Origin of the sequence: Mycobacterium lepromatosis, assembly GCF_000975265.2 — a bacterium.
Classification (GTDB): Bacteria; Actinomycetota; Actinomycetes; order Mycobacteriales; family Mycobacteriaceae; genus Mycobacterium; species Mycobacterium lepromatosis.
On the sequence record NZ_CP083405.1, the window covers coordinates 461045 to 518715 of the forward strand.

Consider the following 57671-nt stretch of genomic DNA (forward strand, 5'->3'; position numbering starts at 1 on the left):
AAGCTGGCCGCAGTTCTCGCCGACGGGCTCCTCGTTTTAGCGTGGGTTATCGTCCCGACGTCCGAGTCGCCACAGAAACTCTGGATCGTCGTCGGGTCCGATAACGCGAGTCTTCGGCCGGTTGATCTGTGACCGCGCAGCGCGCCAGCCGATGTAGAGCAGCGTCCCTAAAACCAGGACGAGGAGCAGATAAAGCACTTGACACCTCCTTGGAGCGAATATACTCGCGCTGTAAGCTCAAACCCGTGTCAAAGGGGCCAAGCAGCATCAACGCTACAGATCACAACCGGGATCGCCTAGTTGTCGATGTCTTGCTTTACGCGGCGGCACGATTACTACTGGTGATACTACTTGGCAGCGCGATTTACGGGGTGGCGCGATTGTTGGGGGTAACCCAGCTGCCCATTGTCGTAGCCGCGTTATTCGCTCTGATCATCGCAATGCCTTTGGGTATCTGGCTGTTCAGTCCGCTGCGTCGGCGCGCTACCGCTGCGCTTGCTGCCGTTGGCGAGCGCCGGCGTTCCGAACGCGAACAGTTAAGGGCTCGACTGCGCGGTGAGCCGCTGCCCGACGAGGAGTAAGACCGCTGCGGCGCTCAAAGCGTTGGTCAACAAGGACAATTTTTACACAGTCGAAGCCGTAAGCGCACCGTCAGTGCTACCCTGACCCCGTCAGTGCTAACGCCCCTGCCACCGCGATCGCCCACACCACCATCGCAAGTCCGGTGTCCCGCAGCACCGGGGTCAAGTCGGGCCCCACGCGACCGGAGCGCACCGGCCCCAGGGCGCGCAGAGCCAGCGGCGTGGCTACCAATCCGACGACACACCATGATGTCGCCACCATCAGCACCAGGGTCAGCACTCCGGCGGCGGCAAGCAGTGCTTGATATAATTGCCGCGTGTGGGCATCACCTAGGCGCACCGCCAGGGTGAGTTTTTGTGACTGCGTGTCGGTGGGAATATCCCGCAAGTTGTTGGCTACCAGCACTGACGACGACAGTGCGCCAGTCGACACCGCCAGCACCAAGCCCACCCAGTCCACCCGCAATGCCTGGGTGTATTCGGTGCCGAGCACAGCGACCAGGCCGAAGAACACGAACACCGCGGCTTCGCCAAAACCCTTATAGCCATAGGGCTTCGAGCTACCGGTGTACAGCCAGGCTCCGGCGATGCAGATAGCGCCGACCATGATTAGCCACGGTGCACTGAATAGCGCGAGTGCCAACCCGGCCACCGTGCTGATCGTCAGGCCTACAAACGCGGCGGCCAGCACCGATCGCGGGCAAGCTAGTCGCGCGCCCACCAATCGCATCGGTCCGGCCCGCTGGTCGTCGATGCCACGGATGCCGTCGGAGTAGTCATTGGCGTAGTTGACGCCGATGACAAACGCGGCAGCGACGACCAGCGCCAGCAGCGCTTTCCACCACACGGCCGAATGCAGCCATGCCGCAGTGCCGGTGCCTGCAACAACGGGCGCCACCGCGTTCGGCAGCGTCCGTGGTCGAGCACCCGAGATCCACTGAGCGAAACTAGCCATCAAGGTATCCTGCCGGCGGTTGATGCATGCGATCAAACGCGGGGCATGCAAAACAATCTCTTCGGCAGCAGCTCCATACACTTTGTGTGTTCTGTTTGCAAGCACTGTCCGCGATGGCAACACAGGCACTCCGTATAGCAAGCCCAGTGTCCCGATCATGGTCGGCGCGATCGGGGGAACACGACGTGACTCTCTTGCCGCGGCACCGGGGCACACTAACAAAAATGTTCAGCGCACACCGGTCGTATCGGGCCAACAGTGGGCTCTGTACTCGCTTGGCGTACGGTGAGTTTTTCCCGCTGTACGCGAGCGGCAGTCTGAACCCCGAACTTGAACAGGGTACCTGTGGTGGTACCCGACCAGCTCGTTGAACGTACCGACCGGCCGTATCGACATTTATTTTCGACTCTGGTGCTGACTGTGTCGACTCCGCTGATACCTATTGCTCGACTCTACGTCTCACGGCCACCAGTCTAGCCAGCGTGGTCGACGGCGGTATCAATTGTGGTAATTCAGGGCTCGCGATTTTCCATCCACACGGAAAACCAGTAGTTCGCCTCTCTCTGGCTTCAACCTGATCAACTTAACCGATTATTCGTAGGTGTTGTTTCCTAGGTGTTGTTCGCCTACAAAATCGAAATATACTATGCGGCGGTAGTACCTCCTTTAGTAACTGCTCTGGACGCAGATGTTGTGGTTGGCGATGGCGTGAAGGTTGGCGGCTCGGTGGTGGCGTTGCGGTACCACAACTTCTCCGGCCCCGGCATGTCGCGTGACACCCTATACTCCGGGGTGATGACGATCTTCCGTTCTGTATTCGAAAAAAGCTATACACTGAAGATTTTCAATGACAGCGGTTAGATGTGTGACTTCTTCCGCGTCGACGACGTAATCAATAGTTGATCGCGAAAGCTTTTCCGCGGTTAACGTCTGCTCTAGGCAGCTAATCTCGACCCTCGAGGTGGCCACAGCTATGTGCGATGCGGGCAGTTGCCTCGAAATAGCGCCGTGTCACCGGCTATCACCGGGCAGTACAGCAAGTAAAGACATGCGCCACATGGTCGCGGATCCCGCTCGGGACGCCGAGGTGTTGGGTTTCCGTGTGGTCGTCGGTCCGTGCGAGTTTGCGGTCGCACCACTCCGATGACTGTAGGGGTTATTTTAGTTACTTTGGCTAAGTAATTCTGAAGTGTAATATTTTTCGGGCGGTGCATTTTGGGAAGTAGGTGGTGTAAAAGATCGCTGGTGTTCTCGTTGCTGCCGCGTTGTGGTGGTGAGTGAGGTCGCAAAAAGTAGATCGGTTGTGCTTGACAGGTGATGCGGCTATGAGCAGCCGTCTTGAGGCCCTGATCCCAAGCCGGGGGTTTTACCGAGGTTCTGCGGTAAAGCGTTGAGTGTGGTGATCATGGCCGCAGCGACCACATCAGTGCTGCGGCCCTTAGACAGGTGGCGCAGCTGCACGAACCCGATACTGTGTTCGGCCAGGGCGTTGATGTGGGGGGGCCTGGTTTTTGCCGATGATTAAATCGCCCGCCCAATGTTTTAGAGCACCGCACGGTCGTGCAGCTTCGGCGGCACGCTCACCGATGGTGACCATACCCAGAATATGGCGATGCCCGGTTTTGGTGCGCTGTGCCCGTAGTGTGCCTAACGCCCACCCAGTGTGCACACATGCCGGCCAACACCTGATGTCGTTTCCCGCGTCCTTGCACGAAGAACGCCTTGTACAGCGTTTCGTGAGGTACCTGCATCTTCGGGCCGGTCAGGAGAGGTCGTTGGCCAACACCCCAGCAATGTGTTCGGGACTGTACTTTTTGACTTTTTGGCCAGCAACGCTTCCACCACCGTACGCAACTGCCCACCGCGGCCAGCTGGCCGGCCTTTTCAGTCGCTGGGCCCGCTGCTCACTGCATAGCTAGGCACGGCGCGCTAAATAACCCGATTCAGCTTGTGCACCAGCACAGTTGGCGTCGAATCGGTGCAACACCCAGCAAAGCGATCCGTAACCGCACGAGCCGCCCCTCGTTGGTGACCTCACGCATCATAGTCAACGGCACCCAACCCAAACAGTTAGCAATCGATCACATCAACTCACAACGCTGCGACACACCCGACACCACCTACTTCCCAAAATGCACCGCCCGATCAACTCACCAAGACCGGCACTACACCGATCACAATCACAACTCACCCACCAAAACCACCGCGACACCCACCACCTCGCAACCCACCCACAACAGGACGCACACATAAACTACACTTCGGCGCCACCAATCCGAATCCGAATACCCTACTTAGGCCTAAGTGAGAGTCCGGGTGAGGAACTCAACCATCCGCTTACGGTTCTTGTAGACTGGCTCACCGTCGACTTCGCGGATCTCATCGGTCAAGCACCGAATGCGCCGTCCTGATGAAGCCATGTAGCCCTGGGCGCGAGTGTCCGATCTCCGATCACCTTGAACGCGTCTCCGAACCGCAGTCCCATGACGCACAAACCCTCATTGGCACAGCGGTCGGCGACATAATAACGTCTGTCGGGAACATCGACAGCGACCGTTATGTCGGCAGAGACTGGCAGGAAAGTTATCCCCAAGATCTATTGCATCTGGGGCAGCACGTCGTAGCCCCGCTTTTCTTGCAATTCAGTCCGGTCTGGAGAAAAGGAAGTCCGAGGAGTCTACCAAGCGATCAGGTAGGAGGCGTGCTGCAGGTACACCATCTTCGGTCTCACCCACGGAGTATTCGGGCGCCCCAGATTGCTTGGGTGGGCAACGAACCGGACATTATGACAGTCGGCGTAGATGGGCAACCCTTACGGTAAACTACGCTAGCGAGTCCTGGCCAGTTGGGTCTAGAAGGTCTTGTTGAACGTAGGTCAGTTGCACAATGCACCCTCGATGTGGGCAATGACGTTGTTTGAGGCTCATGAACGGCGTTTCGTCACTGAACAATCCCAACTTTCTGCGAACACAACCAGCTTGGGCCGTTGCGCTTCCAGCATTTGCCGGATCAACTTGTCAACCGCTTCAAAGAGTCTCTGGCCGGTGCGTCAGGTATCCTTCTTGTCCACCCAGGTAGCCACCGGCAACTGGGCAAAAATGAACACTGCATGTTCACGATCGCGGTGTTGCTGTTGTACATGTACTCCAGGAGCTCAGCTTCGGCCTCGTTGATTACACAGTTCCGAGTGCCGCGGCGACAGCGCGCTGCAATTTTCTGGTCCGATGCAGCTCGCGCGTCGCCAACTTTGCGGTCGCCGAGGTGTCGTCCCCCGGAGTCCGGTCCTGCGTAGGCTTGGATGGGCTCGATGGTTGGAGGTTGCGTTGAACACCACGAGTTGATCGACGGTTGGGTCTGGCCTCTACGAAAATTCGGCCTTGACTGCCCTGCGGCCAGCGTGTAGTCGTACCGTTCCAGGCGTTTCATACCCATCAGGTCACGGACCTAGTCTTGCCAGAAGCGGAACCAAATTACCATGACGACCAAACCTGCCGGACCGGTTCCGATGAACGCCAGCTAGGACCAGCACGGCGCGGAGGACTGGAGTCCTGAGCGTGCATTGAGCGGACCAGTCAGACGGCAAAGACACCAAAGCCGTAGCCTATCGTTCAGGAGCCACCGCTGACCTACCTTATGGAACAGTAGACCGCGCGGCAACAAGCGACGACACCATGTTTCAATTGGATGAAAATCAAGTCAACCACGTTGTCAGTGACTAGCGTAGTGGCGGGCCCACCAGCAACTTGGCCACACCGCCAGCGTTTTGGTTTGAGTGCGTTCAGTCGGTGCGTTATCGTTGGCCGACTCCGCAGTGTCCATGGCTGATTCGCTGTCGGCCCGCTTCGTCGTCAGCGGCGGTCGCCGCAGAAGTCGCTTCGCTCATCGGTGGGTGAACTCGGGAGCGCGTTTCTCGATGAATGCCGCCATGCCTTCGGACTGGTCGTCAGTAACGAAGGTCGAATGGAAAAGCCGGCGTTCGTAGAGCAATCCTTCAGACAGAGTGGATTCGAAGGCCCGATTGACTGCTTCTTTCGCCATCCGAGTAGCCGACCGCGACATCTGCGAAATGGTGGTGGCAACTGCCTTGGCCTCGGGCAGCAAATCGTCGGCCAGCACTACCCGCGAAACCAGACCGCTGCGTTCAGCTTCGGCCGCGTCGATGGTGCGGCCGGTCAGGATCAGGTCCATTGCTTTGGCCTTGCCGATTGCTCGGGTTAGGCGCTGCGAGCCTCCCATGCCAGGCAGCACGCCGAGTTTAATCTCTGGCTGACCGAATTTCGCTGTGTCGGCGGCAATCAGCAGATCGCACATCATCGCCAACTCGCAGCCACCACCGAGCGCATATCCGGCCACCGCAGCGATCATCGGGGTACGCACGGTGGCCAGCTTGCCCCAGGAGGCGAAAAAATCAGCGTCGAATGCGTCGATGAACGTCAGACTGGCCATCTCTTTGATGTCGGCGCCGGCGGCGAACGCCTTGGGCGAGCCAGTAACTAGGATCGCGCCAACATTTGGATCGTTGTCTAATTCTTTTGCCGCATTGGTGACTTCGTTCATCATCTGGCTATTGAGTGCGTTCAGAGCTTGCGGCCGGTTCAGTGTAATGATGCCAATTCGTTGGTCGCGGTCGACGAGGATTGTGTCGTACTTCATGTTACTTCGTCACCAAATTGCCTTTCTAGACACTTGAAACTCAAGTCATCGTCAACCGGTTCGAAATATCTGTAGATATCGGCTGCGGTGACTTCGGCCAGCGTCGCCGGCGCCCATTGTGGATTGCGATCCTTGTGAACCAGCTGCGCGCGGATGCCTTCCACCAGGTCGTGTGAGTGTAGTGACGCCGACGACACCCGATAGTCTTGCTTTAGAACATCTTTCAGTGTTTTCAGTTTGGTTGCTCGACGCACCGCCTCCAGTGTGACTGACAATGCGACGGGGGAGCGGCTGGCGATCAGGTTGATGGCGCCTTCAGCAGGTACCGCATCATGTCCACGCAACGCGGCAATGATGTCCTCGACGGTTTCGCCAACATAGCACTCGTCGATCCAGTCACGCTGTGCGGCAAGGTAGCTTGGTGGCGGTTCTATAGCGTAGCGAGCGAGTGCGCTGTTAACGTCATCGGTAACGACTGCTCGGACGAATGCGTCAAGGTCGCTGTGAGGCATATAGTGGTCAGCGAAGCCCAGCTCGATAGCGTCGGCACCCGAGAACGGTGCTCCGGTTAGCGCGACATGCAGACCCAGCGCACCGGGCGCTCGGGACAACAGATATGTCCCGCCGACGTCTGGGCTAAACCCGATGCCGACTTCGGGCATTGCCACTTTCGAGGTATCGGTTACCACTCGGGTGTTTGCGTGTGCACTGATGCCTACACCACCACCCATCACGATACCGTCCATCAACGACACGTACGGTTTGGCGAACCCAGCGATTTGGCTGTTGAGCAGATATTCACTACGCCAAAACCGTCGTGCCTCAACCCCATCCTTGCGAGCACTGTGATAGATCGCCACCACATCGCCACCGGCACATAGCCCGCGTTCCCCGGCTCCGGATAGCACCACTGCCCGCACCGCGTCGTCGTCTTCCCAGCGGGCGAGTATGGCGGTGAGCGCGTCCACCATCTGCTGATTCAGCGAGTTGATCGCCTTAGGGCGGTTAAGTGTTATAAGGCCGATGCCGGCCTCAACGCGAGTCAGGACCTCATCTGATTCGCTAGCCACACCCTAGCCTCCCACATCAATTGGAGAATTACGACCCGAACATGCCGCCCAACGGATTGGTCAGCACTCTAGACCGTGGCTAGCTCGATGGCGTTTGCGGGTAAGGTTGTGTTTATCCCGACAACAAACATGCGAGAACATACGAGCCCGGCAATATCGAAGATTTTTAAAGTGCAGCTCGATGGGGAACTCGGATTGGGTGCTTGATCGTTGATGCAACTGTTCGCATTGCTCGTAAAGCCACAGCCACAAGAGAGGAACTAACGGTGCGCGAGACAAGTAACCCGGTATTTCGTTCGCTGCCTAGGCAGAGGGGCGGATACGCGCAGTTCGGTACTGGTGCGGCCCCGATGCAGCAGGGGTACTATGAAGCCGATACATACGCTGCGGGTCCCTACCAGGAGACTCGTGCGTATCAGGTCTCGCGGCCACTGACCATCGACGATGTCGTTACCAAGACCGGCTTGACGCTGGCGGTGTTGGTGGCCTCGGCCGTTGTCTCCTTCTTCCTGGTGGCATCGAATTTCGCACTAGCCACTCCGCTCACCCTGGTCGGCGTTTTTGGCGGCTTGGCACTGGTACTGGTCGCTACCTTTGGGCACAAACAGAACAGCCCGGCAATCGTGTTAAGTTACGCCGTACTTGAGGGTTTGTTCCTCGGCGCGGTTTCGTTCCTCTTCGCCAACTTCCAGGTGTCGACCGTCAACGCTGGCGTGTTGATCGGGGAGGCCGTTCTAGGCACCTTCGGGGTGTTCTTTGGCATGCTAGTCGTCTACAAGACCGGTGCCATCCGGGTCACCCCTAAATTCACCCGAATGCTGGTAGCAGGAATGTTCGGTGTGCTCGCCTTGATGCTAGGCAATTTTGTGCTAGCTCTGTTTGGTGTGGGTGGAGGAACAGGTCTAGGCTTGCGCAGCGGTGGACCGGTAGCGATCCTCTTCTCACTGGCGTGTATCGGCATCGCGGCATTTGGCTTCCTGCTTGACTTCGATGCGGCCGACCAGATGATCCGCTCGGGAGCGCCGGAGAAGGCGGCATGGGGTATTGCTCTGGGATTGACAGTAACGCTGGTCTGGCTGTACATCGAGATCCTGCGTCTGCTCAGTTATCTACAGAACGACTAAAACTCAATATACGACAAGAAGCCGGCACGCTACCTGGTATGCCGGCTCTTGTAGTATAACGCCGCGGACGGCCCTAATTGAGCAGTTCGATTACCATGCCAGGCCCGGCGCTGACGCACATGGTTTCCAGACCAAGCATCTTGCTTCTTGTCATAGTTGGTGAGGCTGCTCAGCAGCGTGGCAACGACACGTGTACCGGTTACGCCAAACGGGTGGCCCTAGCACGATCGCTCCGCCCAAAACGTTCAGTTCGTCTTCCGTCGATGCCCAGCTAGCGTGCTAAGCTGAGCATATTCAGTACGAAGGCATTGTTGTTATCGACCAGATCGATGTCGAGTATCGACATGCCTGCTCGTTGTAGAAGCAGAATTATTTTGCTACGCGTGTGTCACTGTTCCCATCACCTGCGGCGCCCCAATCTCTAGGGTGGCGCGGTAGCTGATTGACGCGGTGAGCGACCCCAGTGCCAACAGCTGATACGTCTTTATCCACTTTTGGTGACAACTTTTGCCAGCCTTCATAGAAAGAGGTGGTGGTGGTGTCGACCCGATCCAGGGCTACACTAAGATTAACGGCAAGTTAACGCAGTCGGAATGCACAAGTCGATGAACGCGTTACCTTCACCGGCCTTGATCGCGTGAAAAGCTATCCTGGTGGTCCACAGTGACGACGAACAATACCGGTTGACGTAGTAGTCGGGTAGGAAGTCATAACCGAGTTCGATGGCCACCACGGTGGTGCTATATTTATCAAAGTCGAACTCACCGCTTGGCAAGCCACGTCCAAGATTGAGGTCGTCGGTTTCGTGTGGGTTCAGCGGGCGGCCATTTTTTGATGGCGGCGTGAAAAGCCAGGTAGTTGGCTTGAATACGAGCCAGCAACCCTTTCATAGCGCGGCTTATCGAGGAGCAGATGGTTGTAACGATGACAGCTTCCAGTATAGTGAATCCCCCTATTAGGGTGGGGATCACAGAGGGGTGGTCGACTACCGGCTGTCCGGACAGCCGCAGCCAGCCCGGGAGTGCTTGTTAGCCATCGGAGTAGCTGCGGAATTGCGGAGAGATGACCCCCCAGATCCGGACAGGCCCCAACGACCACCACCCGCACCCCCGGCATGCAATCTGTGCATTGCCAAGCCCAGCTTCCGCGCCTACTAGCTGATGCCGATTACCCTCGGCGCAGATCATCATCACCGCTGCGTTTGGTGGTAGCCCAGTTATCAACATACACATCGACTTGGTTACCCACATCTTTTGAGGTGGTGCCGACTATGGTTTTGGTGCTCAGCCGGATGTGCTTACCGGTCTTGCTCTGCCAGTCCGCGTGCGATTAGCACGCCCGGCGCTTCATCAGCGCTGCTACAGCCGTACACGGTTGCCGTGGGTGAAGTCACCACAAATCAATCAAATACAGGTTAACAGGCACGTAGCGCCACCATCGCAGCACGGGCTCGTCAACCGGAGTACGTGGCGGGACGTCCTAGGCTTTGGGGGATGACGGTGCGCGTGTGTGTCGTTTGGCCAACCAACAGATTACGTGCGCCCAGATGAGCCGTACCTGTCGCAGGCGAGTGTACCTACTGTGGCCCAAGCGATCTATCGACCGCCGCGGCGCTCTATACGGCCACCCCACTAGTTTTAAGAAGGCCATGATGATATTTGTGTGATCGACTGAGAATAACGCGATTACAATGTGGATCAATTGTAGTATCAAATCAAACTCTTAAAACGTTTTGCTCAGAAATGGCTGGCAAGCTAAGTAGAGAGGTTGGCTGAACGACTCGAGGAGTAGTTTGAACTAGACGCTTAGGCCGCCTCGTCACATAACTGCAAAGGCCTAGTGAAGTGCCGACATGACCGCACCTAGCAAGGTATCCAGCTCACCTGGCCATGCCATCCGCCAGTATGAGAGGTAGTCCAGGCAAGTAAAGTTCAGGCCTATAGATTCGCGGTCAGCGACGGTTCTTCTTCAGCCCCGGCGTCGCTGCTCAAGTTGCCACGCCGGTGTCGCTACTGAAGATCCGGCTAACTTTGGCGGTCGGCAGCTACATTACTAGCGTGCCGTGCCCGTGGGGCCTAATCGATGTAACTTCCAGCGCTTCTATTCCCTAGGTCCGTGAACCATTCGGGTACAGGTGAGTTTACCCAATACGTCAGCTCAGTTGGTGCGAGCGTCTGGAGGACTAACCGTGGACGGCACACGGCGGGTTATTATCTACTCGCACGGCGATGCGTTCTTGGCTGGTGGAGCAAACCTCACATGGCAAGCTCGTCGAGACGTTGCCAAACTCTGCTGACTTGGCGGTTTTTGTGGTCAACTATCGGCTACTACATAAGCACTCGATCGAGATGGTTCTCGAGGACTGTTACGGCCTGTTACGGCGACGCTTACCGGTGGTTGCGGTTGCGCAGATACAACGGCGGGAAGATTGTTCTGGCTGGGGATTCCACCGGTGGATATCTTGCCGCTTCGCTCTTGCGCAGCGGTTGTAGGAGGAAGGCGAGTAGCTAGCAGCGTTTGTGGCTATCTCGCCACTGTTGCAGATAGCAAAGGACTTGCAAACAGGGGGCTTACCAACATTAAGAGTTCCCGGCAAGGTCATTAACGCACCTGTAGTATTGGTTGCTAGGGTTGCTGCGCAGCGCAAAATCGACAGCAAGCCAGAAGAGATCTAGATTGATTGAGACCCTGGAACACATCAGACCCGGCCTGCCGTAGACATTAGATTCACGTTTCTGGATTTGAGGTGTTGTATATTGCACAATCGGCCGCCAACCGACTGGAAGCGGTTGGTTTGTCGGCCGAGGTACGGGTTTGGCCTGACCAGGTCCACGACTTTCAGCTGTCCGCGCTGTTGGCACCAGAGGTGGTTTGTTCGCTGCGCCAGATTGGCGGATACATCCGCGAGACAGGCGGATAACGGATCGGGGTGGCTCGCCATTGCCCGAGTGGTTGTCGGTGGCAAGAATTCGCCTGAGACGATGAACACATGCGGATTGCGCAGCACATCAGTGACCTCATCGGCGGCACGCCACTGGTCCGCCTGAATTCCGTCGTACCGGCTGGTGCCGGAGTCGTAGCGGCAAAGGTCGAATATTTCAACTCCGGGGGCAGCTCCAAGGACCGGATCGCGGCTAAAATGATCGATGCGGCAGAAGCTAGTGGTCAGCTGAGGTCGGGCGGCACCATTGTGGAACCTACGTCGGGCAACACCGGTGTTGGTCTGGCTTTGGTCGCCCAACATCGCGGGTATAAGTGTGTGTTTGTCTGTCCCGACAAAGTCAGCGAGGACAAACGGAATGTATTGCTGGCCTACGGCGCCGAGGTAGTCGTGTGTCCGACGGCCGTGCCGCCCGACGACCCGGACAGCTACTACAGCGTTTCCGACCGGTTGGTCGCCAAGATCGACGGTGCCTGGAAACCCGACCAGTACGCCAACCCAGCAGGACCGGCCAGCCATTACGAGACCACTGGCCCAGAGATTTGGGCCGACACTGACGGCAAGGTAACCCATTTTGTCGCCGGCATTGGTACCGGCGGGACAATCACCGGAGTGGGCCGCTACCTCAAGGAGGTGTCCGGCGGATTGGTACGTATCATCGGTGCTGACCCGGAAGGGTCAGTGTATTCGGGCGGTACCGGCCGGCCATATCTGGTCGAGGGGGTGGGCGAGGACTTCTGGCCGGCGGCGTACGACCCGATGGTGCCCGATCAGATCATCGCGGTGTCTGACTCCGACTCGTTCAATATGACCAGGCGGTTAGCCCGCGAAGAAGCGATGCTGGTCGGCGGGTCGTGCGGCATGGCGGTCGTGGCTGCTCTGCAAGTGGCCGAGGAAGCCGGGCCGGATGCGCTGGTCGTGGTCTTGCTGCCGGACGGCGGCCGTGGCTACATGTCCAAGATCTTCAACGACGCCTGGATGTCGTCGTATGGGTTCCTGCGTAGCCGCCTGGACGGGTCTACCGAGCAGCCCATGGTGGGTGATGTGTTGCGCCGGAAGTCGGGCGCGTTGCCCGACTTGGTACACACCCATCCGTCGGAGACGGTGCGCGACGCCATTGGCATTCTGCGTGAGTACGCGGTATCCCAGATCCCGGTTGTCGGCGCTGAGCCGCCGGTGATGGCGGGCGAAGTGGTCGGCAGCGTCTCCGAACGGGAACTACTTTCGGCCGTGTTTGAAGGTCGTGCCAGCTTGGCCGACGCCGTCTCGGAGCACATGGGCCCGCCGCTACGGCTAATCGGCGCCGGTGAATTGGTCAGTCTGGCCGGCGCGGCTTTACGCGACTCCGACGCGCTGATGGTGGTGGAAAAGGGTAAACTGATCGGGGTTATAACGCGATACGACCTGTTGGGTTTTCTCTCGGAGGGCGCGCCGCGACGTTAACGGGATAATTGAGCCGCAAATTTAGTTCGGCTACAAACCAACTAACGGCAACTATTCGATACGCCGAAGCCCATGCCCGTTCGCTGCGCGAACTCTTTCTCAGGTAAGATGATGCGGTCTAGTTCAACTCCTCCGCCGTGGAAGGTTGCCCATGACCGATCAACCGCCGCCGAGCGGGTTTAACCCGACACCTGCTCCGTCCCCGCTTGGGTCATCCGGTGGGGATGAGCCTTCGCCCGCCCCGTCTGGGCCGGGAGCTGCCTACCCGCCGCCTCCTCCGCCACCCGTAGGTGGTTCTTACCCGCCTCCTCCGCCGTCCACCGGCGGGTACGCGCCACCTCCACCTGGACCGGCTATCCGCGCACTGCCCAAGGGGGCCTACACATTCTGGGTCATCCGGATGCTGGCCTATGTCATCGACAATATCCCAGCCACGGTCGTGCTCGGGACCGGCATGTCGATTCAGACGATCACGAAGCAAGAGGCGTGTGTCACCGATATTGCGCAATACAACGTCAACCAGTACTGTGCCACTCAGCCTACCGGAATCGGCATGTTGGCTTTCTGGTTCGCCTGGCTGGTGACGATGGCCTACCTGGTCTGGAACTATGGCTACCGCCAGGGCGCCACCGGATCCAGTATCGGCAAGACGGTAATGAAGTTCAAGGTGGTTAGCGAGACTACTGGCCAGCCAATCGGTTTCGGTATGTCGGTGGTGCGCCAGCTCGCGCACTTCATCGACGCAGTCATCTGTTGCATCGGGTTCTTGTTCCCGCTGTGGGACTCCAAACGGCAAACCCTGGCGGACAAGATCATGACGACGGTGTGTCTGCCGATCTGACACAGCGCTGGCCACTTGGCAGGCTAGCCGGCGTGCCCCCCAACCGCTGAACGCAGCAGTCATCTCTTTAGGCTAATCGTCGATGAGCGAAGATCACCAGGAACACCACGGCATTACCGGACTAGCTACCAAAGTCGTCCATGCTGGCTATCGCCCGGATCCGGCAACAGGGGCAGTGAATGTCCCGATCTATGCCAGCAGCACGTTTGCCCAAGACAGCCCCGGTGAGTTGCGTGACGGATTCGGGTACGCACGTACCGGCAACCCCGTTCGCGCCGCGTTGGAGGCATCCCTGGCCACGATCGAAGAGGGCGCTTTCGCGCGGGCCTTCAGTTCCGGAATGGCTGCCAGCGACTGTGCTTTGCGGGTTATGCTGCGGCCGGGGGACCACGTAATTATACCGGATGATGCTTACGGCGGCACCTTCCGGTTGATAGACAAGGTCTTTACTCAATGGAACGTCGACTACACGCCGGTACCGCTGTCCGATTTAGAAGCGGTCCGCGCCGCGGTCACATCACGGACCCGGCTGATATGGGTGGAAACACCTACCAATCCGCTGCTGTCCATCGCAGATATCACCGACATCGGCGAATTAGGCAAAAAGAACTTAGTAAAGGTTTTGGTGGACAACACTTTTGCGTCACCCGCGCTGCAACAGCCGCTGACGCTGGGGGCAGACGTCGTGTTACACTCCACCACCAAGTACATTGGTGGCCACTCCGATGTGGTGGGCGGCGTGCTAGTCACCAACGACGAAGAGCTGGACCAGGCTTTCGGCTTCCTGCAGAACGGAGCCGGTGCGGTGCCGAGTCCATTCGACGCGTACCTAACAATGCGTGGCTTGAAGACTTTAGTGCTGCGGATGCAGCGACACAACGAAAATGCCATTAAAGTAGCGGAATTCCTGGCTGAGCACCCGTCGGTGAGTGCTGTGTTGTATCCGGGCTTGCCCAGCCATCCCGGACATGAGGTCGCTGCACGGCAGATGAGCGGTTTCGGTGGCATGGTTTCGTTGCGGATGCGAGCCGGCCGACCAGCTGCCCAGGATCTGTGCGCCCGCACCGAGGTGTTTACTTTGGCTGAATCCTTGGGTGGAGTGGAGTCGCTGATTGAGCACCCCAGTGCCATGACGCACGCGTCGGCGACCGGGTCGCAGTTGGAAGTACCCGACGACCTGGTGCGGCTTTCGGTCGGCATTGAAGACATCGGCGACCTGTTGTGCGACCTTGAGCAGGCGCTAAACCAACTGCGCCGACTGTGAATCTGATGACGCGAAACCGGCTGTCGCGGGATTCACACTTGCGGTAATTATTACGAGTGGTACGGCTCAGCGCTAACTAACGTGACCTGAACGGTGTTGCCGTTGGGCACGGTGTAGCTGCGCGTCTCACCCACTTTGGCGTCGATCAAGGCGCCTCCCAATGGTGAATTTGGCGAGTACACCTCGAGCTTGCCCTCGTTAACACCCTCCTGGCGGGTGGCTATAAGAAATGTCTCGGTGTCGGACTTGTCGTCATTGTAGTAAACTTTTACCACCGAACCAGGCAGCGCCACGCCGGACTGCTTGGGTGCTTCGCCGACCTTCGCGTTGTTGAGTAGGTCTTGCAGCTGGCGAATGCGGGCTTCCTGTTGGCCCTGTTCCTCGCGGGCAGCGTGATATCCGCCATTCTCGCGCAGGTCACCCTCTTCGCGGCGGTCGTTGATTTCCGCGGCGATAACCGGACGATTCGCGATCAACTGGTCGAGTTCGGCCTTGAGTCGGTCATGTGATTCCTGGGTCAACCAGGTCACCTGAGTATCCGTCATATCGTCGCGCTCCTTGTGTTCTCGGCTTCGCGTATCCGCTTAAGTATTTGATTCCCCCGTTGCCCAGGGGCGTATCCGGGTCACCCCGTGTAGCTGCTGCTACGTTTCACTCAATGGTTACCAATGCAGCAATTAGTACACGGTCCCAACAGGAACCGTGTACTAACTCATGCTACCACCGCGAAAACAGCTGGTGACGTCGCCCGTTAGCATTTGTCGTTCAGTCAGGCTGCGCGCAGGTAGCCCGGTACATCGGTTCCGCAGCCATAGACATCAGCCATAACTGGTGTTTGGGCGGATTTCACTGTCGTAACCACCTGAACCGTGGTCGCCTCTGATGGCGCGACTAGCACTTCACGTCTACCTGTCTCGCTGCCGTCTTTGGCCCGAACCCGCACAATGCAATCCACTGGATGTGACGGGTCAGAGCGCGTCACGCTTATCGTCACCGACGCCGTTTCGTCGTCGAGAATGCGGTAGCTGGCCAGCGAGCCCGCCACGTCGCTGGTGCCGAGCCGTTGGTAACCGATGACAGCGATGCCAGTGCTGGCAGCAACAGCTAACACGGCCAGCGCGATGACGCCACGGCGCCGTGACCTGCTGGGCAGTCGGGGACGTCCGTACCGGGTATTGGGAAGTGGGGTGAAAACTTGGTTCATGAGTGGCTTGGCGGCGGTCGCACCCTGGCCAACAGGATGCATGATCGAGCAGTGGAATTATAGGCTCAGGAGTCAACCGGCGAACGGACAAGGGGGCCTGTGAGCGAACTGCGGTTGATGGCGGTACACGCCCACCCCGACGATGAGTCCAGCAAGGGCGCTGCCACTCTCGCACGCTACGCCGACGAGGGCCATCGAGTGCTGGTGGTGACGTTAACTGGAGGTGAACGCGGCGAAATTCTTAACCCGGCGATGGACCTGCCTGATGTGCATGGACATATTGCCGAAATCCGCCGCGACGAGATGGCGAAGGCAGCTGAGATCCTCGGTGTAGAGCACACTTGGCTGGGCTTCATCGATTCCGGTCTACCCAAAGGTGACCCGCCACCCCCGCTGCCTGACGACTGCTTTGCGTTGGTGCCGCTGGAAGTGTGCACCGAGGCGTTGGTGCGGGTGGTTCGCGAGTTTCGTCCGCACGTGTTGACCACTTACGATGAGAATGGTGGCTACCCGCATCCCGACCACATTCGCTGTCACCAGGTCTCGGTTGATGCCTACGAGGCCGCCTGCGACTATCGGCGTTTTCCGGATGCTGGCAAGCCCTGGACGGTATCCAAGCTGTACTACAACCACGGCTTCTTGCGGGCTCGGATGCAGCTGCTGCACGACGAATTTGCCAAGCATGGTCAAGCCGGCCCATTCGACAAGTGGCTGGCGCAGTGGGACCCCGCGCACGACCCGTTTGAGTCCCGGGTGACGACGCGGGTCGAGTGTTCGACGTATTTCAACCAGCGCGACGAGGCTTTGCGGGCACACGCCACCCAGATCGACCCCAAAGCCGAATTTTTCGTCGCGCCAATCTCCTGGCAACAACGGCTATGGCCGACCGAGGAATTCGAGTTGGCTCGCTCGCGGGTTCCCATCCAGCTGCCAGAGCACGATTTGTTCGCTGGAATTGAGGCGGCCGGGTGAGCCATAATTTTCTCACAGTGGTTGCTGATGGCGAATTGCAGTACCAAGGGCCCGATTTTGGCAAGGCGAGCCCGATGGGCCTGCTGGTTATCGTGCTGCTGTTAGTCGCCACGTTGTTGCTGTTGTGGTCAATGAATCGACAACTTAAAAAGATCCCCACATCATTCGACCCTGAGCCCCCCGAGCTGGACCAGGCCACCGCCGACGTCACCGAACTGGGGGGCGATGTTGGTGAAGAGCCCTCCGATGCCGATCGCAACAGACCCGCGCCACCACCGGAACCCGACAATAACCCCAGCTGATTTGTCGCGGATAAATACCCTGGTTCTGGCGGCCAGCGCGTATTTGTGCCGGCATGCCGACAACCTGGCGCGTTGGCCACAGCAGATGCCACGGGCACTAACCGGATATGGCTGCGCTTTATGTGCCGATCCTGTTGTCCGTCGGCTACGCCAAAATCATCATTGGTTTCACACCATGGCTCACGAATCGTTCGAGGACGACGAAGTGATCCCGCGATGCACGCAAGATTCATCTGTGTCAAAGTCGACTACAAGGAACTGCCCAGCATCGACGCAATCTGCATGAACGTCAACATCACGCTCACTAGACAGGGTCGGCTAGCCGATGACGTGGATTCTGATGCCCTGTTGCCTACCGTTTGTCTGCGGCACTTACTATCCGAAAGTTGCTTCGTGCAAATTCTTTCGGTTATTTCTGACGCTTGGCAGGACTTATGCGCCAACCTCGAGGAGGAATCCGGCCACATCCACATCGACGGGGAGTTGCGTTCGATGGCCTGGAGGCATCTACGACGAACTCGACGACGGGTGTGTTCGGTAAAGCGTTGACGACGACTGGGTGATGCTACATCTCGAGAAGATACTGCTATATGACAACGCGTTACTATAATGTTTTAGTGTTTACTGTGTATGTCTGCGCCTTGTGTCCGTCGCGACGAAGACCGGTTAACTCGCCGGGTCACTGCGCAGTCCGCCCGTTTAATGGTCGATGCGTGAATGTGCACTTCATCGCTGGATGCTGACGCCGACGTCGTGGGGGTTCGACCTATGTCTGGACGCCAGCACAGCTAACCGAGGTGCTCGACGACGAGGACGGCCGTTGGTCCTGGGCCGTTTTCACCGTCATCGGGTCCTGCCCCCCGAACGCGAGGCGGCGGGTCTGGCTTGATGCCGTAGGCAGCGGAAAACTCTGCGTACCACACCCGACCGAGGTAGTTTCAGCCCAACGGACAGCTTCGCTACCACTAGGTCGGACACACCGAAACTGCCGAAATCGACATGTCCACCGCAGCAGTCATTGTCGATTTGGGTGCCGGGTGAGCAGGCATAGCCGTGCCCGACCACCAGCTGGTCCACCGGAGGCGGTTTGCCCAGACGTGTTTGTTGTGGCCGGTCGATAACCGCCTTGAGCGAGGTCAGTGTGGCATTGCAAAAACCCGGGTTAGCGTGTGAGGTAGGCGGGACTGCGCTACAGCATTGCCAAACTTGCACCTGGTCGACGGCCGACTGCGGTGAGCCAGCCTGGGCAGATTGGTCGGCAAACAGCACCACGATCCTTGAAGACCATGCGATGTTGGTCAACGGACTGCTGGCACTATGTAAGTTGACTTTCGATAAAGCCTGATAGCTACGGCAATTGACCCGCTTGACATCGCGTTGTAGTATTTTGCTGATCCAGCGTATCCCGGCCTTAGTGGTAGCGTAGTTCGTCTGACCGCGGTTGCCCACAATGCCGACTATCGACAACGTCGAAAAGCTTGATGTTGTGACTTAGCCGATCCGCAGGATGGTTGATGCCGTCGGGGCATGGTAGATTACCAAGGCGCTGTTGGCCGCTGCGCACCTGGCCTATGGCTCGCGCCGAGCGCTATTTGCTAGCCATGGAAAATACGCTGAGTGCGAATTCGGTGCTGCTGGCGCGTGCATCACGCTCGGCCGCGCACTGGCTGGCTGTGGTCGAATCCGCGGTGCGCTGACCGCTGCAGATTGCGGGTCGCCCTGTAACCCGTCGCAGTCGTTTCTGCTGTTCGATGTGCGCCGGGCGGAGCGATCGTTGTGGGCGGTGAGACGAACTCGTCAACGTTGCTCGTCAGTAGGAACCAGGTGGCCGCTGCCGATGCCTGGGGTTGGTTGCAACAGTTTGCCGATGTGGCGTTCGGGCTGAGGTTGCTGGGTAACTGTCATGCCCAGTGTGACACAGAGCAGCTCGGTTGTTAACGCCGGATTCGAGGTGGACACTTAGCGGCGGAAGTAGACGTTGCCGGTCTGGGCGCCACTGTCGGTGTTGAAGTTTAGTGCCGAGTCGGGCGCATAGGCCCTAGCGACGCTGTCGTGGGTGTACTGCCGGTTGTGTCGAGATCAACGTTAGTGTGTTTTGGTGGGTGAGTTGTGATTGTGATCGGTGTAGTGCCGGTCAACTCACCAAGACCGGCACTACACCGATCACAATCACAACTCACCCACCAAAACCACCGCGACACCCACCACCTCGCAACCCACCCACAACAGGACGCACACATAAACTACACTTCGGCGCCACCAATCCGAACTCGCATGCCACCGAGCAGCCACATGCCTTAGCGTCAGGCTAGTTCACGTCGTCCGACGGCCGGTAGATTTTCGGCGCCTCGACATGTGTTTGGTGCGTGGTGGAGTATTGGTTTGGTGAATCTCGTAAGATCTGAGGTGACTGAATTGGGTGCGGGTTGTTGCTGCAGCGGACGCCGGCACAGTAGTCTCCAGGATACGGCGTTACTGCCGTCGCAGACGTTGGTCAGTAATATGACCTGTGATGACGGTCGCGACAAGGACGCCGAGGGCTAGCCAACATAACACCACCATGCTGGTGATTTGGTGGCCGAAGTTGTTGCCGTAGACGGGATTATGACATTCGCTGCCACCTGGCGGTGTTTGGAACCGTGGTTCCAAACACGATGTTCACGGCAACCCGAGAAATGCTCATGTGACGAGAAGTCCGCACAGTGACGAGATCAGCCTTGCAGAGACCGAGGTGTTGGCTAGGTTGACGTGAAGCCAGATCGCGAGGATCACGGTGGTCAAATCGAACGCGGCCAGCGTCCTGGTGTCGTAGCGCGATAAGAGAAAATTCAAGCTCACTGCGACCGCGATGTCGGTGATCTTCATCAACACCGATCCCAAGCACCACACCCCGATTAGCAAATAAGCTTTTTCTGGTAGTCATCCGCCAGGGGCTTTCGTCTTCTGGTGCGGCGCCGAGGTAGCTGTGCAGTGCGAAAAGTGTTGAGGGTGCGCTCGGGTTCGAGCCGCCGCTGTCCCTGCCAAATAACCCTCGTATTCGATACCCGCCGTAGAGGTGTTCTGCCCAATGCCGTGGAACGCGTCGACGTAGCGCCCGATGGGCGGGCTCCACATTAAAGATCCCACCGCCAGCGTGGAAATCCCGAAGCCCGGTAGTCGCGAGTTGGGACGCCTTGATGCCGCGAAGCATCCAGCTGGCCTGCGACGAGGACAACGAACGGCTAGTGCCACCAGGCCTTACACCACTGCTGTCGCAATAATCGCGATGTTTTATTTGGCCAAGTCAGACGAACCGCTTGAGTGCAACGCGTACCTCACCCGCCAACATGTGTTGAAAATGATGCTAAGCGATGCACCGATCATCGCCGCGTAGCTGATGATCTGAGTGGACTCGATCCACCTTCGGTGTCCGTCATCGTCTAGGGCTGGGTCGGTGATTACCGGTTGTGTGCTTAACAGTGCGTCGGTGGCCCTCAACCAGGTCCCGGTCCCGACACCGCTAGGTACGTGTACGATGCCACCGGATCGGATCGCTTCGAACTCGTCGAAGACGACGAAGCCGAGCACTGACAGCAGGTGGGGGGACGTTGAGTAATAGACTAAGCCGGCGGCCAGGGCAAGCTTAAACCGAGCTCCCGACAACCTCCACGGGCTCACATAGGGTTACGGTGAGAGAACCGAGAGAAAGCAGGTTACCGCCCCCAGGAGCCCAAAACGGTATTTTGCTGGCGGGTATGCCAACACCGAAATAGAGGTTCCACGGGATGAACTGGGTAGTAAAGACCAAAATAGCGGCGACCAAGTCGTGGAGGTGGTTCCGCCGCTGAGTTGGCTGACCGGCCGTGTGCTGGGTCCGAGCAGGCACGTCCTGACGTGGTATCCGGTCCGAAGATGGCGGCGTCTGGCGTGCCTGCACGGTGTCGGCCTGCCGCTCGATCAGGCCGGTAGGCGTCTCGTCGCTGCTTTGGCTCACGATGCCCCTCGGGAATCACGGACGATTACTACTGATGCTAGTTTGGTTGTGTGGTGAGTGGCCACACCTATTCTGTCGACTGTACCGTTCACGTGCGAAAATATTCCTAGTTCGGACGTTGTGGCAGCGGCTGAGAACAGGAAATCCTGCCAAGGCACGCAGTCCCGCAGCGAACGTTCCCCATTGGGAAACCTGGTTATGCTGCACTGTGGGTGAATTTGGTCGCTTGAGTGACTGATCCTGCCTACTGCATCGCGGTGCAGTGATGCTTGGACATTGCTGCTTACGAGGTGGCCAGGACGAATGGAGGGCCGCGATGGACGTCGTTTTGGGGGTTGCGGTCGCAGGCCGGGTAGCCCGATTGGCGCTTGTCGGTTCGGGTGATGTGCTTGACCAATCCATCGTTGACCTGGCTGACAACCCTATCGAGAAATTGACCGAGACCGTAGTCGGCACGAATCAGCTGTTGGCCCCATGCGAGCCACCGGCTGGTGGCCACGCTGCTGTGCTGGACTGATCAGCCCAAAGCCGATCAGCTGCGGCAGGTATTAGAAGATGCCAGCATCTGGGACGTCGCTATCCTGTCCGAGTCGGAGGCAGCGACGGCGTTGATGCCGGCGCGTCCCGGTGCGGTGCTGTTGGTAGGCGATGAGACGGCGACACTGTGGGTGTGGGGTTTGGTGGCCGAAGATCAGGACGCGCCACCGACTCTGCTGGCCGCCCAGCTGCTGGTGGGCGCCGATGTCAGCGCCACGTTGGACACAATAGTGTTTCGGCTCAGCGACCAGCTCGACGCTCCGACCGAGGTCTCTCTGGTGGGTGTCTCTGCTGACCTTACTGCGGTTTTTCACCAGGTAGACGACGCGTCGACCATGCGGGGAGAGATTACCGACGATCCCACGCTTGCGTGTGGCATAGCGTTGGCCATCGCGCCCGCGACAATGGCCCAGCTGGCGCTGGCGGCCGGGGAGTAACCACGATTGTACCCGCGGCCGAATTCGCGTACGCGGTTGGTGAGGAGTCGCAGCTGGCGTACTCGATGGCTGGCGATAACAAGCTGCTGCCGGTCGATATGGATTAATGTGACGACGAATACGTCGATGCTGAAACCGAGGTCGGCGCGCTGCGGCTGAGCAAACGGTCGTTACTGATCAGCAATGCTGTCGTCGCATCGGCGGTCATCGGGTTTGCTTCGTTGGCTGTCGCGGTGGTCATAGCCATCCGGCCGGCCGCGAGTCAAGTCCCTGTGGTGGGCCGCCAGAACGCGGCCCCGGGAAAGGTTGTGCCGCTATTGCCGACGCAGCAGCAGGCGCCGGTGCCACCGCCTGATCAGCCCAACACCGGATTCCGAGGCGGCACCATTCCGGCTGTCGGGAGCTTGGTTCCTCAGCCAGCAACGTCACTCGGCGTGGGAGAGACGCCGGCTACCCCTAATACAAGCACCCGGAGCTCCGGCTCACTCGAACGTTCCGCGCCCTGTCCCGGTGCCGGTCATCGTTCCGTTCCCAGGCTGGTGGCCGCAGCTTCCAGTGCCGACGGCCTACACAACCCCCATCGACACAACGCCGATAACACCGCCGGCTCCGGCCACACTCACGACGCCGCGAGAAGACTTTAGTACGCTGACGACTCAGGCGCTAATAGGGCCAACAACACAGGTGCCGTTGCCAACAAACGAAACGACTGAGTCGTCGACGTACACACAAATGCAGGAGACTGTTGCCTCGCAGCCGGAGAGCCCGCCGGAGTCGCATGACCCCAGCGGGCCATCATTTCGGGTTCTAATCGAGGGTTCGGGTTTCCCGACAGAGTGGCGGTGTCGGACAGCGCGCATAGCGATCGTGCTTAGCACGATTGCCTAACTCCTCTTCGCGCCGCAGAGCGGCGCGCTCGGCAGCGTATGGCGGTAGGTTTGCAGACACGTCTTTAACAAGCGCAAAGACTTTAGTCTCGTCGCAAATGCCGGGTGCTCGGGAGGGAGCGGCACTTCGACGTGGTGCTAGACGTCGTCCTGGTTATGAGATATCCACGTGGAGGCAGGACTCGACATAATGCTCACCCCTCACCCTGCAGTTAGGTGCAGGGTTCGAACTGGCGAGTCTACCTAGTATCTCACCACACCAGTTTCCCAACATACGTGGGCGAAATGCGGGTAGCTGCTCTCGCTTGCTGGTCGTTGCGGATCGAGGCGATGAGGGCCTCGCGGTTCCATAGGACCACATAGGCGATGCCGATCGACGATCGGGTCCGGTCTGCATGAACGACGGGCCCGGAGTTAGTTAAGTAAAGGCTGGTGGCTGCGGGGACCGTGCAGTGGTATCGTCAAACGCCAGCCCGGCGCAGGACCGCTGCGAGATAGGGGAATCTGCTCACATTCGGCCGTCTCGACGTTGCCCGCTCGCGGTGCGGCCGCCAGGGTATCGATTGCGCTTCTCACCTATTCTTACGCTCTGACTGAGGCCCTTTGCTCATACAGTTCAGCTGATTTTTGGCACCAAAATGCTACGTCGACAACGTGTTGTCAAAGTGGAGGTTAGATCGCAAGCGAAGTGGCTGTGCTGATTGCCCACATCTACGAATCTACGAGTTGGTGGGTATGCTCCTCGGTGTGAGGCTATCGCGGTTCTTCTACGGACAGACTCGGTCCCGTTGGCAGGTCCTTAGTGTGGTGTCGGAGAAGACGCTAAGTGTGCTCCGAACTGTCCGGCAGTCCACCGATGCTCTAACAAAGCGTGCAACGCATCGCCAACGCGCTGGTCGATGACGGTCCGGCAGGGCTACGATTGCATTCCCAACCATCGTACTTCTTAGCTTCTGGTGCTGACCATTTCCGGGTCGGCGAATGCTGGATATGATTACTACATCTTGCTGGCGCCAGGCCAGGCACTCCCCGAGGGCGTCGCACCTAGCGACACAGCAGTGGCCCGCACTGTGTCGAGGCGCTTGAATCGCCGAGGTCCGACGGCAGTAGGCGGAGCACCGCATATTATGCATACACGAAGGACGCCCCGGAGCGGTGTAAAAATGGACGTTGCATGCTTCCGATGTGATGATGCGACGACTCGACAGCACCGCTACATCTATGTCGATGTGTGCTCTATCGGCGAACACGTCGGACAGATGCGGTGAATCGGGGCTATGGTCGGATGCCATGTTTGACGATGTGGTGACTGGAGTGCTGCCGTGTCTCGACGTAGAGGAGTGGTGCTGGTGGCGATCCCCGCCGGCTATCGCGTGCCGGTTGTCGACAATAATAGCACTGATGACACTGCCGGGATTGCTGATCGTCGTGGCGTTCAGGTGGTTGCCGAACCGCGGCCCGGATATGGCTCAGCGGTGTATGTGGAAGTGGTTGCCGCGTTGACTCCCATCGTGGCGGTAATTGATGCCAGCGGCTCGATGGATGGCCGGTACTTCCCCTGGCCTCCTTAAGGCCTATGTGGAAACTGTGGACGAGCGGGTGGCTGCGCACCCGTGTCTGCCGCCTGCCGGTGCATGACGTCGACACCGATGCGTGTCGCACGGCGGGGAGGCTTTATATGAATCTGGGTGTCGCCGATAGGACGGTCGGGGTATCAGCCTGGAACTGCTTGTTTGCGCCGCGGTTTCCGCGGTTGGCGGGTAGTCGAGCTCGACGTCAGCTACAATCCCAGGACGGGCGATAAATACAAGGCCAGCGGTTCGCTGCGGGGCAGTATTACACGCAATCGTGGACTTGTGGAAAGTGATTTCATAAGCGGCTTGCTAGTGTCCTGTTGTGATCTGTAGGTAGTGGTCAGTCCCGCCCGGTCAGCACCATCCGATTAACCACGCCAGGTGTCGTCGCGTTGGCTGGGGTGTTGTTGATTTTGGGCTTGGTTTTGGTGTGGTTATGCGGCGAGGATCGATGGGTTTTGGTACGTGAGAATCGGCAGGGCTGGTTCGATAGGTCGGTGTGGTGTTGATCTCCTGTGGCGTGGCACTGCCAGGCTGCATGTGCTACTGGAGTCTTTATCCATCGTGACGCTGGTCAGTGGACTCTCAACGTTTGGCTTCTCGGTTCCCGATCGGTCCGGCTGACCACTACGCTGTGCTCTCGGCGCTACACTGTCTCGATGCGTTCAAGAGGCAGTGGACTCCGTCACTGCGATGGTCAAATTTTGGTTGTCCTAGTAGGCAACCGGTTGTGTGGACTGGTTTCCCACAGGTTGCGTTAGGCATAGATCTGCATGTACGTAGTGAAACGTAGATTTGGGAAATACATTTCGCCGAAACCAATGACGTCGATCGACGATTTTCATCGCGTACCGACTTCAAAACATAAAAGTGGTCAACACAAGCACTCAACCTCAAGATACTCGGATTGACGATCGTGATGCTTAAACCACGTACACGACACTCCGAAAAGACTAGCATAAACTGCAGTTTCGATGCATGACCCCCATGGTTGTGTTCTTTAATGGCCTCGTTCGAGGTGCAGTAGTTTTAGATTGAGTGGTAAATTCGGTGAATAGACCCGGCCGTCCACTTCGGTGCTGCCTAGTTTGGCTAAGATGATTTCCGACAGTGGGATCGGTGAGGTCGTGATAACTTCGCGGGCCCTCGACGAATACCGGGCGATGTTCGCGCTGTCTGCTATCGATCTGAACGCCGAGATTTTGGACTGTCCCGGTGGCGCATTTAGCGCCACGGCTGAAATCAACGCGGCAGGTGGTCGTTCGATGGGCGTCGGCCCTTTTATGGTCGCCACCTTTCGATCGCAGCACTAGCGTCGTTTATCCAAGCCGAAACCGACCGTGGAAACGCTTACGTCCGCGACCATCCTGACGAGTATCGGTGGACCTTCTTCGGCAGCCCGGAGCATCACCATCAGTCACAAAGCCAGGCAGGTTGACTATTCGTTCGCGATTACTGCGCTAACCCGGGTAGCTATGTGGAAGCCGCACTGCCTCAACTGCCGTTTCCCACGCATGCTTTCGACCTTGTACTTAGCTCGCACTTGCTCTTCACCTATGCCAACCGATTCTCGCCGGATTTTCACCACCAAGCCATCAACGAACTTATGCGTGTCACTCGAATAGAGTGGAGAATTTTCCCGCTGGTGGTGATGGGGTCGGTCCGATACGGTCTCGACGACCTGCTGGCCAGGCTGCGCGTCGACGGGGTTCATGGTGAAGTTGTTGCCGTTGACTACGAATTCCAAGCGGGTGGGCAACCAAATGCTCGTCTGTTCTCGTCTTGAAGGGGTGACCGGCTAGGCTTGAAGGGTCCTATGCGAACGTCCGCAGCTTCGACACTTGGGTTGGGGTATTCAGCGAGAAACGCGCGGTTTTGCGAGCTTTATCCAGATTGGCGACCGTCACATTGGTAGCGTCAATACAACGCCGCGCATCGCGGTGATCGCGGTCTCTACGCAGCAGTCCACATAGTGGGTGACACGGTAGTCGTCGAGTTCGGTGGTCACGTTGGCGAGGTCGACCTCGGCGCTCAGCGGTATAGATTTTCCCTGCGGTGCACAGGATTTCGCGACCTGCGGCAGCGTCGGGGTGCCAACGCGTCGATCTCATCGAGGAACATCAGCGACGGCACAGAGTCGTGGACCCGCCGGAACAATTCCCCGACCGTTTTTCGAGCTGCTGACCCACTTGTCCATCAGCTCCGAGCCTGTGACGGCCCGCACGCTCAACTGCCCGGTGCTGGCTAACGCGGCGGACCACCAAGGTTTTGCCGCAGTCCGGCGGCCCGTAAAGTAGCACGTCGTGTGGCGGGTCGACGTTCAGCCTGGTGAAGTTGTCGGAATGCTGCAATGACCACAGCACTGCTTCGGTCAGTGTCTGTTTGGCATCGGCCATGTCACCGACCTCGTCGAGCGTTACGGTTCTAACTGCTAGCTCATGATTGGCTGAGCGGGACAGGGACCGGGATCGCCCTGAGCGCCCTGGCCAGATCGTACCTGGTCCAGTTTGGGGAGTGGTTGTCCATCGGTGCTGCCTCGCCACGCAGCTTTGTGGACCAGTGCGGCTAGGTCGGCAACGACAAAACCCATTGTACGGAGACGAATCTCGTCGAGATTGCGCTCGCCGGCGACCGCCGAATCTAGTAGTGTTTCCAGGAGTGCTCTCCGGGTAGGGACACCGGGTAGCGCCCAGCTTAGCTCGGAGTCGCGCAGAAGTGTATTGAGCTGGTCGGGGTGCGTTGAGGTGGCAATCAACGCCACATTGCCGTTGGTAACCGCAGTGCGCAGCTCGGCGAAGATGCGGGCAGCAACTGGCTAGCAGCTGGCCGGCGGCAGTGCGTAGTCATTAAGTGATAAGCGGCACGCTGCCACCGTAACGCACCTCGTTAGCCGCGCAGGCTACGGTTTTGAGTCGGTATTCGGCGATCACAGCGTGTGCCGACCCCCGGACCATCGGGCTCGATCAGCCTACGGCGAACGTACACCGCGCGGATCAGTGTCGCTTTGCCGACACCGGTCCGACTAGACGCCAGCACACCCTGTCCCGCGGCCGGCACCCAAGGTTTTCAGCAGGTGCGGCTCGTCGAGGGCAAGCTTGGGCCATTCGGTGAGCTTGCTGACCTGCCACCTGCACGCTCTTGAGAGATCGTCGGCTCCTATTGTTGGGCTCGTAACCGCTGCTCCAGCGCTATACGGTCCACTGGTATCCCGAGTGATCAGTAAGTTCGGCTGCACGCTGACCAGTCCGTCGTGGTCCACACCGGTGACGGTGAGCAGGTCAGAAGTCTAAGTTGATGCCGACCCCAGACGTCAGCGCGCGGGCGTCGGCTGACGTTGATGTACCTAGGCTCAGGTTGCTGGGCAGCAGTGGCACTGCGTCGTCGCCGGTCGTTACTTTGCCCAGTAAGTTAGCACGGGGTGACCGACGGAACCAATTGGGTAGTCAGCGATGAGCCGCGCAGCGTGACCGATCGCGCGCCGTAAACGGTGACCGCGCTGACGATCACCGAGGTGCCCTTCGCGCAGCTCGACGTTGGATAGCGTCACCTTGCCGAGCAACACGGTGCCGAATGGGGTGTCTTGGCCGGCTAACACCACTGTGGTCCGTGACTCAGCCAGCGATACCGCCTACTGTTTCTAGGATGCCAAGGACAGCAATGGCATTCGTGTGTAAACGGATGACGCCGCGGTGGGAGTTGACGACGGAGGTGTTGAGCGTAAGTTGCGGGTTGGAGTCCTGCGACGCTCAACCAGGTCAGATCATATAAACCGCCGTCCCGGTCTCCGCAATCCCGACCGCATCATCGATCGGCTGCCTGGCTTACGCAAGCCGAGTCGAGGAACCGCATGGCGGTTCGGACACGCCCAGCGCGCCGCGCCGTTGCTTGAGTTTGTCATCCCACACCTCAGGGTGCGTAGCAAGCCAGCGCTGGTTGCGAATCGCGAACGGAATGTGGCATAGGTAGGTGAGGATGATCACCCAGATCAACAGGTACGGTGTCAGCACTACAGCCGCCGCGAAGATCGCCAGCGTCGCCACGAATACGGCAGTGTAGTGCGGCGGCGCGGACACGGTGTGCATCTTTTTCATCGGGATTCGACTTACCAATAACATCGATGTCCCCGTCACCCAGACCCAGAGGAACCAGGTGGATGTCCACCAGCCAGCACCGAACTGCAACTTCAGGGCTAGCAGACCGATCAGCGAAACTGCACCCGCCGGAGCCGGCATCCCGACGAAGAATTCACGCGCGTAGGCGGGTTGGGGCCCGTCGTCGAGCAGAGCGTTGAACCTCGCCAACCGCAACACAACGCACACCGGGTACACTAGTATCGCTATCCAACCGGCAGTCGTTGTGGACAACATTGTCGCGTAGAGCACCACCGCGGGTGCCACCCCGAAGTTCACTGCATCGGCTAGCGAGTCGATTTCTTCGCCCATCCGAGACGCAGCATCCAGGATACGCGCGACCCAGCCATCCAGTCCGTCGAGGATGGCGGCCGCAGCGATTAGTGCTATCGCAGCTTTCGGCTGGTGCTCCAGGGCAAACCTGATGGAGGTCAACCCCGCGCAGATAGACAAAACCGTCATCGAGCTGGGCAGGATCTGCAGGTGTACTGTTCGCCTGTGCCGGGGCTTGCTGGTCATCATGTCAGGTCGGCCAGCACGGTCTCGCCAGCGACTGCACGCTGTCCCACCTGGACGACCGGCTCGGTACCTGGTGGCATATAAGTGTCCAGCCGGGAGCCAAACCGGATCAGTCCGTAAGTGTCACCGATCCTTAGCTTGTCACCGATATGCGCGTCGCACACGATTCGGCGGGCCAGTAGGCCTGCGATCTGTACCACTACTACCTCAGTACCGCCGGCTGTACGGATTCGTACGCTGGTGCGTTCGTTTTCGGTACTCGCCGAGGCCAGATCAGCTAATCCAAAGCGGCCCGGCTGGTGCTGCACGGCGATCACCTCGCCGCTTATCGGGGCACGCTGCACGTGCACGTCCAATAGCGACAAGAAAATACTAACCCTCGGCAGCGACAAGTTGCCCATGCTGAGTTCGGCAGGTGGCGCGGCAGAGTCGATTGCGCAGATAACGCCATCGGCGGGGGCGACGACGACATCGGTGCGGGTGGGTGGCACCCGTGAGGGATGACGGAAGAACACTGCGCAGGCACTGGCAGCCAGCAACCCCACCCGGCGTAGCCAGCGCAAATCACGTCCGGTTACGGCCTGCCCCACCGCCCCGGCCGAGGTCATCGCCAGGCCAGCGGAGATAAACGGGTGTCCGGCAGTGTGAACCGGCGGAATGGCGGAACACACCAACTCCAGTAGGTGATCAGGGCCTTCCTTCGAGGATTCGGCTCGGGGGCATCTTGCCACCCGGTCATCTTACGGATCCAGCATTGCCCGGCCATCGTTACCTGAGATCCCAGGCTTGCAGTTTAGTCCCGGTTGACACCTCTACCACGTTATTTGGTCTGTTCAGCAGACCGTTGGCTGATGCCCCAGTCATGGCAAGTGGTGGGGTGCTGGTGGGCCGTAACTGGTAACGGTGTCTACTCCGCTTAACCTCATCGGCGGCGGGATGGAACAGCTCACGTCGGAACTGCTGCGGGGTGAACTTACCGCCTTAGTAAGCTATCGCGGGCTGGTGTGGGTCGCTGCGGATTCGGTAGGCGCATAGCCATGCGTAGCGCGGTACGGATGAATACCTCAAACGACACCAGTGCGCTGACCGGGTTGCCCGGCAGCGTGACCGATCGGTGTACCACTCATCCGGGGCCGATGCTCGGCTGCATCGTTACCTTGACGAATTCGACTGTGTGGTTTTGTTTGATTCGATGGTTTTGGCCTTAGTGTTATGCCTAGGTAGCCGTCTCGGCCTAACGTCTCTTCGACGACTGCGTAGGTGTCGGTGCTGACTCCTCCGCTGGTGATGATCAGGTCAACCTGATGTTGCAGTGCAGGCGTAGCAGTCCAGGATCGTGCTGAACTGTGCGACTTCATCTCGGGTTTTGAAGGAGGCGACTAAGGTCGGGCCAGCGTCGCGAACAGCCCCGGCCAGCATGATCAAGTTCGATTCATAGATCTGTACCGGTTGTAGTGGAGTGCCCGGCGACACCAGCTCGGACCCGGTGGAGGTCATCAGCATCCGCTGTTGCGGGATCACGTTGAGTTTGGTCATACTCCGCGTTGCGGCCGAACTAAGCACGGCCGGTGTCAATCAGTTAACCTACCTAAAGTAGGGTGCTGCCGAGGGCAACGTCTTCGCTCGCCGGTCTAATACACTTGTCGATCCGGGCGGTCTGGCTGGATCAATACCGACTGTCGTCCGCCGTCGATGTTTTCGACCGGCACATGGCCGTTGCCTCCGCTGGGTATTGGCGCTCCGGTCGTGATCCAATGTGCGGTACCGGGCTGCAACGTCAATTGATCGGTGCGTCCGGAAGAAAAGTCCTCGGCGACCGGCAGGGGGACAGGGTGTTCGAGTGTTGTACACCGAGGTGTCTTCGGCGTGCACCGCATAGGGCCATCCATGGCCGAGTTGTCGAAAACCGGCAGTGAAAGATGCGCGACCACGCCGTCAGCCAGGGCCCGTCCCAAGGTCTCAGTAAGCGGAACTACGACCGCCGAGCGGGCACAGATGTTATGTCCGCTACGCGACAATACTGATGATCTTTAATTGACCGTCCTCGGTCATCATAGGCCCTGCAATGAGGTGTGCGGATCGGGCGTTAGAGGCGAATATGTGACATCGGTTAGTTCCTTGGAGATGGCACAGAGTCGGTGTTGCCAATTCTCTGTTGTGCTACTCTGTACCCGCTGAGGTGAGTTCCAGGGTGACTGTGTGGCTCGGCGAAACCAAAGCGGGTTACGTGGCATGGTTTTCGAATCAGACCGGGCCGCCAGCCAGTGTTGTAGCTGTTAGGTGAACAGCAGGTTGGCCAGCTAGGTTTGGTCATAGGCAAAGACCCGGTTGTAGCGACGTCACCATTGCAGATCGTCGAAGTGGATCGCGGCCCGTGGTCGGTTCCTGAGGTTCCTCACGGTCACTACCCGCGGATCGCGCACCGGCAGTAATTGGTCGAACATCAGTCCGGTGAGCGCGAAATGACCAAGATGGATTGGTGCTTAACTTATTTGCATTTCGAAACTATCCGCTGCGACATTCTTCGGTGTCCATCACCACATCACCCCGGCGTTGTTGATAAGCAAGTCGATACGCGGGTAGGGTCGGATGGGATGGTGTATCCGTGGCGACCCGCAACAAGTCCAATGAGCCCAGGGCGAGTTCTTGCAGTGTGACGTCGGCGTGCGGGCAGTCGACAAAGATGCGTGTCAGCGCGGCATTGTCTTTTGTGGAATCGTGCACCGCTAACACTACGTGCACCCCGCGATCGACCGAGCATGCAGGCTGTGTAATACCCTATGTCGGTGTCGGTATAGGTGATGACAACGATGCAGCCGCTTTGATCCGGGATATCGGCCTCTGACCATTTGCGGTTCTGGGCGTCGAGGTCCTTGGACACAACATATTCACCAGAATCGAGTGTTGCAGGGTTGTTGGCCGGATACGGGTACGGCGGTCAGCACCATCCGTATCCGTCTCAGGCCTGTCTCTAGAAGTTTTAGCTAGCGGCTTCGCGGATATACTGGCCGATCTGGCGCAAAGACAGGATGGCCTCGGGCACCATCGGCGCGGCGGCCTGGAAGACGTGCACCTGGCCTGGCCACACGCGGATCTCGGCCGGCACCCCTGCGGCTGCCAGTTTCGTCGCGGCCAACTGTGCGTCGTGTAGCAGCACCTCGGATCCGGACACGTGAATCAGGGTCCGTGGCAGACCCGGTGCTATGTGGTCCAGCGGCTCGTAGAGCTCTTCGGGCTGGTCGTCGACTTTGTTCTTCGCGGCAGAGCTAGCAACCAACTTTCCAAGCGCTTCGAACGCTTTCGGCGGGAACATTGCGTCAGTCTTGGCGTTGGGGTGTGCCTGCTTATCTCTTTTGGTCAACTGCAGCAGTGGTGAAATTGCCACCAACGCCGCTGGTTCCTCACCCACTTCCTGCAGTCGCTGGGCAAGCGCCAGTGCAAGGTACCCGCCGGCGGAATCACCCGCCAGTACGATCTGCTTCGGGTCGTAACCCAACTGTCGCAGCCACTGGTAGCCATCGTGACAATCATCGAGCGCCATCCCGATTGAGTGTTTAGGCAGCAGCCGATAGTTGACCACCAGAATTGGGGAGTCAGCCAACTTCGAGAGTGTTTCGACGAGTCGACGGTGCGAGTTCGCCCCACATCCCAGAAACGCGCCACCATGCAGGTAGAGAACTATCCGTCCGCTGCCATCAGCGGGACGTACTCCAGCTGCGCGGACCAGCTGCGCTGACGTGTTAGATAGGTTCACTTCGGCCCGAGCCGCGTTCGTGACCGGGAGTAGCACACGGGCAGCATGGTCGATCAACCCGAATGGCCACGGCAGCTGCGGGACGTAGCTGCCGATCGCCAGAATTGGCCGGATTGTCAGCCGTGACGTCAGCGAAGCTAATCGTGCAGCAATACTTGGGCCCGACTCAACAACCTCAACTGGAGCGCCGGCGCTGATGGCAAATCCTTGCGCCCCACGTCTGTGCGCCTTCAGCGCATCGCACGGACGCATAGCAACCCTGGGTGAGCCAGATAGCTTACTGAGCGTAGTCATGCTTTACTTCCGACGTCGTGATGACCCGGTACGGCGTGTGACGAATTTGCAAAAGCTCCAGATTTTCTGATCCAATTTATTGGAAATCCCCCTAGTAGGACAGCCAAACTCTCCACAGAGGCCTTCGCAGCCGCACTAGAACTAGTTTTGCGTCCGAATGCAAGCACCCGTGAGATACACCCGCAACACCCCCTCCCGGGCACGAATCCAGCGTGTCAGCGACACGATGCCGGCAAACAATACCAGCCGTCCAATACCCGTTCGCTAACAGTTAATAATCCAAATCTATCGAGCTGCGTAGTTATGCTGCAGGTGGGCGGAATTTGATTTTAGTGCCGCTTGCGCCGGCCACCACTTGGAGATTGCTGTGTGCTAGTTCCGGTATCCGATGGGAACGAGTACCGCTGCGTGGTTACTGGCCGGCTAGACCGTGACGACTTGCTGGACCAACCGCCCTAGTTGGCGATCTACAACGCCTCCGCAAACGGGTCAGTGCCGTCATCACGGCCGCCGCGCTACTTGCATAGGTGCTTCATCGCCTGGGCGTTGTTGGCCCAGTATTGTTGTTATTCTCGATTGTTGTTATTCTCGCTCGTGGCCCGGTGTGACTGCAACCGGCTAGGGTTCGCGGTGCATGTCGTTACCTGGTTTAGTGCCACTCGCTTGGTTCGGTACTTTGTGGATGGAGCCTGCGGCACCGGTTACCGCTCTCCATCGCATGGTCGATGCTCGGCGCCGCAGTACTGATTGCCCCCTGCACGGTGGATGGCGGTTGGTCGACCGCGGTCGGAGTGTTCTTGCTTACCGGCGTCTTGCTGCAGCTGTGCCCGACCTCGCTCCGCGGCCTGGCTGCACACCCGTTGCAGGTGGCGCCGATCCAGTTGCACTGGCTGGTGTTCACCAGATTCGCGCCACGATAGGCGGTGCTGTCGGCTTTCGTGGTTACGTTGAGCACGGTCGCGTTCACCCACCGCTCGGGCATGTCGGGACCGTTGCTTCCGCACCTGAACTGGACAGCTCCGCGGCTGAGTTAGGCGGCGGTCGTCGCGTTACCCCTCATACATCGTCTACATCGTCACGATTGGCGGACCAGAACGTGCCCGGCGTTGTGATTATGGGCTCCTTAACTGCTACCCGATTGCCCTGGCGGGAAGCAATGACGGTCACTGGGCTCGGCACGTTCTTTGGCGGACACGCGATCAACCTGGCTGCCGTCAGCGCGGCCGCTCCGGCCTTTCCCGAAGTGCATCGTTATCCGGAGCGGCGATGGCCGGCCGCGACGACCTTCGGCTTCGTCTATCTGGTGCTAGCAGTGCTGGCCACGCTCGTCGCCGCTAGCACCCGCCAAGGTGATTGGCACACTGGCCGGGCTTGGGCTGCTCGACACCCTGGGTTCGTCACTGGCGGCAGCCATGTCCTGCCCAACGGACCTAACGGGGGAGATTTCCGGCGGCCATCACGTTCATTGTGGCCGCATTGGCAGTGATCCCTGGTTGGCGCGGCACCGGCTGCGGATCTTGTCGTGCACGCGGTTCTGCGATAGGCGCGAAACCTGAACCCAGAAGCGAAGCGATGAGGGTCGTCCTGTCGCAGTAGGTTCGACTCTGGTTGCTCTGAGACTTGACTTTATTTCATTTCCGGGTCAGGTTCAGCGGCCTTGGTGTGCAGGCTCCGCCAGCTATTGTGCCTAGTAGTTGTCATGCCGGACGAACCACTCGCCGCGTTCGTTTTCGGTCACGTTCGCCAACGCGCCGGAGTCCTCGACGTAGGCCTCATCAGTGAACAGCATCATTAAGTATGGAGGCAGCGGCCTTGTTGCAGAAGCAATCACCCCCGCTGGGCGTGGCGTAATGTAGGGCAAAGTCGCCGGGGTTCGTGTTCTGCTATTCGCCGGCCGTCATTATAGAGCTTCATCGTTCCGAACAACACGCAGAGGATCTCCGAGATAGTGCGGTGAAAGTGTGATATCGCCCCAACCACCGGCTGGGGCGATATCGATTCGGTACAAGCCATAGTCGCTGCCGGTCTCTGCTGGTTGGGCAATTAATGGAGTACCTGAACTGGAACTTTATTATGGTTGGACGGCGAGTTGGCACGCTTAAACCAGGAAGCTGACCTCCGGTTTTAGTCCTTGGCGTAGTATGGAGTGCGGGATAGGGCGGCACAACAAGGGGCCGCCTCTTCAGTCTGGCCCATTTTGTCGGTCAGCCGACCGGATAGACTACCCCGGTGAGTTCTTCAGAGACCGCCCACAGCCGGAGCTGTCGATCAACGTCGTGGGACTTGTCGCTGGACGCCACAACCTTGGGATTGCCCCGCATTTCGGCGAACCCGTCCGGTCCGAAATATTGCCCGCCGAGCACTGCCGCATCGGTGGCGGCCCGCAGGGTCGGTAGCGCTCCGGTCGCCGCGTCCTGGGTGAGGAACAGTTCGGCCACTGATAAAATGGGCGCAATCAGCGCAGGCAAGCTCCGGTTCAGTTCGGTGCGCGAGCCACCGGGATGGGCGGCCACAGCGATCGTCGTTTGTCGGGTAGCCAGTCGGCGCTGCAGTTCGTACGTGAACAGTAGGTTGGCTAGCTTGGACTGCCCATAGGCAGCGACCCTATTATAGCGGCATTCCCACTGTAGATCGTCGAAATGAATGTCAGCGAGCAGGCGGTGACCGAGGCTGCTGACAGTTATCACCCGCGAACCGGCGATAGGCAGCAGCCGATCCAGCAGCAAGCCGGTGAAGGCAAAGTGGCCTAAGTGGTTGGTGCCGAACTGCAGCTCGAAACCGTCCTTGGTGGTCGACTTCGGTGTCCACATCACCCCGGCGTTGTTGATCAGCAAGTCGATGTGGTCGTAGTCAGACCGCAGTTGGTTTGCTGCGGCGCGCACAGACTCCAACGACGTCAAGTCGAGCTCTTGCAGCGCAACGTTGGTCTGCGCACTGGTGGCCGTGATGCGTGCGGCGGCGTTTTTGCCCTTATCGAGATTGCGCACCGCCAATACCACGTGGGCGCCATGCTCGGCGAGTGCCAGTGCGGTCTGATAGCCGAGGCCGGTGTTGGCACCGGTAATGACGGCGACGCGACCCGTCTGGTCGGGAATGTCAGCGGTGGTCCACTTGGCCATGAATAGCTCCTCAAGCCTGTCTAAAGTAAGCGGGCCGAACGCTCCGGTTGGTTTGAAACCATACGGAACGCGAGCCCCGTTTTGCAATGTTCGTTCTTAGCCAGGATTGAGTGTTTAGATGGCGCAACCCGCACGGCCGTTGCGTGCCGACACGGCGCGAAACCGTACGCGAATACTGGGAGTTGCTTATGAAACTTTCGCGGCCGAGGGCTTGTCGGTGCCGATTGACGAAATTGCTCGGCGCGCGGGTGTCGGAGCCGGCACTGTGTACCGGCATTTTCCGACGAAGGAGGCGCTGTGTGCGGCGGTCATCGAGGACCGCATGCCCCACCTCGTAGACAACGGGTATGTGCTGTTGAAGGCCGCCGGGTCGGGTGAAGCGCTTGTTCGCCTGTCTGCGCTTGCTCGTGTTGCACTGGGGCGCCACCGACCGCGGACTGGTCGACGCGCTGGCCGGGGTCGGGATCGGCATCCTCGGCGTCGCGCCCGATGCCGAGGATGCGTTTTTGACCATGCTCGGTGACCTGCTGTGCGCGGCGCAGTATGCGGGCATCGCGCGCAGAGACGTAGGCGTCCGCCAGGTCCAATCGATCCTGGTCGGATGCCACGCGATGGAGGCGTACAACTCGGCGTTGGCCGAGCGGGTGACCGATGTCGTCGTCGATGGTTTACGAGCGGCGCGGTAGCGTCGGGGTGTTCTTGCACTCAGCATAGGCGAGTGCTAAAAATGATGCTGGCACTCGCGACCGGCGAGTGCCAGGTCGGGACGGTGAGACCCAGCCAGGGAGCTGTGGTCGTCCGTCGCGGGCACTGCACCCGGCCAGCGTAAGTAACGGGGGTTGTCGGCACCCGGTGACCCTAGCTTCATTCCCAATCCGGAGGAATCACTTCGCAATGGCCAAGACAATTGCGTACGACGAGGAGGCCCGTCGCGGCCTCGAACGGGGCTTGAACAGCCTCGCCGACGCGGTAAAGGTGACGTTGGGTCCGAAGGGTCGCAACGTCGTTCTAGAGAAGAAGTGGGGTGCTCCCACTATCACCAACGATGGTGTGTCCATCGCCAAGGAGATTGAGCTGGAGGACCCGTACGAGAAGATTGGCGCTGAGTTGGTCAAGGAAGTCGCCAAGAAAACCGACGACGTTGCCGGTGACGGCACTACGACGGCCACTGTGCTTGCCCAGGCACTGGTCAAAGAGGGTCTACGCAACGTCGCGGCCGGCGCCAACCCGCTGGGTCTCAAGCGCGGCATCGAAAAGGCTGTCGAGAAGATTGCCGAGACCCTGCTCAAGGACGCTAAGGAGGTCGAAACCAAGGACCAAATTGCGGCTACCGCAGCGATTTCGGCGGGTGACCAGTCGATCGGTGACCTGATCGCCGAGGCGATGGACAAGGTTGGCAACGAGGGGGTCATCACCGTCGAGGAGTCCAACACCTTCGGCCTACAGCTTGAGCTCACCGAGGGTATGCGGTTCGACAAGGGGTACATCTCGGGCTATTTCGTCACCGACGCCGAGCGTCAGGAAGCCGTCCTGGAGGACCCCTATATCCTTCTGGTTAGCTCCAAAGTGTCGACCGTCAAGGACCTTCTGCCGCTGCTGGAGAAGGTTATCCAGGCAGGTAAGTCGCTGCTGATCATTGCTGAGGACGTCGAGGGCGAGGCATTGTCCACCCTTGTCGTCAACAAGATCCGTGGCACCTTCAAGTCGGTGGCGGTCAAAGCTCCTGGCTTCGGTGACCGCCGTAAGGCGATGCTGCAAGACATGGCCATCCTCACCGGAGGCCAGGTAATCAGTGAGGAGGTCGGCCTCACGTTGGAGAACGCCGATCTGTCGTTGCTGGGCAAGGCCCGCAAGGTGGTTGTCACCAAAGATGAAACAACCATCGTCGAGGGCGCCGGTGCCACCGACGCAATCTCTGGGCGAGTAGCCCAGATCCGTGCCGAGATCGAGAACAGTGACTCTGATTATGACCGTGAGAAGCTGCAGGAGCGCCTGGCCAAGTTGGCCGGTGGTGTTGCGGTGATCAAGGCTGGCGCTGCCACCGAGGTGGAGCTCAAGGAGCGCAAGCATCGCATCGAGGACGCGGTCCGCAACGCTAAGGCCGCGGTGGAAGAGGGCATCGTCGCCGGCGGCGGCGTGACTCTGCTGCAGGCGGCGCCGGCTCTGGACAAGTTGAAGCTGACCGGTGACGAAGCGACCGGAGTCAATATTGTCAAGGTGGCGTTGGAAGCTCCGCTCAAGCAGATCGCTTTCAATTCCGGGATGGAGCCCGGCGTGGTGGCTGAAAAGGTGCGCAACCTTTCGGTAGGTCACGGCCTGAACGCTGCCACCGGTGAGTACGAGGACCTGCTCAAGGCCGGGGTTGCCGACCCGGTGAAGGTTACACGTTCTGCGCTCCAGAACGCCGCCTCCATCGCCGGTCTGTTTCTTACTACAGAGGCCGTCGTCGCCGACAAGCCTGAGAAGGCGGCCGCTCCGGCGGCCGACCCGACCGGTGGTATGGGTGGTATGGACTTCTGACGTCCGGTGGCGATGCAGGCAACTACGCGGTCTGAGGTTGGGGTACTGATCAGCTGAGTAGCGGCGGGCCAACTGGGCAATCGGACAGGAGTAAGCAAAGAAAGAGCCTGGTCTCCTTTTTGGGGGGCCGGGTTCTTTCTTTGCGCGTAGGGGGAGTCGGGCTTGACCCTGCCGGTGCAGGAACGTGGGTCGGAACGACACTGCACTGGGCGGTCTCGTCTAGGTGAGTGCCGGGGTTCGCTTCGGCGCTGGATGCTGAGCTCGACGTGTTCTTGGTGAGTAAGTTCGGCGTGCTGTGGTGAAGCGCGCACTACGAGCTCGCAAGTTCGACAGCGCTGACTAAAGCGTTGTTGTTGTGTGGTGGCCGGGGGTGTTGGTGTTTGTGGCAGGAATTGTTGGTCGGTTTCATAGGTGGCAGGTGAAGTAGTGTTCTGGTGTGCCATCGCTGGCCGATACGGTCGGGAGTTTGGTGGGCTAGCCTAGATCTTGTTGGCGCTGGGTGTTGGGGGCGCTTTCGGGTGCATGCTATGGCTGTGGGGTGTCTGTTTGTTCACCGGCCCTCGGCCAGCCGGTGTGCCCCCGGCTGTGTTGGTGCCGTGTTGGTTTCACAGTTCGTCGATGACCTCGCAGCCGGTGATGACGCGTACGGCGGTGCTCTAGCCTAGGGCAGTACTTGACTTTTTGTGGGGATCGACCGCGGAAGGAAGATAAAAGCCATCCACGGCGTGATCTGGTGACTTGTGCGCGTGGCGGGCTAACACATCACCAGAAAAGCGCAACTGATCCCCGGCCACCCGCCACACCAGACGCACCCCCAGCATCGCCAGCTTCGATGTCGCGGCCGGTGACCAACACCAACTACTCGGCGGCCCTTGCAAGCAGCCCACCTACGCCGCGACCAACCCTAAACCACCAACACAACCCACACCACCGATCCCCACCACATAACCCACCACACCCCTCAACCACACAAAACCAAACCAGCAAGAAATAACCACCAACAACCAGCACAACCACGATATCGCGGGTGCGCCTCAGTGCGCAGATGCCCGGCGGCATCGCATAGCAACCCGGGTTAGGATCAATGCTGTGGTGAATATCAGCCACACGGCTTAGGTTCAGCCATCTCCACCTCACCGACCATTAACCCTGTGTTGGGCAGTGGCAGGTTAACGTAGGCCGAGGCCAGTGCAATCTGCGCCTGAGAGATCTGGCGACGGATCAGCAACGTCGTCAATTCCGTCGTCGCGCAACAGGAAACACTCGACTTCGTCGGCGGTTCCGAATCAATTCTTGACATCCGCATCGGGTAGTTTAGTTTGCGATCGCCCTGTGAAATGTAGCATTACGTCGGCGAGGTGATTAAGCGAGTGCGGCCTGGCGATGGACCAGTCTTTGGTGACATGTCCGACCAGAGTAAACCCAACTACCGTTAGCGTCTGCGGTCGGCGCTGTTGTTACGGTGCGTACTTCCGTCCCACCGCTGGTGATTTCGTCGGCTTCGGTGGTGGCCATGGTTTGCACCGAGGCGGTGATGACCAGTGCGGACTAGACCATCACGATGTGGCTCAGCACCGTGTGCAGGTCGGATTCTACGGCCAGGTTGACCATTTGTGTGCCGTCACAACCGGTCCGGTTTTCGCTCCGCCGGATCTGGCCAGCGGATTCTTCGCCGGAGATATCCAGCGCACGTCGGCGGGATTGCGTCCAGTGGTAGGCAACCTTGAGTAGCAGTATAGATTTGCTCGCGCTCGGATCACCCGCTAGAAGCCTTGCCGAGCCGGGCACCATATTGCCGCCAACCACCCGGTTTAATTCGTCGACACCCGTAAGTCCCGGCAATGTGTGGTGCGCGTCGATGGAATTGATCGAAATGGCTTGCGAAACCCGGTTTGCGGAATAACGTCCGCCGCCACTGATTGCACCAAATACCAATATACTTATTGAGGGTGCACCCAATTATCGTACTCTAAGGCAACGTTTCCCACTTAGCGGTGAAAATGACGGCATTCCGAGTAACCGGTACTGCGCATGCGCACTAATGTTAGCTACCTGATGACCGTATCGGGGTAATATAGTGGTTTAAAACGAAGGCCGTTGACCAGTGGTTAAAGCTGTTTAGGCCTGAGGTGGGGCGAGTCCGGCCGAGATGGGCACAGTTACGCTGGTTTGTCCAGCCTTCTCGAAGTTGAAGGTAAAGTTGTAGGTGAGGCCATTGGTAATGGGCTTGGCCAAGGTGACGATTGCTTTAGCGACGTTGTTAGACTGGGAGGGGCTTGGCGCTATTGGTTGCCCTTCGGGCGTACCGACGAACAACATCCCATTGGCGGGAACTTGAGTGTGTCCGCTCAGCGCCACCGTGCCGATGTCACTGGTTACAGACACTAGCCGGTCCGTGACATCCGGAGAATCATTGATGGCCACCAGCACCAAGTTCACCGTTCGGCCCGGTTGGAAGAAGTCACCGGTTTGTGCAGCTTGGATGCGTATGTCGCGCAATGCCAGCTTGTTGAGTGTGACCTGGTTGCCGTTGACGGCCGGTTCCTGAGTCGCGGTTTGCGAGATCTGGCCCGCTCCGCAACAGCTAAGCACCGAAGCCGCCAAAGCCAAAAAGCCTAGGATGGCGACCCGAGTAGCCAGCGTGGGAAGGCTGATCTTGAAACGTCTCACTGATGGCCTCCTGCTGGGATACCGGTCAAGGCATTAGGACAGCAGCTCAACTATGCACAGTAACGAGGAATATGCATAGGTAGATTTAAGAACGTGCTGTCGACGGTAGACGGTAGCGGAGGACACAGGACTTAGCGTTGCGGGGGCCTTGGTTTGAGCCCCGCGGGGTTGCCGATAGTGACTTGTCAAGTGCCTCTACGCTGCTACAAGAGGATGTTGTGTAGTGCGGTGCGTGGCACGTTTGCCCTGTCTGTCAACCCCCAATCTGCGGGTGTTGTGCCTCCTGACCTGCACCGTTGTGCGCGCTTATGGGGTTGCCGTGTTAGGATTGAAATAACGAAAGGGGCTTGAATGTGATGATTTTCAAGGTCGGCGACACCGTTGTTTACCCGCACCACGGTGCTGCTTTAGTCGAGGCGATCGAAACCCGCACCATCAATGGGGAACAAAAAGAGTATCTCGTCTTGAAAGTGGCGCAGGGAGACCTGACTGTTCGAGTCCCCGCCGAAAACGCCGAATACGTCGGTGTCCGCGACGTAGTTGGACAGGAGGGCCTAGACCAGGTTTTCCAGGTGTTGCGGGCCCCCCATACCGAAGAGCCGACTAACTGGTCGCGGCGGTACAAGGCTAATCTCGAGAAACTCGCCTCCGGTGATGTCAATAAGGTGGCAGAGGTAGTACGCGATTTGTGGCGACGAGACCAGGAACGTGGTTTGTCCGCTGGCGAGAAGCGCATGCTGGCTAAGGCCAGGCAGATTTTGGTCGGCGAGTTGGCGCTGGCGGAAAGCACTGACGACGCCAAGGCGGAGACTATCCTCGACGAGGTTTTGGCCGCCGCTTCCTGAATAACCCTGAGGCTTGGGGATGGCTGTAGCAACGGGCACTGTGGTTGCAGTGGTCCCGGCCGCCGGGTCGGGGAAGCGGCTAGCGGCGGGCATTCCGAAGGCATTCTGTGAACTTGACGGGCGCACGATTGTCGAACGTGCCGTCACTGGCTTGCTGGAGTCTGGTGTTGTTGACCATGTTGTGGTAGCGGTGCCTGCCGATCGCATTGACCAGACCCAGTGGGTGCTATCCCAACGGCTAGCCAAGTCGGTGGGTCAATACGCCACGGTTGTGGCTGGCGGGGCCGACCGCACCAAATCGGTGGCTCAGGCTCTTGCGGCCCTCCCCGCCCCTTCAAGGGCGGGCGCACCCGAGTTTATATTGGTGCATGACGCCGCGCGGGCGCTGACACCAGCACGGTTAATCGTGCGGGTGGTTGATGCTTTACGCGCTGGTAATACCGCGGTCGTTCCAGCTCTGCCACTGTCTGACACCATTAAAGCCGTGGACGTCAACGGAATGGTTCTCAGCACTCCGGAGCGGTTCGGTTTGCGGGCGGTGCAGACCCCGCAGGGGTTTGCCACCGAGCTGCTGCGGTGCGCTTATCAGCGTTGCCTCCATCTTGATGCCGTCGATTTCACCGACGATGCTTCCCTCGTCGAACATCTCGGTGGCCAGGTTCAGGTGGTCGCCGGCGACCCACTGGCGTTTAAGATCACCACCCAGTTGGATCTGCTGCTGGCGAAGAAGATTCTGCGCCTGTGAGCGAACTGCCACGGGTCGGTTTGGGTTTCGATGTCCATGTGTTTGAACCGGGGCGGCCGTGTTGGCTTGTGGGGTTGCTGTTCCCGGACAACGACGGCTGCTCCGGGCATTCCGATGGTGACGTGGCGGTGCATGCGCTGTGTGATGCCGTGTTGTCGGCCGCGGGGCAGGGCGATATCGGCGGCCTGTTCGCCGTTGGTGATCCGCGTTGGGAAAACGTCAGTGGTGCTGACATGCTGCGCCATGTCGTCGACTTGTTACTGCGACATGGCTACGAGGTCGTCAACGCGTCCGTTCAAGTGATCGGTAACCGACCGAAGATTGGTCCGCGCCGCAGTGAGGCGCAACGGCTGCTGTCAGCGCTGCTACGGGCGCCAGTATCAGTGGCCGCGACGACCACCGATGGACTTGGCCTGACTGGGCGCGGCGAGGGCTTGTCCGCCATCGCGACCGCATTGGTGGTCCAGGTCTGACAGCCGTGTGCTGAGAATCCGCCAACGCGGAACCAGCAGGTAAGCTGGCCCGTCGTGACCGATAGTGCCCATTTGCGGCTCCACGACACGGTGGCTGGTGCCGTGCGCGATTTCGTTCCGCTGCGAACGGGGCACGTCTCTATCTACCTGTGTGGTGCCACTGTTCAAGGACAGCCGCATATCGGGCACGTTCGCAGCGGGGTGGCCTTCGACATTCTGCGCCGGTGGCTCATTGCACGTGGCTATGACGTCGCGTTCATCCGCAACGTCACCGATATCGACGACAAGATTCTTAGTAAGGCTGCCGCGGCTGACCGGCCGTGGTGGGAATGGGCGGCCACTCACGAGCGCGCGTTCACCGCGGCCTATGACGCCTTGGACGTTTTGCCGCCGTCAGCAGAGCCGCGAGCCACCGGGCACATTACCCAGATGATCGAGTTGATTGAGCTGTTGCTCAAGACCGGTCACGCCTATACCGGTGGCTCTGATGTTTACTTCGACGTGCTCAGCTATCCGGATTATGGCCAACTATCCGGGTACAAGATAGACTGTATACGCCAAGGCGAGGATGTGACTACCGGTAAGCGTGACCAGCGCGACTTCACCTTGTGGAAGGGCGCTAAGCCTGGTGAGCCGTCGTGGCCTACACCGTGGGGCCGTGGCCGTCCAGGTTGGCACCTGGAATGTTCGGCAATGGCTCGTGCTTATCTTGGTTCTGAATTCGACATCCATTGCGGTGGAATGGATTTAGTCTTCCCGCACCACGAAAATGAAATCGCGCAGAGCCGCGCTGCCGGGGATGGCTTCGCCCGGTACTGGCTGCACAATGGCTGGGTAACGATGGGTGGGGAGAAGATGAGTAAGTCGCTGGGTAACGTGTTGTCCATCCCAGCTATGCTGCAGCGGGTTCGGCCGGCAGAACTGCGTTACTATCTCGGCAGCGCTCACTACCGGTCGATGCTGGAGTTCTCCGAGACCGCGTTACAGGATGCGGTCAAAGCCTATGTCGGAGTGGAGGATTTCCTGAATAGGGTGCGTACTCGGGTTGGTGCCGTTGGCACCGGCGAATTGACTCCGCGGTTCGCTGCAGCACTCGACGACGATCTGGCGGTGCCGATCGCGCTGTCTGAAGTGCACCACGCTCGTGCGGAGGGCAACCGAGCGCTCGACAGCGGTGACCATGAAGGTGCGTTGACGAACGCTGGCGCGATTCGAGCGATGATGGGCATCTTGGGTTGTGACCCGCTTGACGAACGTTGGGAATCCCGCGATGAGACGTCGGCGGCGTTAGCGGCTATCGATGTGCTGGTGGCCGCTGAGCTAGAAAGCCGGCAAATGGCACGTGAGCAGCGCAACTGGGTGCTTGCCGATCAGATCCGCGATCGACTCAAGGATGCCGGTATCGAGGTAACTGATACCGTCGACGGGCCGCAGTGGGAACTGCTGGCTGGCGATAAGCAAATCGATGCCCGGTAACTCGCGTCGCCGGGGGGCCGTCCGCAAATCTGGCACCAAGAAGGGGACCAGCGTTGGCTCGGGCGGCCAGCGTCGCCGCGCGTTGGAGGGGCGTGGTCCGACACCGCCGGCGCATCTGCGTACCAATCACCCAGCCGCCAAGCGGACTCAATCCTCGCTGCACCGGTCGGTCAAACGCACCGACGAGACAGAAACGGTGCTTGGCCGTAACCCGGTGCTGGAATGCCTGCGCGCCGGCGTTCCGGCGACTGCGCTCTACGTTGCGCTCGGTACCGAAGTCGATGAGCGGCTCACCGAATCCGTTACGAGAGCAGCCGATGTGGGCATGGCGATCCTCGAAGTACCGCGCACGGACCTGGATCGAATGACCAACAACCACTTGCATCAGGGCATAGCGTTACAGGTACCGCCTTACCACTACGCCCACTCCGATGATCTGCTCGCCGCCGCTACCGACTCGCCGCCGGCGTTGTTGGTCGCGCTGGATAACATCTCCGACCCCCGTAATCTCGGTGCAATCGTGCGATCGGTAGCGGCATTCAGCGGCCATGGTGTCTTGGTCCCACAGCGGCGTTCCGCCTCGGTCACCGCGGTTGCGTGGCGCACTAGCGCCGGTGCTGCGGCGCGGATCCCAGTGGCGCGGGCTACCAATCTAACTAGGGCGCTAAAGGTTTGGGCCGATCAAGGACTGCGGGTGATTGGACTGGACCACGACGGTGACACCGCACTCGACGACTTGGACGGCACAGACCCGTTGGCGGTAGTCGTTGGCTCGGAAGGCAAGGGTCTGTCGAGGCTGGTGCGGCAGAATTGCGATGAGGTGGTGTCGATACCGATGGCCGGTCAGACCGAATCGCTGAATGCTTCTGTGGCCGTCGGGGTGGTGCTTGCCGAAATAGCCCGTCAACGCAGGCGTTAAAGCTGCTGCTCGGCCGGCTCGCCTACATCGGCGCCGTGTTGGTGATGATGACCCTCCGTGGTGCTTGCGCTGCTGTCGTCGGCGACCTCGTAACCACCCGGCTTCTATTTGTGGGTGCATACCGATTGTCGCTGTTAGGTAACCGGGTAGTCATTGCGCGTCTGCACTAAAGCGCCTGAACTCGGGGTCACCACACTCGAGTTCGGAATCAACATCACCAAGGATGGCTAACCACCGGTGTGGCACGATCTCAAATTGAGTCGCAATAATGCGACGACGCCGCACTCGCGTTCGTCGGCTACCTGCTAATATCCTTACGTCGGAAAATTCGTGCATGCGCTCACCTTGGCTAGCTTCGCACGCTGGACCGCGGCAAGCCAAGAAGAGAATTTCCCCAGGCTAAGGTGGTACGGGGCAACAAGATAGTTGTCTTGCTGGAAGTCTTTGCGCTAACCGATTCCTACCTGGCTTATGTACGGTTCAATATCGGGACCAAGGTAGCGGCCCGATCGGCCAGCCGTTCCGCCGCCTCTCAAGAGTTCGTTGATGTGGTGCCCGCTGTGGTCAGATCTGCCGGCAAGGTCGACTGGGTGGAAATTCAAAGCTTCGACTGGCAAACGCCACCAATGGTGCGTCAGGCTTATTCGTCTATAATTGTTGGTGGCTTTATGGGATGAGCGGATTTTAGTAGCCGGCTACTCAGGCCACGGGAGACGTTGGCGGCTACCGCGCGAGTGAACAGTTCCCGCGCCTCGGATGACTCTGGTCGCAAAATCTTTTTGGTCAGACGGGAAGTTCCGCCTGGCCGCGGTGATCGGGATCCTCTAGAACAGATAGCGTGACAGGTATGGGGCTCGGTCGATCAGAGCGTGCCCGTGCGGGGTTTGCATAAGTCAGATACAACGCAACCTGGGTGTTCTCGATGCGTCCGACGGTGTCGGTAGACTGGCGTTGCACCTTAACCGAGTGTATCCTTCTTGGTGTTGCCAGTTTCGTCAACTACGAGAATTGCGCCGGGGTGGCCGAAGGCATTGACGACGTAGTAGCGTCCGATCATCTTGAATTCTGTCGGTGCTCCATTTCGTCTGCGCCAGGCAGATGCTGCAACCCATCTGATGTCGAATCATCGCGGCGTTCGGCAATCGTCTAGCAATTCTGGCGATCCAGACCCGATACCATCTCAAGCATCAACTCACTGGTACGGTGTAGTGATTCGTAGCGGGCGAACCGCGGAGTGATCCTATCGTTTACCGGCAGAGAATTCCGTCCACCATCGATCAGAGTCTACGCGGTGAACCGCGGCAGATTCAGATGTTCGCGCAAACCCAGTTGGTCACCGCCCCTACCGGTTCGGGCACGCCAGAGTGCCACCATGCCGAACTGCGTCTGCAATACAAGGGGCCAAACGCATCTCTTCCGAGCCAGGGTATATGCACCCTGATTCGACGGTTTCGCGGTTAGGTAGGTTCGTCTCTTATTGCCCTCAATTCCTGCGTTCGTATCAAAGACGCCTAAACAGGTTGAGCGTGAAGCCAATCTCAGCCATGCTATTCAAAGCGCCGGTCAAAAACAACAATCCAACGACTGCCGCGTCCTGGATGCGGCGTTGGCGTTGCCCGTGAGCACGACTTTGAGCTCGCCAGGCGCGGTGGGTTAGACCGTGATACTGTCGATAACGAAGTCATCGTCCGAGCTGCCAAGGTTTTTGCCGTCAACGAGGTCGTGTGTGGCTCATATCGGAGTATGGACAATGTGCAGAAGGCAGTGTCGACATGCAAAAGATTGCACTTCGTGTCCAACCTCCGAAACGGGGAGCGCTACATACCGACTTTACTGAGTACGTCTTCAGGGAGCAGCGACCTCAGCGGCAGGGGGCACCACGGCATCCGGCCGCTGCAGAGCCTGCATAAGCCCTATAACCCGACCGGTCTTCGGCATGAGCCAACATCGTTGGGTAGTTATACATAATCTGCGACATTACAAACCCGTTTCAGATCCCGATGTAGCTCGACCTGGCAGCGGCATCAGCTACACACATAAATAGCTGTAGCCTCACCCCAATTCGCCTGCCCGATATCCAACAACGCATTAACCTTTACTGCTGCCTCCACAAACCGAGCATGGACGCCCCGACAAGCCGTCGCAGTCTTTCCCCGGATGAAACGCCCGTACCACCAACGCTGACTGTCTAGCCGCACCAATTATTGTGCCGCACAACCCCGCTTTCATTGCAAACACCGATTACGACGTCACCAATTGCGGAATATGGGCATAAAACAAACACATCATGCTCTTATCGTTTTCGATATTTTAGTTGTTAACTATCGGGGTAATCACATTGATTTACACTTGTTACCATGCCTTGCCAGCCATATACGAAGACCACGTAGCCGGCATAATCGTCACTCGTGGACTGCCATCGAAAAAATAACTATTTCAGACCGTCAGCCTAACAGGGCGCCTAACCCACTCGTTATCAGCGCGATCCCAGCAAAACCCAACGTGTTGCCACACCGATCACCAACCATCACCGACTCCAACACATTCATAGGAGCCGACACAGGTTTGCCATGCAGCGCCGCTGAAGACGACTAATTCGACACCGGAGTTACCCCAGGGCGTGCCGTATGAAAGAATGCGTCTGGGCGTCTCTACACCGACTGTGATAACACCCACGCCCACCCTCGACTAGTTGTCGAGGTAGTTTACCTGCCAATACCGATCGGCAGCGACGTCGACAAAGCAATCGTCGCTCCGAATAACCTAGTTTTGCCAACACAAATGGTGCAGCGACCGCGCGGAACGGAAAGGACAAGATGATTGCGACGAGCGCGAAGGCGCTTGTCTCTACCACGATTACTAGCGGCAGGATGGGCGCGATTATGATCACGTATGCGCCGACTGTAAACAGTAGCTCGAGCAATATTGCAGGTGGCTAGGCAATAGCACACACCGAGGCCGGTCAATATCTCAATGTGGGTTGTCGACGCGGGGGCAAGAACGTGGTTGAGCTACCGGCGCTTTTGAACCGTGGTGGCGCTGGTGTAGCCCGTGGTGTTGATGCTGTTACCGAACCCGAGGCTGCCTAATAAACGCTCATTGTGTTGGCTGTCTGTATCCACATCTGCACATAATCGGATTCATTGACAGCGATCGAAATCGTTTTGATAGCAAAGAATTTCTTTCCTAAGAACACTGCATGGGCTGCTCGGTTAGCGGCTAGTTAAGCCCGATGTCGGCCATCCCGGCCAGGGTAGCTTCATACGCTCCAGTTGCCGCTGCAAGCTTGGGTAGCCACCTGCCGCAGTTGGCGCTAGTCTTTGTCATACAGGCCAGAAGGCCAGATACGGGTCATGTTCGGTTCCATAGATCACAGTGCTAGGTCCCTCTTCTCCACTCGCCAGCAGACCGCTCAACCAAAATTGCAGTGTAATTCTCCTGTTGCCCTAGATATATTCGTCACTTAACGAGATCCACACCGCCGCGAACAACAAAACCAGTACCCGGACACACCCATACCGGGAGCCTGTACTGAACAACATCTAGTGTGCCTACGGTGGTACGGCAAAACAACTCGGAACCGGTACGGGTTTCGTGAACCGGGGAACTGTCACACCAACGACGACGCGGCCTCCGTATCATCGGCGGCATGACTAGAAGAAGATTGCAGCACACCGACTCCGGAGTGGCCCAACTTTTCGATCCCTTGAGCCGCCACAACGCTATGCTAGCTACCTGAAGCACTTAACTCAACCGTGGCGCACACTGACACCGGGTTCGCCGCCTGCGTCACCGACGCCGTAATTAATGGCACCCCTTGGTGCGTGAACTTGACGACCGGTATCCGCGCCTCCGGACAGCCGATCACCAACCTACCTTTCTGGTCAGCCATCGTACTGACCGAAGAAAATCATTTAGAACTTTATGTAACTGAAGTGACCACCCCGCAGGTGTTTACTTGCGTATCCATATCCGGTGAGGTTGTGTCGGATCGTGTCGAGAGACAGAGGTCGGATATCGCCATCAGTCACGATTAAATCTTTACTTCCTCACAGTGTTGTTGGCAGCAACGGTAGGGCGACACCCAGACAACCAACAATCGGACACATGAGGGATTTGCATCCAGGCCGAACTGTGTACAACGCGCTATTGCTTACGTGGTAGTCACGACCAGACTTGACACCATGCCCACACAGCACTATTTGATAGCACGTTACACTTAACACAGCCCGCATTGGTGTGGATTAACAATGTTAGAAATAGATTTCGGTGAGGTGTGGGACTTTCTTGATCAGCAGGGTCAAACCTTGCATTTGCGCTTTCGGCGGAACTGGCCAGAGTATATCCATTGCAGCCGACAACAATCGCGTCGAAAACCATGATGAAATCGCCACCAGCCGGCCTGACTTCCTACCGGCCGACATCGGTACCGCACAAGAAAGGTGGGAGGAATTGGCCACGTTGCTTGATAGCGCCACCTACCGTTGGATTATTCTCAGTCAGATTCAAGACCACGTCCAAGATGCGGGCCTCATCCGAACGTGACTCTAGGGACCATGTTACATACATTACAGCGTGTGACTTTCAGGAGCGCAGAATTATTCTCTCAATCGGGTCTTCTTCGCCAACTTTGGCTTCGTCAGTTATGTCAACGAGCCACTGGTCAAGCGAGATTGTGACCGTAGCTGTTGTGTGTGCCTAGTACACCGGTAATCTCACCGTCGTGAAGACTATTGCGTAGGTGTTCACGACCACGTTATGCATCATCGCTGTCCGATGAACCTTAGCAACCGAGGAGACTAATGTAGTTGTAGTTTTTGCCGGCTTGGGTTCGGGCGACGATCGTACGTTTTCGATTTTGTGCACGATTTGGCTATCTTTTCCATGACCCCGAGGTCCACCGTGCGGCATGTGAGAGTTTTCATGGGTATGCTTGTCTATCGGTCGTCGGCATGATGGCACAGTGCTTTAGTCGATTCTGATTGCGCGGTTGTTGGGCTTTGAACTGCTTGGTTGCGTCCGCAATGCCTGGGAAAACTGGTTCTTGTAGGTCGCTTTGGTGACGGGATTCTGGACGTGATTGCTACTCTCCCCAGTTCTGTATTACTCAACTATTATCTCGTATCTCGGCGCTGGAGACCAGGCTTTATCGTCGAGTGGGTTTTATTGGTGGTGGCTGGAGGCCCAGATTGTGTTTGTGCACACGTTGGCCGTTAATGTCGTTATCCGAAATAACCTAACCTGGTTTGAGATGATCGATGGACAGGTCGGCCCGAATGGCCAAGGCGGTAATCGTCTCGGCCGAACTGTAGGACGGTGCCAGTCTTCAAGCTCACGCTCCAGGCAAGGATCAGGTCATGGCTTGGCTGGTTTTTCGATTACAGCCAACGATCAAGTTTGGGATCCGTAACCCGATGGCGCATTCGTTGATATACCGCTTGATTGGTCCTGCACTGTAATCATCGGAGATGATATTTGCTTCATCGACATTACCTATGGTCAAACCGACTGCTGAACAACAAAACCGAGATGTAATAAGAAGTTGACCGGTAAATTTTTACATATTCTATTCTCCGTATTGGGCTCGGTCGTGATTCGCATGGTACCAAGCCATCTAGTTTGTTGAGCGGTGGGCACGTTGAATGCGTTCATCGGCATCCGGTTCGGATTCTCGCTAGTTTGCTGACATGTCAGCCAGAGTAGTCGATCGTGTCCTCGACGGCTGTGCAGATCGCGCGCATTCGCGTGTCGTCTAGGCGGCTGCCAGCCCGAATGACCAACACCGTGACCGAGACGCTCTCGACTTGAGTCCAAATTCACCGCGGGACGGCGCGGAATCAGGTCGGAAGCGGGTCAAGAACTACCTTGTTAACCTACCCTCGGATGATCATGGTGCAGGGTGCGACGAGTATGTGTTGACTTCGGGGGGATCGCCGCATCGCGCGCGAACACAACGACTTGACGCCGGGCCGATCTCGGCCATCGCACACCACCACACTTCTCCACGTGCTGGAAGCACGTTCACACTTCTGCAGCCGTCCGTCGCCACGATGCTTCAGTTGCCCCATTCGTCGGGCTCATTGACAGGGTGCTTGTCGTAGGCCACGTAGCTCGCATTTCCCTACCTCGGTCGATCGATAACGAGCCAGTAGCGCTCCAAGAGCCTCATCGATTAGGGCTGTGTTCGTTCACCCTAGCTCGCGTGCCGTATGCACCGGTCACAGCAGCTCAGCGACGACGCCCGCAGATGCTGTGCCGCGGCTATAGACACCGCCAGGGCTGGCAGGGGCACAGTACACAGTCTGAGACGGATGTACTAGCCGCGCCGGCTGGTGTGGACGTTCTGCTGTAGCGCAGCACGCCGCGCAACAGCAGGTTGGCCAGTTAACCGGCATTAGGTCAAGGTTGGGGTCCGATGTTGACACCGATCAGCCGTCGCCAGGATGGTGTATAAGCTTGCTGGGCCGCGGCTAGCGGCAGTAACCTACCAGCGTCGCGGGCAGGTTGTTGACGGCGTTGGCCAACACAGCTACCAGGAGCAATGCCGGCAGCCCGAAACCAAGACGGCAGCAGTGCGGCAATGACGCTGTTCATTCCGTTGATCATGACTTACTGGACGGCGATGCCCAGCGTTAGCACGAACAACAGGAACGACAGATTCACCGAACGCACGATCTCGGCCACCGACATGTGCCGACGGCTGAAACTGCGAAGCGCCAACACCGAGGAGCCGGCCAATGTAACCCAGGCCGACCCCCACCGATTCCGAGACCACGAACCCGGCACGTATGAGCGCCACCACCAAGACAAACATCGGTGGCCACGGCGTGAGTCTGACCTGCTTGGAGTTGGGTGGCACACGCAGATCGCTGGCGAAAACTGGTGAAATACCAAGTACACTGTGGCTACTGCGGTCAGCCACAGCACCACCTCGTATATCTAGCTTGGAGCGCAGATGCGCCACCACCAGCCTGTCATTGGCCAGATGGACGGTGGTGTAGGTGTATGGTTGCATCGTGGATCGCAGGTCGCTAACACCACTGGGTTCAGTAAGGTCACCGTGGCGTCCAGGCTGAGCGCGACGTTAGATCGGTGGCGGTGATGACACACGTGCTGCAGTAGCTGTGTAACCCGACTCGGACAAGTATCATCGCTGTGCCTGCGGTCTTGAGCAAGCTTTTGTCGTCGCACAGTTGGCCAGCACCGCGTCTAGACTACAACCACCCGGGCAAGTACAGCAACCTACACGGCCGTCTGTGGAACCGAAATCGCTTCGATCGCTCTCTAGAACGACAGCTGCCAGCGGCTCTGGTCAACCCTGTGGCCGGGCAACTGCGCACCCGAAGACAACAGCTAGCAGCAACAGTGCAACGGTCAGCGTCAAAGTTTAAATCCAGAGATCCTCGCGCCGAAACACCGCTGGCAGTTACATTGTGACCTCATCCTGGGTGGCCATCTCATCGACACCGACATGCTAAGCCATCGTTCGTGTATGAAAGACCCACAAAGCTGTAACACAGTGGTCGGAAGAATGTAGTCTCAATTGACCAACATTGAGATGGACCGTGTTGGCACAGTAGACGGTCAATGCACCCTTGATGAAACCGGCGTTGCCCTGGATGAATAGCTGTCGGCCCGATGGTCGGTGGTACACCATCGTCGACCACGCCTCGACACAGCGGTAGGTCGACGTCCGCACCGGTAGTGTCAGCAGTGCGTTGATCACACCCGGGACCCTGGCGAGGGTAGTGGTGTGACTGCTAACAGCGTGAAATCTTAGGCGCCCAATCGAATTGGTTTACTGGGGCCGCCACTATCAGGCGGCTCTCGGGGAGTCCGCATTCGCGCCCAACCGGGGCCGCCAATTGGCTCCCCACCGGCTGGGTGCCGGTGGAGTCGGCAACCAACCAGCGTGGAGTCCATCAAGTGGTCGATGTGCGTGTGTACCGCAATGATGGCATCAAGCTCAGATGCCTTGGCTCGGGCAAGATAGCCGTCCGCGGGCGGGTGGAGACGGCGACACCTTGCAGATTGCCAGTCACGCGAGGCTAGAGCGCGAAAAGTAGCCGTTGATCATCAACGCGTATGATTCGTTGTCGAGCAGCAGCGTAGCCACACCTATTTTCACCTCACCGTAAGCAGAGCATAAGGTTTGGCGGCAGTAAGTTGAACTTATCCGAATACCGCGTGCTGCCGGGGCGACCAAGGCCCAATCTTATCAGCAAAACGCCCTGATAGAGACGCCGGCGGCGTTGAGTTGATCGCGCACCGCGGTAGCCGTCTGAATAGCGTTGGGCGAATCGCCATGCAAACAAATAGATTCCACGATGACGGCAAGCTGTGTGCCGTCGACCGCAGTAACTTTACCGGCGGCCACCATGGTTACTACTCTTTGCGCGATCACCGCAGGATCGTGCAACACCGCGCCGGGTTCGCGTCGAGAAACCAGCTGACCGTCTGGCCGGTAGGCACGATCGGCGAATGCCTCCGCTACCGTACGTAAGCCAATGCGCGCGGCCTCGTCAAAAAATGTCGAACCAGCCAAGCCTAACACCGGCAGCGTGGAGTCCACCAGCTGTATTGCCGCAGCGATTGCGGCACCTTGATCGCGGTTGGTCACGATCGTGTTGTACAGTGCGCCGTGGGGTTTGACGTACGACACTGCGGAACCGGCGGTCTGTGCGATCGCTTGTAATGCGCCGATCTGATACACGACATCGGCGAAAAGATCGTCGGGGGCAACGTCGATGAAGCGTCGGCCGAACCCGGCCAGGTCGCGATAGCTCACCTGTGCTCCTATGCGCACGCCACGTTCTGCTGCTAACCGGCATACTCGAAACAGCCTGGCGGGATCTCCGGCGTGGAACCCGCACGCCACGTTAGCGCTGGTGACGATTTGCAGCATGGCTTCATCGTCGCCGAGTCGCCACACGCCGAAGCCCTCGCCCAAGTCGGCGTTAAGGTCAATACAGGCCATTCGGCCAGCCTAGGGGCTGGCTCAGTAGCAAACCCATTGCGGGATATTAGCTACGATTCGTTTGAGGAGGCCGCAGACCCGCGTCTCGGCGGCGAGGGTGTCTGCACCGCCATCGAGTTGCCTGTTGTATTGCCTAGCACATGGCTACTGCTTAGGCGCCTTGGCAGCGCTCTGGGAAGTGATGTCGATCGCGACCACACCTGGTTGGCTATAGCCGCACGTCACGATGTCGATGGCGACATTGTTGTGCACGGCCAGCGCACGCTGGCATATAAATTTTTTATTTTTGCCGTCTTCTTAAGCCTACGAGGTGCCGAGCATGCCGTTGGCGTTGGTCACCCCAGTCACGGTTCACACAGTGTCCGGCGCACTGGGGTTGTTCGCGGAATACCGGTGCCTCGAGCAAGTGGGCCAGCTTCGTGTCGAGGCGTTGTAAAACGCGAAAGCGTCCTGCTTCGACGGAAACCAGATCACAGCTTGAATAGCTTAAGGTTGCGTTTTTTGAAGTTGTCGACATTGTCGTCGAAGAGTTGACCACGGAGTTACCGATCCACCCGGCGTCCGCATAGGTCGCATAGGTCTGGCTTGTGCGGTGCCATTTATTGGTAAGCAAGTCCTGTCATACGCGCTAGCGCTCCAGTCCCACATTCCCGTGATGTTGATCACATATTCAGTGATGTCGCGCCCAACACGCTACTGATCCTGACTGAGGTCGAGCAGCAGCCCGTTAATCGCTGAAACCGCTACCGTATTCGGTTTAGCTCGGTGGCTAAGTCCTTTCCGGTAACCGTGGTGTTGTGGGCGATGGTGGATGTGTACACGCCGGCCAGCGCAACGCCTGAAATTGCTCCTGCACTAAGTCTCCCCAGAGCTGTGTGTGAGCCGGAACACTCGTGCTGTCCCATCGATTAGGTCATTGTGGTGGACAGCTTATGCGCAGACCTCACGATGTTGCCCGAGTAGCCAGCAAGATAGGTAGATCAAAAACGAGATAGTCGCGACGAACACCGACACTGGCACACCAGGCGCCAACGACAGCACGACGCCCCCGACGGCAGAGACCTCGGCGAAGATCACAGCAGCCACCATTGCCGCGACCGGCGAGGTGACTACCTGGGCTGCCGCGGCCGCTGGCGTGATCATTAGCGACATCACCAACAACGCCCCAACGACCTGCACGGCTTGCGCGGCCACTACACCGACCAACGCGGCGAATACGATGCCCAGCGCGTGAACGGGCACGCCACGCGCGGCCGCGACCTCCGGATCGACCGTCGCGAACAACAGTGGTCGGTAGCACGTCGTCAACATTGCGATGACAATCAGGCAAACGAGCCCCAGCATAGCCAGCCCGGAGTAGCCCACGCCGATGATCTGGCCGGTCAGTAACGCTAAACTGGTCCCGGTTCGTCCTGGGTAGAGATGGATGAACAGCATCGCTAGCCCCAGCCCGAACGCCAGCACTACCCCGATTACCGAATCCCGCTCTCGGGCTCGCCGACCGAGGATGCCGAACAGTGTTGCTGCCAAAGCGCTGCCGACTAGAGCGCCCACTCCCATCTCAAACCCGGCCAGAAGCGCGAATGCTGCTCCGGTCAGCGATAGTTCGCTGGAACCGTGCACGGCGAACGACATTTGCCGCATCACGATGAACGGCCCGATCAACCCGGCTGCCAGCCCCAGCAACACCGCCGCCAGTAGTGCTTGCTGGACGAAGTCGTGACTGAGCAAATGTGTAGTTATGTCGAAAGAGAACAGGTGGTTCCACATGTGAGCGAGTCGGTCATCCATTAAGGCTCGCCAACCACAATGTAATGGTCCTCGACCTTCACCACCTGGATGTCTGCCTGGTAAAGCGTTGACAGCATCTCGGTGGTCATAACCTGTTCGACAGTTCCGATCAGGAATCGGCCGTCGACCAGATAGAGCACTCTGTCCACATACGGCAGGATCGGGTTGATCTCGTGGGTGACGACGAGCACCGTGGTGCCGGCTTCCCGGCGGCGACGGTCGATCAACATCGATACCAACTTGGCGTCGGCTGGGTCCAATGTCAGCAACGGTTCGTCGCATAGCAGCAGTGTTGGGTCGCTGACCAGCGCCTGAGCGATGCGGATGCGCTGCAACTCACCGCCCGACATCACCCCGACCCGGACGTCAGCAAGCTGCTCTCCATTTACCTGCTTTAGCGCCGTGAATACGGCCTCACGCCGGCGAGCTCGGTCGGCGGACCGCAGTGGCAGGGCGCCCCAGCGGCGTCCGTCAATGCCCAGTCGAACCAGGTCACGACCGCGCAGCAGCACCTCACGATCGATGGGGCGGTGTTGCGGCACGTAGCCGATGCGTGGATTGCCAGCGGTGATCCGCTTGCCCTCTACCCGTGCAACACCGGCACTGAGCGCCAGTTGTCCGAGCAGCACTTTGAGTAACGACGTCTTACCGGTGCCGTTGGGACCCAGTACCGCGATAAAC

General features: G+C 58.6%; 59 protein-coding genes and 11 pseudogenes (1 of these 70 cut by a window edge). 31 read left to right on the plus strand and 39 right to left on the minus strand.

Annotated elements, in window-relative coordinates; all coding sequences use genetic code 11:
* Positions 1-36 precede the first annotated feature (36 nt).
* Entirely contained in the window at positions 37-198 is a 162-nt protein-coding gene (locus MLPF_RS02000; RefSeq protein ID WP_156147284.1) for a hypothetical protein, read from the minus strand.
* 47 nt (positions 199-245) lie between these two features.
* On the opposite strand from MLPF_RS02000, the gene MLPF_RS02005 reads away from it, so the two are divergent.
* Complete coding sequence (locus MLPF_RS02005) at positions 246-581, plus strand: DUF4229 domain-containing protein (protein WP_045843803.1); 336 nt, start codon at positions 246-248, stop codon at positions 579-581.
* A 76-nt stretch (positions 582-657) separates the two neighbouring features.
* Here the strand turns inward: MLPF_RS02005 and MLPF_RS02010 are convergent, their stop codons facing one another.
* A complete protein-coding gene (locus MLPF_RS02010; protein ID WP_045843842.1) occupies positions 658-1536 on the minus strand; it encodes a 1,4-dihydroxy-2-naphthoate polyprenyltransferase in 879 nt (292 codons plus the stop codon).
* A 717-nt stretch (positions 1537-2253) separates the two neighbouring features.
* Between MLPF_RS02010 and MLPF_RS16045 the strand changes: the two are divergent.
* A pseudogene (locus MLPF_RS16045) lies at positions 2254-2683 on the plus strand (Rossmann-fold NAD(P)-binding domain-containing protein); the annotation flags it as partial.
* A 176-nt stretch (positions 2684-2859) separates the two neighbouring features.
* On the opposite strand, the gene MLPF_RS02020 reads toward MLPF_RS16045, so the two are convergent.
* From MLPF_RS02020 to MLPF_RS02035, 4 genes are all read right to left on the minus strand, one after another.
* A complete protein-coding gene (locus MLPF_RS02020) occupies positions 2860-2997 on the minus strand; it encodes a hypothetical protein (protein WP_175266300.1) in 138 nt (45 codons plus the stop codon).
* Positions 2998-4213: 1216 nt separating this feature from the next.
* Positions 4214-4345: an alpha/beta-hydrolase family protein gene (locus tag MLPF_RS16845; protein WP_156147283.1), complete on the minus strand. Its 132-nt coding sequence runs from the start codon at positions 4343-4345 to the stop codon at positions 4214-4216.
* 1070 nt (positions 4346-5415) lie between these two features.
* Positions 5416-6189, minus strand: a complete 774-nt coding sequence (locus MLPF_RS02030; RefSeq protein ID WP_045843801.1) for an enoyl-CoA hydratase — start codon at positions 6187-6189, stop codon at positions 5416-5418.
* Positions 6186-7259: an enoyl-CoA hydratase/isomerase family protein gene (locus tag MLPF_RS02035; protein ID WP_045843800.1), complete on the minus strand. Its 1074-nt coding sequence runs from the start codon at positions 7257-7259 to the stop codon at positions 6186-6188. Before MLPF_RS02035 ends, MLPF_RS02030 begins: the two co-directional genes overlap by 4 nt.
* Positions 7260-7525: 266 nt before the next feature.
* Between MLPF_RS02035 and MLPF_RS02040 the strand changes: the two genes are divergently transcribed.
* A complete protein-coding gene (locus MLPF_RS02040; protein WP_045843799.1) occupies positions 7526-8383 on the plus strand; it encodes a Bax inhibitor-1/YccA family protein in 858 nt (285 codons plus the stop codon).
* 568 nt (positions 8384-8951) lie between these two features.
* Here MLPF_RS02040 and MLPF_RS02050 read toward each other — a convergent pair.
* Positions 8952-9158, minus strand: a complete 207-nt coding sequence (locus tag MLPF_RS02050; RefSeq protein ID WP_045843798.1) for a hypothetical protein — start codon at positions 9156-9158, stop codon at positions 8952-8954.
* A 1971-nt stretch (positions 9159-11129) separates the two neighbouring features.
* Here MLPF_RS02050 and MLPF_RS15435 point away from each other — a divergent pair.
* The 4 genes from MLPF_RS15435 to MLPF_RS02070 all read left to right on the plus strand — a co-directional run bounded on the left by MLPF_RS15435 (position 11130) and on the right by MLPF_RS02070 (position 14872).
* Positions 11130-11303, plus strand: a complete 174-nt coding sequence (locus MLPF_RS15435; RefSeq protein WP_236685208.1) for an alpha/beta hydrolase family protein — start codon at positions 11130-11132, stop codon at positions 11301-11303.
* Positions 11304-11372: 69 nt separating this feature from the next.
* Positions 11373-12767, plus strand: coding sequence for a cystathionine beta-synthase (locus MLPF_RS02060; RefSeq protein WP_045843797.1), 1395 nt, complete (start codon positions 11373-11375; stop codon positions 12765-12767).
* 151 nt (positions 12768-12918) lie between these two features.
* Positions 12919-13608 (plus strand): RDD family protein, encoded by a 690-nt coding sequence (locus tag MLPF_RS02065; RefSeq protein ID WP_045843796.1) that lies wholly within the window; start codon positions 12919-12921, stop codon positions 13606-13608.
* Between the two features lie 82 nt (positions 13609-13690).
* Positions 13691-14872 carry a cystathionine gamma-synthase gene (locus MLPF_RS02070; RefSeq protein WP_045843795.1) on the plus strand — a complete coding sequence of 394 codons (1182 nt, stop codon included), beginning with the start codon at positions 13691-13693 and terminating at the stop codon, positions 14870-14872.
* A gap of 50 nt (positions 14873-14922) precedes the next feature.
* Here the strand turns inward: MLPF_RS02070 and greA are convergent, their stop codons facing one another.
* A complete protein-coding gene (greA, locus tag MLPF_RS02075; protein WP_045843794.1) occupies positions 14923-15417 on the minus strand; it encodes a transcription elongation factor GreA in 495 nt (164 codons plus the stop codon).
* Between the two features lie 224 nt (positions 15418-15641).
* Positions 15642-16076, minus strand: coding sequence for a DUF4307 domain-containing protein (locus tag MLPF_RS02080; protein WP_045843802.1), 435 nt, complete (start codon positions 16074-16076; stop codon positions 15642-15644).
* Between the two features lie 99 nt (positions 16077-16175).
* Between MLPF_RS02080 and mca the strand changes: the two genes are divergently transcribed.
* From mca to MLPF_RS15440, 3 genes are all read left to right on the plus strand, one after another.
* Positions 16176-17048, plus strand: coding sequence for a mycothiol conjugate amidase Mca (gene mca / locus MLPF_RS02085; protein WP_045843793.1), 873 nt, complete (start codon positions 16176-16178; stop codon positions 17046-17048).
* A complete protein-coding gene (locus MLPF_RS02090; RefSeq protein WP_045843792.1) occupies positions 17045-17350 on the plus strand; it encodes a hypothetical protein in 306 nt (101 codons plus the stop codon). Before mca ends, MLPF_RS02090 begins: the two co-directional genes overlap by 4 nt.
* A gap of 216 nt (positions 17351-17566) precedes the next feature.
* Entirely contained in the window at positions 17567-17899 is a 333-nt protein-coding gene (locus tag MLPF_RS15440; protein WP_050039344.1) for a DUF255 domain-containing protein, read from the plus strand.
* A gap of 831 nt (positions 17900-18730) precedes the next feature.
* On the opposite strand, the pseudogene MLPF_RS16850 reads toward MLPF_RS15440, so the two are convergent.
* Positions 18731-18814, minus strand: a pseudogene (locus tag MLPF_RS16850) (hypothetical protein); the annotation flags it as partial.
* A gap of 107 nt (positions 18815-18921) precedes the next feature.
* Here MLPF_RS16850 and MLPF_RS15445 point away from each other — a divergent pair.
* Together MLPF_RS15445 and MLPF_RS02105 are read left to right on the plus strand one after the other, a co-directional pair.
* Positions 18922-19047 carry a hypothetical protein gene (locus tag MLPF_RS15445; RefSeq protein ID WP_282435823.1) on the plus strand — a complete coding sequence of 42 codons (126 nt, stop codon included), beginning with the start codon at positions 18922-18924 and terminating at the stop codon, positions 19045-19047.
* A gap of 79 nt (positions 19048-19126) precedes the next feature.
* Positions 19127-19288 (plus strand): hypothetical protein, encoded by a 162-nt coding sequence (locus tag MLPF_RS02105; protein WP_237817233.1) that lies wholly within the window; start codon positions 19127-19129, stop codon positions 19286-19288.
* Positions 19289-20029: 741 nt separating this feature from the next.
* Here the strand turns inward: MLPF_RS02105 and MLPF_RS02110 are convergent.
* The 4 genes from MLPF_RS02110 to MLPF_RS02125 all read right to left on the minus strand — a co-directional run bounded on the left by MLPF_RS02110 (position 20030) and on the right by MLPF_RS02125 (position 21323).
* Positions 20030-20239: a DUF7937 domain-containing protein gene (locus MLPF_RS02110; protein WP_050038856.1), complete on the minus strand. Its 210-nt coding sequence runs from the start codon at positions 20237-20239 to the stop codon at positions 20030-20032.
* Positions 20240-20269: 30 nt separating this feature from the next.
* Positions 20270-20464, minus strand: coding sequence for a hypothetical protein (locus MLPF_RS02115; RefSeq protein WP_156146930.1), 195 nt, complete (start codon positions 20462-20464; stop codon positions 20270-20272).
* Between the two features lie 156 nt (positions 20465-20620).
* A complete protein-coding gene (locus MLPF_RS02120; RefSeq protein WP_156146931.1) occupies positions 20621-21007 on the minus strand; it encodes a DUF7937 domain-containing protein in 387 nt (128 codons plus the stop codon).
* On the minus strand, positions 20973-21323 hold the full coding sequence (locus MLPF_RS02125; RefSeq protein ID WP_050038858.1) for a hypothetical protein: 351 nt from the start codon (positions 21321-21323) through the stop codon (positions 20973-20975). Before MLPF_RS02125 ends, MLPF_RS02120 begins: the two co-directional genes overlap by 35 nt.
* Before the next feature lie 316 nt (positions 21324-21639).
* Here MLPF_RS02125 and MLPF_RS02130 point away from each other — a divergent pair, with 316 nt between their 5' ends.
* Positions 21640-21840: a hypothetical protein gene (locus tag MLPF_RS02130; protein WP_050038859.1), complete on the plus strand. Its 201-nt coding sequence runs from the start codon at positions 21640-21642 to the stop codon at positions 21838-21840.
* A complete protein-coding gene (locus MLPF_RS02135; protein ID WP_050038860.1) occupies positions 21815-22297 on the plus strand; it encodes a hypothetical protein in 483 nt (160 codons plus the stop codon). Before MLPF_RS02130 ends, MLPF_RS02135 begins: the two co-directional genes overlap by 26 nt.
* A gap of 103 nt (positions 22298-22400) precedes the next feature.
* Here MLPF_RS02135 and MLPF_RS02140 read toward each other — a convergent pair whose 3' ends face one another.
* Entirely contained in the window at positions 22401-22544 is a 144-nt protein-coding gene (locus tag MLPF_RS02140) for a hypothetical protein (protein WP_237817234.1), read from the minus strand.
* Positions 22545-22572: 28 nt separating this feature from the next.
* Between MLPF_RS02140 and MLPF_RS02145 the strand changes: the two genes are divergently transcribed.
* From MLPF_RS02145 to MLPF_RS02160, 4 genes and pseudogenes are all read left to right on the plus strand, one after another.
* A complete protein-coding gene (locus MLPF_RS02145) occupies positions 22573-22941 on the plus strand; it encodes a hypothetical protein (protein ID WP_237817235.1) in 369 nt (122 codons plus the stop codon).
* Between the two features lie 1533 nt (positions 22942-24474).
* Positions 24475-25059, plus strand: a pseudogene (locus MLPF_RS16050) (glycosyltransferase family protein).
* A gap of 796 nt (positions 25060-25855) precedes the next feature.
* The gene (locus MLPF_RS02155; RefSeq protein WP_236684825.1) at positions 25856-26071 is read left to right on the plus strand and encodes a hypothetical protein; all 216 of its coding nucleotides are present in this window, start codon (positions 25856-25858) and stop codon (positions 26069-26071) included.
* A gap of 164 nt (positions 26072-26235) precedes the next feature.
* Positions 26236-26544, plus strand: coding sequence for a class I SAM-dependent methyltransferase (locus MLPF_RS02160; protein WP_236684826.1), 309 nt, complete (start codon positions 26236-26238; stop codon positions 26542-26544).
* Positions 26545-26572: 28 nt separating this feature from the next.
* On the opposite strand, the pseudogene MLPF_RS16055 reads toward MLPF_RS02160, so the two are convergent.
* From MLPF_RS16055 to MLPF_RS02190, 3 genes and pseudogenes are all read right to left on the minus strand, one after another.
* A pseudogene (locus MLPF_RS16055) lies at positions 26573-28474 on the minus strand (AAA family ATPase); the annotation flags it as partial.
* Between the two features lie 44 nt (positions 28475-28518).
* Positions 28519-29407 (minus strand): annotated as a pseudogene (pssA, locus tag MLPF_RS02185) (CDP-diacylglycerol--serine O-phosphatidyltransferase).
* Positions 29407-30138, minus strand: coding sequence for a phosphatidylserine decarboxylase (locus MLPF_RS02190; RefSeq protein WP_045842400.1), 732 nt, complete (start codon positions 30136-30138; stop codon positions 29407-29409). Before MLPF_RS02190 ends, pssA begins: the two are co-directional and overlap by 1 nt.
* A 172-nt stretch (positions 30139-30310) precedes the next feature.
* Between MLPF_RS02190 and MLPF_RS15450 the strand changes: the two genes are divergently transcribed.
* On the plus strand, positions 30311-30442 hold the full coding sequence (locus tag MLPF_RS15450) for a hypothetical protein (RefSeq protein ID WP_272946060.1): 132 nt from the start codon (positions 30311-30313) through the stop codon (positions 30440-30442).
* Positions 30443-30703: 261 nt separating this feature from the next.
* On the opposite strand, the gene MLPF_RS02195 is transcribed toward MLPF_RS15450, so the two are convergent.
* The 4 genes and pseudogenes from MLPF_RS02195 to MLPF_RS02210 all read right to left on the minus strand — a co-directional run bounded on the left by MLPF_RS02195 (position 30704) and on the right by MLPF_RS02210 (position 33455).
* Entirely contained in the window at positions 30704-30982 is a 279-nt protein-coding gene (locus tag MLPF_RS02195) for a MoeA family protein (RefSeq protein WP_237755932.1), read from the minus strand.
* 56 nt (positions 30983-31038) lie between these two features.
* Complete coding sequence (locus MLPF_RS02200) at positions 31039-31425, minus strand: MoeA family protein (RefSeq protein WP_237817236.1); 387 nt, start codon at positions 31423-31425, stop codon at positions 31039-31041.
* Between the two features lie 33 nt (positions 31426-31458).
* Positions 31459-32288, minus strand: a pseudogene (locus MLPF_RS02205) (SDR family NAD(P)-dependent oxidoreductase).
* 99 nt (positions 32289-32387) lie between these two features.
* A complete protein-coding gene (locus tag MLPF_RS02210) occupies positions 32388-33455 on the minus strand; it encodes an alpha/beta hydrolase (RefSeq protein WP_045842401.1) in 1068 nt (355 codons plus the stop codon).
* 689 nt (positions 33456-34144) lie between these two features.
* On the opposite strand from MLPF_RS02210, the gene MLPF_RS02215 reads away from it, so the two are divergent.
* Together MLPF_RS02215 and MLPF_RS15455 are read left to right on the plus strand one after the other, a co-directional pair.
* Positions 34145-34375, plus strand: a complete 231-nt coding sequence (locus tag MLPF_RS02215; RefSeq protein WP_272946061.1) for a benzoate/H(+) symporter BenE family transporter — start codon at positions 34145-34147, stop codon at positions 34373-34375.
* Positions 34279-34941: a benzoate/H(+) symporter BenE family transporter gene (locus MLPF_RS15455; protein ID WP_282435824.1), complete on the plus strand. Its 663-nt coding sequence runs from the start codon at positions 34279-34281 to the stop codon at positions 34939-34941. Before MLPF_RS02215 ends, MLPF_RS15455 begins: the two co-directional genes overlap by 97 nt.
* A 201-nt stretch (positions 34942-35142) precedes the next feature.
* Here MLPF_RS15455 and MLPF_RS02225 read toward each other — a convergent pair whose 3' ends face one another.
* Complete coding sequence (locus MLPF_RS02225; RefSeq protein WP_236684830.1) at positions 35143-35316, minus strand: hypothetical protein; 174 nt, start codon at positions 35314-35316, stop codon at positions 35143-35145.
* A gap of 343 nt (positions 35317-35659) precedes the next feature.
* Positions 35660-36574, minus strand: coding sequence for an SDR family NAD(P)-dependent oxidoreductase (locus tag MLPF_RS02230; protein WP_045842402.1), 915 nt, complete (start codon positions 36572-36574; stop codon positions 35660-35662).
* A 118-nt stretch (positions 36575-36692) separates the two neighbouring features.
* Here MLPF_RS02230 and MLPF_RS02235 point away from each other — a divergent pair.
* From MLPF_RS02235 to MLPF_RS02245, 3 genes and pseudogenes are all read left to right on the plus strand, one after another.
* Positions 36693-37260, plus strand: a pseudogene (locus MLPF_RS02235) (TetR/AcrR family transcriptional regulator).
* Positions 37261-37468: 208 nt separating this feature from the next.
* Positions 37469-39094, plus strand: coding sequence for a chaperonin GroEL (gene groL / locus MLPF_RS02240; RefSeq protein WP_045842403.1), 1626 nt, complete (start codon positions 37469-37471; stop codon positions 39092-39094).
* A gap of 489 nt (positions 39095-39583) precedes the next feature.
* The gene (locus MLPF_RS02245) at positions 39584-39754 is read left to right on the plus strand and encodes a hypothetical protein (RefSeq protein ID WP_237817104.1); all 171 of its coding nucleotides are present in this window, start codon (positions 39584-39586) and stop codon (positions 39752-39754) included.
* Here MLPF_RS02245 and MLPF_RS02250 read toward each other — a convergent pair.
* The 5 genes from MLPF_RS02250 to MLPF_RS02265 form a co-directional block, all read right to left on the minus strand.
* Entirely contained in the window at positions 39751-39981 is a 231-nt protein-coding gene (locus tag MLPF_RS02250; protein WP_237817102.1) for a hypothetical protein, read from the minus strand. The two genes, MLPF_RS02245 and MLPF_RS02250, sit on opposite strands and share 4 nt — an antisense overlap.
* The gene (locus MLPF_RS15460; protein WP_272946133.1) at positions 39982-40107 is read right to left on the minus strand and encodes a hypothetical protein; all 126 of its coding nucleotides are present in this window, start codon (positions 40105-40107) and stop codon (positions 39982-39984) included. It abuts the gene before it with no gap.
* A gap of 86 nt (positions 40108-40193) precedes the next feature.
* Positions 40194-40331 (minus strand): hypothetical protein, encoded by a 138-nt coding sequence (locus MLPF_RS02255; RefSeq protein ID WP_156146934.1) that lies wholly within the window; start codon positions 40329-40331, stop codon positions 40194-40196.
* Between the two features lie 311 nt (positions 40332-40642).
* The gene (locus tag MLPF_RS02260) at positions 40643-41029 is read right to left on the minus strand and encodes a DNA repair protein RadA family protein (RefSeq protein ID WP_050038870.1); all 387 of its coding nucleotides are present in this window, start codon (positions 41027-41029) and stop codon (positions 40643-40645) included.
* Between the two features lie 183 nt (positions 41030-41212).
* Complete coding sequence (locus MLPF_RS02265) at positions 41213-41764, minus strand: copper chaperone PCu(A)C domain-containing protein (RefSeq protein ID WP_045842404.1); 552 nt, start codon at positions 41762-41764, stop codon at positions 41213-41215.
* Between the two features lie 356 nt (positions 41765-42120).
* On the opposite strand from MLPF_RS02265, the gene carD reads away from it, so the two are divergent.
* The 6 genes from carD to MLPF_RS02295 all read left to right on the plus strand — a co-directional run bounded on the left by carD (position 42121) and on the right by MLPF_RS02295 (position 46899).
* Positions 42121-42609, plus strand: a complete 489-nt coding sequence (carD, locus tag MLPF_RS02270) for an RNA polymerase-binding transcription factor CarD (RefSeq protein ID WP_045842405.1) — start codon at positions 42121-42123, stop codon at positions 42607-42609.
* A 19-nt stretch (positions 42610-42628) separates the two neighbouring features.
* Entirely contained in the window at positions 42629-43354 is a 726-nt protein-coding gene (gene ispD / locus MLPF_RS02275; protein WP_045842406.1) for a 2-C-methyl-D-erythritol 4-phosphate cytidylyltransferase, read from the plus strand.
* Positions 43351-43827 (plus strand): 2-C-methyl-D-erythritol 2,4-cyclodiphosphate synthase, encoded by a 477-nt coding sequence (ispF, locus tag MLPF_RS02280; protein ID WP_045842407.1) that lies wholly within the window; start codon positions 43351-43353, stop codon positions 43825-43827. Before ispD ends, ispF begins: the two co-directional genes overlap by 4 nt.
* Positions 43828-43881: 54 nt before the next feature.
* The gene (cysS, locus tag MLPF_RS02285) at positions 43882-45303 is read left to right on the plus strand and encodes a cysteine--tRNA ligase (protein ID WP_045842408.1); all 1422 of its coding nucleotides are present in this window, start codon (positions 43882-43884) and stop codon (positions 45301-45303) included.
* Complete coding sequence (gene rlmB / locus MLPF_RS02290; RefSeq protein WP_045842409.1) at positions 45293-46222, plus strand: 23S rRNA (guanosine(2251)-2'-O)-methyltransferase RlmB; 930 nt, start codon at positions 45293-45295, stop codon at positions 46220-46222. Before cysS ends, rlmB begins: the two co-directional genes overlap by 11 nt.
* Before the next feature lie 431 nt (positions 46223-46653).
* Positions 46654-46899, plus strand: coding sequence for a PI-PLC domain-containing protein (locus MLPF_RS02295; RefSeq protein WP_156146935.1), 246 nt, complete (start codon positions 46654-46656; stop codon positions 46897-46899).
* A gap of 1840 nt (positions 46900-48739) precedes the next feature.
* Here the strand turns inward: MLPF_RS02295 and MLPF_RS02305 are convergent.
* Positions 48740-48904: a hypothetical protein gene (locus tag MLPF_RS02305; protein ID WP_162196856.1), complete on the minus strand. Its 165-nt coding sequence runs from the start codon at positions 48902-48904 to the stop codon at positions 48740-48742.
* A gap of 403 nt (positions 48905-49307) precedes the next feature.
* A pseudogene (locus MLPF_RS02310) lies at positions 49308-49433 on the minus strand (PPE domain-containing protein); the annotation flags it as partial.
* 544 nt (positions 49434-49977) lie between these two features.
* On the opposite strand from MLPF_RS02310, the gene MLPF_RS02315 reads away from it, so the two are divergent.
* Positions 49978-50259 (plus strand): hypothetical protein, encoded by a 282-nt coding sequence (locus MLPF_RS02315; protein ID WP_045842410.1) that lies wholly within the window; start codon positions 49978-49980, stop codon positions 50257-50259.
* A 216-nt stretch (positions 50260-50475) separates the two neighbouring features.
* Here the strand turns inward: MLPF_RS02315 and MLPF_RS02320 are convergent, their stop codons facing one another.
* The 8 genes and pseudogenes from MLPF_RS02320 to MLPF_RS02345 form a co-directional block, all read right to left on the minus strand.
* Positions 50476-50646 carry a hypothetical protein gene (locus MLPF_RS02320; RefSeq protein WP_175266315.1) on the minus strand — a complete coding sequence of 57 codons (171 nt, stop codon included), beginning with the start codon at positions 50644-50646 and terminating at the stop codon, positions 50476-50478.
* A gap of 1266 nt (positions 50647-51912) precedes the next feature.
* Positions 51913-52247, minus strand: a pseudogene (locus tag MLPF_RS16060) (type II toxin-antitoxin system PemK/MazF family toxin).
* A pseudogene (locus MLPF_RS16065) lies at positions 52244-52410 on the minus strand (type II toxin-antitoxin system antitoxin MazE5); the annotation flags it as partial. The pseudogenes MLPF_RS16065 and MLPF_RS16060, both read right to left, overlap by 4 nt.
* Before the next feature lie 341 nt (positions 52411-52751).
* The gene (locus tag MLPF_RS02330) at positions 52752-53237 is read right to left on the minus strand and encodes a hypothetical protein (protein WP_236684832.1); all 486 of its coding nucleotides are present in this window, start codon (positions 53235-53237) and stop codon (positions 52752-52754) included.
* 1203 nt (positions 53238-54440) lie between these two features.
* Positions 54441-55199, minus strand: coding sequence for a LamB/YcsF family protein (locus MLPF_RS02335; protein WP_045842413.1), 759 nt, complete (start codon positions 55197-55199; stop codon positions 54441-54443).
* A 144-nt stretch (positions 55200-55343) separates the two neighbouring features.
* Positions 55344-55673, minus strand: a pseudogene (locus tag MLPF_RS16855) (sensor domain-containing protein).
* Between the two features lie 456 nt (positions 55674-56129).
* Positions 56130-56990: a metal ABC transporter permease gene (locus MLPF_RS02340; protein WP_045842414.1), complete on the minus strand. Its 861-nt coding sequence runs from the start codon at positions 56988-56990 to the stop codon at positions 56130-56132.
* Positions 56990-57671 carry the 3' portion of a metal ABC transporter ATP-binding protein gene (locus MLPF_RS02345; protein ID WP_175266318.1) on the minus strand. 140 nt of this gene lie beyond the right edge of the window, so 682 of the gene's 822 nt are visible here — the last part of the coding sequence; its start codon lies beyond the right edge, outside the window; the stop codon is at positions 56990-56992. Before MLPF_RS02345 ends, MLPF_RS02340 begins: the two co-directional genes overlap by 1 nt.

What these genes read in the sequence shown, in the direction of transcription:
- MLPF_RS02010 (WP_045843842.1), bottom strand. Translation starts at nt 1,536, where the DNA reads ATGGCTAGTTTCGCTCAGTGGATCTCGGGTGCTCGACCACGGACGCTG.
- MLPF_RS02030 (WP_045843801.1), bottom strand. Translation starts at nt 6,189, where the DNA reads ATGAAGTACGACACAATCCTCGTCGACCGCGACCAACGAATTGGCATC.
- MLPF_RS02060 (WP_045843797.1), top strand. Translation starts at nt 11,373, where the DNA reads ATGCGGATTGCGCAGCACATCAGTGACCTCATCGGCGGCACGCCACTG.
- MLPF_RS02065 (WP_045843796.1), top strand. Translation starts at nt 12,919, where the DNA reads ATGACCGATCAACCGCCGCCGAGCGGGTTTAACCCGACACCTGCTCCG.
- MLPF_RS02070 (WP_045843795.1), top strand. Translation starts at nt 13,691, where the DNA reads ATGAGCGAAGATCACCAGGAACACCACGGCATTACCGGACTAGCTACC.
- greA (WP_045843794.1), bottom strand. Translation starts at nt 15,417, where the DNA reads ATGACGGATACTCAGGTGACCTGGTTGACCCAGGAATCACATGACCGA.
- MLPF_RS02080 (WP_045843802.1), bottom strand. Translation starts at nt 16,076, where the DNA reads ATGAACCAAGTTTTCACCCCACTTCCCAATACCCGGTACGGACGTCCC.
- MLPF_RS15440 (WP_050039344.1), top strand. Translation starts at nt 17,567, where the DNA reads ATGCACGCAAGATTCATCTGTGTCAAAGTCGACTACAAGGAACTGCCC.
- MLPF_RS15445 (WP_282435823.1), top strand. Translation starts at nt 18,922, where the DNA reads ATGGCTCGCGCCGAGCGCTATTTGCTAGCCATGGAAAATACGCTGAGT.
- MLPF_RS02115 (WP_156146930.1), bottom strand. Translation starts at nt 20,464, where the DNA reads ATGTGGAGCCCGCCCATCGGGCGCTACGTCGACGCGTTCCACGGCATT.
- MLPF_RS02130 (WP_050038859.1), top strand. Translation starts at nt 21,640, where the DNA reads ATGGACGTCGTTTTGGGGGTTGCGGTCGCAGGCCGGGTAGCCCGATTG.
- MLPF_RS02140 (WP_237817234.1), bottom strand. Translation starts at nt 22,544, where the DNA reads ATGGCTATGACCACCGCGACAGCCAACGAAGCAAACCCGATGACCGCC.
- MLPF_RS02155 (WP_236684825.1), top strand. Translation starts at nt 25,856, where the DNA reads ATGATTTCCGACAGTGGGATCGGTGAGGTCGTGATAACTTCGCGGGCC.
- MLPF_RS02210 (WP_045842401.1), bottom strand. Translation starts at nt 33,455, where the DNA reads ATGACTACGCTCAGTAAGCTATCTGGCTCACCCAGGGTTGCTATGCGT.
- MLPF_RS02230 (WP_045842402.1), bottom strand. Translation starts at nt 36,574, where the DNA reads ATGGCCAAGTGGACCACCGCTGACATTCCCGACCAGACGGGTCGCGTC.
- groL (WP_045842403.1), top strand. Translation starts at nt 37,469, where the DNA reads ATGGCCAAGACAATTGCGTACGACGAGGAGGCCCGTCGCGGCCTCGAA.
- carD (WP_045842405.1), top strand. Translation starts at nt 42,121, where the DNA reads ATGATTTTCAAGGTCGGCGACACCGTTGTTTACCCGCACCACGGTGCT.
- ispD (WP_045842406.1), top strand. Translation starts at nt 42,629, where the DNA reads ATGGCTGTAGCAACGGGCACTGTGGTTGCAGTGGTCCCGGCCGCCGGG.
- rlmB (WP_045842409.1), top strand. Translation starts at nt 45,293, where the DNA reads ATGCCCGGTAACTCGCGTCGCCGGGGGGCCGTCCGCAAATCTGGCACC.
- MLPF_RS02320 (WP_175266315.1), bottom strand. Translation starts at nt 50,646, where the DNA reads ATGTCGGCCGGTAGGAAGTCAGGCCGGCTGGTGGCGATTTCATCATGG.
- MLPF_RS02330 (WP_236684832.1), bottom strand. Translation starts at nt 53,237, where the DNA reads ATGCAACCATACACCTACACCACCGTCCATCTGGCCAATGACAGGCTG.
- MLPF_RS02335 (WP_045842413.1), bottom strand. Translation starts at nt 55,199, where the DNA reads ATGGCCTGTATTGACCTTAACGCCGACTTGGGCGAGGGCTTCGGCGTG.
- MLPF_RS02340 (WP_045842414.1), bottom strand. Translation starts at nt 56,990, where the DNA reads ATGGATGACCGACTCGCTCACATGTGGAACCACCTGTTCTCTTTCGAC.